The organism is Kitasatospora acidiphila (assembly GCF_006636205.1).
Lineage (GTDB): Bacteria > Actinomycetota > Actinomycetes > Streptomycetales > Streptomycetaceae > Kitasatospora > Kitasatospora acidiphila.
On sequence record NZ_VIGB01000003.1, the window covers coordinates 6,457,918 to 6,515,242 of the forward strand.

48 protein-coding genes, 4 pseudogenes and 1 riboswitch (1 of these 53 cut by a window edge) are annotated in these 57,325 nt (G+C 72.2%); of the genes and pseudogenes, 33 read left to right on the forward strand and 19 right to left on the reverse strand.

From position 1 onward, the window contains the following. The first annotated feature begins 33 nt into the window (after positions 1-33). Positions 34-345, forward strand: a complete 312-nt coding sequence (locus E6W39_RS30530) for a (2Fe-2S)-binding protein (protein WP_141636239.1) — start codon at positions 34-36, stop codon at positions 343-345. 4 nt (positions 346-349) lie between these two features. Here E6W39_RS30530 and bfr read toward each other — a convergent pair whose 3' ends face one another. Beyond that, a complete protein-coding gene (gene bfr, locus E6W39_RS30535) occupies positions 350-832 on the reverse strand; it encodes a bacterioferritin (RefSeq protein WP_101379956.1) in 483 nt (160 codons plus the stop codon). A 216-nt stretch (positions 833-1,048) separates the two neighbouring features. Between bfr and E6W39_RS30540 the strand changes: the two genes are divergently transcribed. Further along, entirely contained in the window at positions 1,049-1,678 is a 630-nt protein-coding gene (locus tag E6W39_RS30540; protein WP_141636240.1) for a sulfite oxidase-like oxidoreductase, read from the forward strand. A gap of 56 nt (positions 1,679-1,734) precedes the next feature. Here E6W39_RS30540 and pknB read toward each other — a convergent pair whose 3' ends face one another. The 4 genes from pknB to thiO form a co-directional block, all read right to left on the reverse strand. Beyond that, positions 1,735-3,675 carry a Stk1 family PASTA domain-containing Ser/Thr kinase gene (gene pknB / locus E6W39_RS30545; RefSeq protein ID WP_228718741.1) on the reverse strand — a complete coding sequence of 647 codons (1,941 nt, stop codon included), beginning with the start codon at positions 3,673-3,675 and terminating at the stop codon, positions 1,735-1,737. A 95-nt stretch (positions 3,676-3,770) separates the two neighbouring features. Then, a complete protein-coding gene (locus tag E6W39_RS30550) occupies positions 3,771-4,589 on the reverse strand; it encodes a thiazole synthase (protein WP_141636242.1) in 819 nt (272 codons plus the stop codon). Positions 4,590-4,593: 4 nt separating this feature from the next. Then, positions 4,594-4,803, reverse strand: coding sequence for a sulfur carrier protein ThiS (gene thiS, locus E6W39_RS30555; protein WP_181799508.1), 210 nt, complete (start codon positions 4,801-4,803; stop codon positions 4,594-4,596). Then, positions 4,800-5,960, reverse strand: coding sequence for a glycine oxidase ThiO (gene thiO, locus E6W39_RS30560; RefSeq protein ID WP_141636243.1), 1,161 nt, complete (start codon positions 5,958-5,960; stop codon positions 4,800-4,802). Before thiO ends, thiS begins: the two co-directional genes overlap by 4 nt. Continuing rightward, positions 5,956-6,068, reverse strand: a riboswitch (TPP riboswitch). (Overlaps the previous gene by 5 nt.) A 76-nt stretch (positions 6,069-6,144) precedes the next feature. Here thiO and E6W39_RS30565 point away from each other — a divergent pair. From E6W39_RS30565 to thiE, 3 genes are all read left to right on the forward strand, one after another. Then, positions 6,145-7,329 carry an NAD(P)/FAD-dependent oxidoreductase gene (locus E6W39_RS30565; protein ID WP_228718421.1) on the forward strand — a complete coding sequence of 395 codons (1,185 nt, stop codon included), beginning with the start codon at positions 6,145-6,147 and terminating at the stop codon, positions 7,327-7,329. 69 nt (positions 7,330-7,398) lie between these two features. Beyond that, a complete protein-coding gene (locus tag E6W39_RS30570) occupies positions 7,399-7,746 on the forward strand; it encodes an Rv2175c family DNA-binding protein (RefSeq protein ID WP_141638039.1) in 348 nt (115 codons plus the stop codon). Further along, the gene (thiE, locus tag E6W39_RS30575) at positions 7,743-8,393 is read left to right on the forward strand and encodes a thiamine phosphate synthase (protein ID WP_141636244.1); all 651 of its coding nucleotides are present in this window, start codon (positions 7,743-7,745) and stop codon (positions 8,391-8,393) included. The genes E6W39_RS30570 and thiE overlap by 4 nt, the downstream gene beginning before the upstream one ends. A gap of 72 nt (positions 8,394-8,465) precedes the next feature. Here thiE and E6W39_RS30580 read toward each other — a convergent pair whose 3' ends face one another. Continuing rightward, complete coding sequence (locus E6W39_RS30580; protein WP_228718422.1) at positions 8,466-9,572, reverse strand: polyprenyl synthetase family protein; 1,107 nt, start codon at positions 9,570-9,572, stop codon at positions 8,466-8,468. Positions 9,573-9,694: 122 nt separating this feature from the next. Between E6W39_RS30580 and metF the strand changes: the two genes are divergently transcribed. Beyond that, on the forward strand, positions 9,695-10,609 hold the full coding sequence (gene metF / locus E6W39_RS30585) for a methylenetetrahydrofolate reductase [NAD(P)H] (RefSeq protein ID WP_141636245.1): 915 nt from the start codon (positions 9,695-9,697) through the stop codon (positions 10,607-10,609). Between the two features lie 72 nt (positions 10,610-10,681). Further along, a complete protein-coding gene (locus E6W39_RS30590) occupies positions 10,682-11,512 on the forward strand; it encodes a hypothetical protein (RefSeq protein ID WP_141636246.1) in 831 nt (276 codons plus the stop codon). A 12-nt stretch (positions 11,513-11,524) separates the two neighbouring features. Here the strand turns inward: E6W39_RS30590 and E6W39_RS30595 are convergent, their stop codons facing one another. Beyond that, entirely contained in the window at positions 11,525-12,919 is a 1,395-nt protein-coding gene (locus E6W39_RS30595) for a phytoene desaturase family protein (protein WP_141636247.1), read from the reverse strand. 145 nt (positions 12,920-13,064) lie between these two features. Between E6W39_RS30595 and E6W39_RS30600 the strand changes: the two genes are divergently transcribed. The 3 genes from E6W39_RS30600 (at position 13,065) to E6W39_RS30610 (ending at position 15,008) form a co-directional block, all read left to right on the forward strand. Continuing rightward, positions 13,065-13,556 carry an SAV_6107 family HEPN domain-containing protein gene (locus E6W39_RS30600; RefSeq protein ID WP_181799509.1) on the forward strand — a complete coding sequence of 164 codons (492 nt, stop codon included), beginning with the start codon at positions 13,065-13,067 and terminating at the stop codon, positions 13,554-13,556. A gap of 45 nt (positions 13,557-13,601) precedes the next feature. Then, positions 13,602-14,354: a methyltransferase domain-containing protein gene (locus E6W39_RS30605; RefSeq protein WP_228718423.1), complete on the forward strand. Its 753-nt coding sequence runs from the start codon at positions 13,602-13,604 to the stop codon at positions 14,352-14,354. Between the two features lie 261 nt (positions 14,355-14,615). Further along, complete coding sequence (locus E6W39_RS30610; protein WP_101379946.1) at positions 14,616-15,008, forward strand: DUF3040 domain-containing protein; 393 nt, start codon at positions 14,616-14,618, stop codon at positions 15,006-15,008. 102 nt (positions 15,009-15,110) lie between these two features. On the opposite strand, the gene E6W39_RS43175 is transcribed toward E6W39_RS30610, so the two are convergent. The 5 genes and pseudogenes from E6W39_RS43175 to E6W39_RS30630 form a co-directional block, all read right to left on the reverse strand. Continuing rightward, positions 15,111-17,069, reverse strand: a complete 1,959-nt coding sequence (locus tag E6W39_RS43175; protein ID WP_267286775.1) for a DUF3488 and transglutaminase-like domain-containing protein — start codon at positions 17,067-17,069, stop codon at positions 15,111-15,113. Then, positions 17,048-17,530 (reverse strand): annotated as a pseudogene (locus E6W39_RS43180) (transglutaminaseTgpA domain-containing protein); the annotation flags it as partial. The pseudogene E6W39_RS43180 and the gene E6W39_RS43175, both read right to left, overlap by 22 nt. Next, positions 17,527-18,861, reverse strand: a complete 1,335-nt coding sequence (locus E6W39_RS30620; RefSeq protein ID WP_141636248.1) for a DUF58 domain-containing protein — start codon at positions 18,859-18,861, stop codon at positions 17,527-17,529. The pseudogene E6W39_RS43180 and the gene E6W39_RS30620, both read right to left, overlap by 4 nt. Before the next feature lies 1 nt (position 18,862). Continuing rightward, positions 18,863-19,839 (reverse strand): annotated as a pseudogene (locus E6W39_RS30625) (AAA family ATPase). Positions 19,840-19,983: 144 nt separating this feature from the next. Further along, the gene (locus E6W39_RS30630; RefSeq protein WP_141636249.1) at positions 19,984-20,520 is read right to left on the reverse strand and encodes a beta-class carbonic anhydrase; all 537 of its coding nucleotides are present in this window, start codon (positions 20,518-20,520) and stop codon (positions 19,984-19,986) included. A 347-nt stretch (positions 20,521-20,867) separates the two neighbouring features. Between E6W39_RS30630 and rsmH the strand changes: the two genes are divergently transcribed. The 15 genes from rsmH (at position 20,868) to E6W39_RS30705 (ending at position 38,744) form a co-directional block, all read left to right on the forward strand. Then, positions 20,868-21,836, forward strand: coding sequence for a 16S rRNA (cytosine(1402)-N(4))-methyltransferase RsmH (rsmH, locus tag E6W39_RS30635; protein ID WP_141636250.1), 969 nt, complete (start codon positions 20,868-20,870; stop codon positions 21,834-21,836). Positions 21,837-21,868: 32 nt separating this feature from the next. Beyond that, complete coding sequence (locus tag E6W39_RS30640; protein ID WP_181799510.1) at positions 21,869-22,477, forward strand: septum formation initiator family protein; 609 nt, start codon at positions 21,869-21,871, stop codon at positions 22,475-22,477. Then, on the forward strand, positions 22,474-24,612 hold the full coding sequence (locus E6W39_RS30645) for a peptidoglycan D,D-transpeptidase FtsI family protein (RefSeq protein ID WP_141636251.1): 2,139 nt from the start codon (positions 22,474-22,476) through the stop codon (positions 24,610-24,612). The genes E6W39_RS30640 and E6W39_RS30645 overlap by 4 nt, the downstream gene beginning before the upstream one ends. Positions 24,613-24,616: 4 nt before the next feature. Beyond that, a complete protein-coding gene (locus E6W39_RS30650) occupies positions 24,617-26,281 on the forward strand; it encodes a UDP-N-acetylmuramoyl-L-alanyl-D-glutamate--2,6-diaminopimelate ligase (protein WP_407658503.1) in 1,665 nt (554 codons plus the stop codon). Continuing rightward, positions 26,278-27,684: a UDP-N-acetylmuramoyl-tripeptide--D-alanyl-D-alanine ligase gene (locus tag E6W39_RS30655; protein ID WP_141636253.1), complete on the forward strand. Its 1,407-nt coding sequence runs from the start codon at positions 26,278-26,280 to the stop codon at positions 27,682-27,684. Before E6W39_RS30650 ends, E6W39_RS30655 begins: the two co-directional genes overlap by 4 nt. Further along, on the forward strand, positions 27,681-28,742 hold the full coding sequence (gene mraY / locus E6W39_RS30660) for a phospho-N-acetylmuramoyl-pentapeptide-transferase (protein WP_101379936.1): 1,062 nt from the start codon (positions 27,681-27,683) through the stop codon (positions 28,740-28,742). Before E6W39_RS30655 ends, mraY begins: the two co-directional genes overlap by 4 nt. Continuing rightward, entirely contained in the window at positions 28,742-30,157 is a 1,416-nt protein-coding gene (gene murD, locus E6W39_RS30665) for a UDP-N-acetylmuramoyl-L-alanine--D-glutamate ligase (protein ID WP_141638044.1), read from the forward strand. Before mraY ends, murD begins: the two co-directional genes overlap by 1 nt. 179 nt (positions 30,158-30,336) lie before the next feature. Further along, positions 30,337-31,698 carry a putative lipid II flippase FtsW gene (gene ftsW / locus E6W39_RS30670; RefSeq protein ID WP_141636254.1) on the forward strand — a complete coding sequence of 454 codons (1,362 nt, stop codon included), beginning with the start codon at positions 30,337-30,339 and terminating at the stop codon, positions 31,696-31,698. A 6-nt stretch (positions 31,699-31,704) separates the two neighbouring features. After that, positions 31,705-32,811 (forward strand): undecaprenyldiphospho-muramoylpentapeptide beta-N-acetylglucosaminyltransferase, encoded by a 1,107-nt coding sequence (gene murG / locus E6W39_RS30675; RefSeq protein ID WP_101379933.1) that lies wholly within the window; start codon positions 31,705-31,707, stop codon positions 32,809-32,811. Beyond that, the gene (locus E6W39_RS30680; RefSeq protein WP_181799511.1) at positions 32,804-33,595 is read left to right on the forward strand and encodes a cell division protein FtsQ/DivIB; all 792 of its coding nucleotides are present in this window, start codon (positions 32,804-32,806) and stop codon (positions 33,593-33,595) included. The genes murG and E6W39_RS30680 overlap by 8 nt, the downstream gene beginning before the upstream one ends. A gap of 393 nt (positions 33,596-33,988) precedes the next feature. Next, on the forward strand, positions 33,989-35,182 hold the full coding sequence (gene ftsZ, locus E6W39_RS30685; RefSeq protein WP_141636256.1) for a cell division protein FtsZ: 1,194 nt from the start codon (positions 33,989-33,991) through the stop codon (positions 35,180-35,182). Positions 35,183-35,317: 135 nt separating this feature from the next. Further along, on the forward strand, positions 35,318-36,061 hold the full coding sequence (locus E6W39_RS30690) for a YggS family pyridoxal phosphate-dependent enzyme (protein WP_141636257.1): 744 nt from the start codon (positions 35,318-35,320) through the stop codon (positions 36,059-36,061). Between the two features lie 269 nt (positions 36,062-36,330). Beyond that, positions 36,331-36,948, forward strand: coding sequence for a cell division protein SepF (locus E6W39_RS30695; protein ID WP_141638045.1), 618 nt, complete (start codon positions 36,331-36,333; stop codon positions 36,946-36,948). Positions 36,949-37,029: 81 nt separating this feature from the next. Beyond that, the gene (locus E6W39_RS30700) at positions 37,030-37,320 is read left to right on the forward strand and encodes a YggT family protein (protein ID WP_101379928.1); all 291 of its coding nucleotides are present in this window, start codon (positions 37,030-37,032) and stop codon (positions 37,318-37,320) included. 50 nt (positions 37,321-37,370) lie between these two features. After that, entirely contained in the window at positions 37,371-38,744 is a 1,374-nt protein-coding gene (locus E6W39_RS30705) for a DivIVA domain-containing protein (RefSeq protein WP_141636258.1), read from the forward strand. 148 nt (positions 38,745-38,892) lie between these two features. Here the strand turns inward: E6W39_RS30705 and ileS are convergent, their stop codons facing one another. Continuing rightward, on the reverse strand, positions 38,893-42,021 hold the full coding sequence (ileS, locus tag E6W39_RS30710) for an isoleucine--tRNA ligase (RefSeq protein ID WP_228718424.1): 3,129 nt from the start codon (positions 42,019-42,021) through the stop codon (positions 38,893-38,895). A gap of 595 nt (positions 42,022-42,616) precedes the next feature. Between ileS and E6W39_RS30715 the strand changes: the two genes are divergently transcribed. The 5 genes from E6W39_RS30715 (at position 42,617) to E6W39_RS30735 (ending at position 45,843) form a co-directional block, all read left to right on the forward strand. After that, complete coding sequence (locus E6W39_RS30715) at positions 42,617-43,135, forward strand: TraR/DksA family transcriptional regulator (protein WP_407658504.1); 519 nt, start codon at positions 42,617-42,619, stop codon at positions 43,133-43,135. A 194-nt stretch (positions 43,136-43,329) separates the two neighbouring features. After that, a complete protein-coding gene (gene lspA / locus E6W39_RS30720; RefSeq protein WP_220140283.1) occupies positions 43,330-43,902 on the forward strand; it encodes a signal peptidase II in 573 nt (190 codons plus the stop codon). A gap of 28 nt (positions 43,903-43,930) precedes the next feature. Next, complete coding sequence (locus E6W39_RS30725; RefSeq protein WP_101379921.1) at positions 43,931-44,869, forward strand: RluA family pseudouridine synthase; 939 nt, start codon at positions 43,931-43,933, stop codon at positions 44,867-44,869. Next, a complete protein-coding gene (locus E6W39_RS30730) occupies positions 44,869-45,327 on the forward strand; it encodes a GNAT family N-acetyltransferase (protein WP_141636262.1) in 459 nt (152 codons plus the stop codon). The genes E6W39_RS30725 and E6W39_RS30730 overlap by 1 nt, the downstream gene beginning before the upstream one ends. Before the next feature lie 30 nt (positions 45,328-45,357). Next, a complete protein-coding gene (locus E6W39_RS30735; protein WP_141636263.1) occupies positions 45,358-45,843 on the forward strand; it encodes an LURP-one-related/scramblase family protein in 486 nt (161 codons plus the stop codon). Positions 45,844-45,850: 7 nt separating this feature from the next. Here the strand turns inward: E6W39_RS30735 and E6W39_RS30740 are convergent, their stop codons facing one another. Next, complete coding sequence (locus tag E6W39_RS30740) at positions 45,851-46,852, reverse strand: mechanosensitive ion channel family protein (protein ID WP_228718425.1); 1,002 nt, start codon at positions 46,850-46,852, stop codon at positions 45,851-45,853. A gap of 115 nt (positions 46,853-46,967) precedes the next feature. Here E6W39_RS30740 and E6W39_RS30745 point away from each other — a divergent pair, with 115 nt between their 5' ends. The 3 genes from E6W39_RS30745 to E6W39_RS30755 all read left to right on the forward strand — a co-directional run bounded on the left by E6W39_RS30745 (position 46,968) and on the right by E6W39_RS30755 (position 51,313). Continuing rightward, positions 46,968-49,709 (forward strand): alpha/beta fold hydrolase, encoded by a 2,742-nt coding sequence (locus E6W39_RS30745; RefSeq protein WP_141636265.1) that lies wholly within the window; start codon positions 46,968-46,970, stop codon positions 49,707-49,709. A gap of 105 nt (positions 49,710-49,814) precedes the next feature. After that, positions 49,815-50,669: an ABC transporter permease gene (locus tag E6W39_RS30750; protein WP_141636266.1), complete on the forward strand. Its 855-nt coding sequence runs from the start codon at positions 49,815-49,817 to the stop codon at positions 50,667-50,669. Between the two features lie 17 nt (positions 50,670-50,686). Then, positions 50,687-51,313, forward strand: a complete 627-nt coding sequence (locus E6W39_RS30755) for a dienelactone hydrolase family protein (RefSeq protein ID WP_141636267.1) — start codon at positions 50,687-50,689, stop codon at positions 51,311-51,313. Between the two features lie 14 nt (positions 51,314-51,327). Here E6W39_RS30755 and E6W39_RS30760 read toward each other — a convergent pair whose 3' ends face one another. From E6W39_RS30760 to E6W39_RS30780, 5 genes and pseudogenes are all read right to left on the reverse strand, one after another. Beyond that, positions 51,328-52,041, reverse strand: coding sequence for a hypothetical protein (locus E6W39_RS30760; protein WP_141636268.1), 714 nt, complete (start codon positions 52,039-52,041; stop codon positions 51,328-51,330). Between the two features lie 125 nt (positions 52,042-52,166). Next, positions 52,167-55,669, reverse strand: a pseudogene (gene dnaE, locus E6W39_RS30765) (DNA polymerase III subunit alpha). A 138-nt stretch (positions 55,670-55,807) separates the two neighbouring features. Further along, positions 55,808-56,470 (reverse strand): class I SAM-dependent methyltransferase, encoded by a 663-nt coding sequence (locus E6W39_RS30770; RefSeq protein WP_141636269.1) that lies wholly within the window; start codon positions 56,468-56,470, stop codon positions 55,808-55,810. Between the two features lie 62 nt (positions 56,471-56,532). Next, positions 56,533-57,016 (reverse strand): annotated as a pseudogene (locus E6W39_RS30775) (flavoprotein). A gap of 141 nt (positions 57,017-57,157) precedes the next feature. Continuing rightward, on the reverse strand, positions 57,158-57,325 hold the 3' portion of the coding sequence (locus E6W39_RS30780) for a hypothetical protein (protein WP_141636270.1). The gene runs 15 nt beyond the window's last position; the window shows 168 of its 183 coding nt (coding positions 16-183); its start codon lies off the right edge, out of view; it ends in the stop codon at positions 57,158-57,160.

Genomic DNA, 57,325 nt, shown 5'->3' on the forward strand with positions numbered 1-57,325 from the left:
ACGGCGCCCCGCACCACCCCGGGAGAGACCGCGATGTATGTATGCATGTGCCATGCGGTCACCGAGGACCAGGTGAAGCGGGCCATCGACGCCGGCGCCAACTCGCCGCGCCAGATCGTCGCCCAGGGCTGCAAGGCCGGCACCGACTGCGGCTCCTGCGTCCGCCGGATCCAGGCCCTGCTGGGCGAGCACGGCGCCCGCCCGTGCCCGACCGCCCGGCTGGCCGCCAAGCTCGGGCTGGCCGATCCCGGACTCGACCGGCGCAACGCCCCCGAGCCGATCCCGGCCCCCGAGGCGGTCCCGACGGCCGAGCCGGTCCGGGTGACCGGCTCGCAGGCCGCCTGAGCGGTCAGCTCTCCTCGGGCTGCTCGATCAGCGTCGACAGGTAGAGCGCCTCGCCGAGCTTCTCCACCAGCTCCAGCTGGGTGTCCAGGTAGTCGATGTGGTCCTCCTCGTCGGCCAGGATCGACTCGAAGATGTTGGCCGAGGTGACGTCGTTCTTGGCCCGCATCACCACGATGCCGCGGCGCAGCCGGTCGATCGCCTCGACCTCCACCTGCCGGTCGGCCTCGAACATCTCCTTGACCGTCTGGCCGATCCGGACGTGGAAGAGCCGCTGGTAGTTGGGCAGGCCGTCGAGCAGCAGGATCCGGTCGGTGAGCACCTCGGCGTGCTTCATCTCGTCGAAGGACTCGTGCCGGGTGAAGGCGGCGAGCTTGGTCCAGCCGAAGTGGTCCTGCATCTTCGAGTGCAGGAAGTACTGGTTGATGGCGGTCAGCTCGGCGGTGAGCTGTTCGTTGAGGAACTCGATGACCTCGGGGTCGCCCTTCATGGTGTGCCTTCCTGCCCTCGATGGGTGCGCGCAGCGCCGGACGCGGCGGTGGGACGCATCGTGGCATCGCCATGAGTGGTTTTTCCAGTAAGTTCACACTCACTCGGGTCTGTGTCGGATTGCCCGATTTCATGGCTATTGAGACATTCGCAGGGGAGCGCAGGGCCGACAAGGGGCGCGCGTCGATCGGCGCCCGCCGTCTGTCACCATGGAGCCATGGGTCGGTCCGAGCAAGCAGCAGCGCAGCCGCCTGACCCGAGGCTCCCGCCCGGACAGCGCCTGCAACGCGGCTGGCCGGTGCTGCACTACGGCCCGATCCCCCGGTTCAAGCCGCTGACCTGGGACCTCCAGGTGTTCGGGGCGACCGCCTCCGGCGCCAAGCACAGCTGGAACCACGAGGAGTTCCACCGGCTGCCGCGCGCCACCGTGCGCGCCGACTTCCACTGTGTGACCCGCTTCTCGATGCTTGACAACGAGTGGAGCGGAGTCGCCGGCGCCACCCTCCTGGACCTGGTGCCGCCGGCCGCCGATGTCACCCATGTGATGGTGTGGGCCGAGTACGGCTACAGCGCCAACCTGCGGCTGGCCGAGTTCGCCGACCCGCGGACCCTGCTGGCCACCCACCACGACGGCGAGCCGCTCACCGCCGAGCACGGCTTCCCGGTCCGGCTGATCGTCCCCGGGCTGTACGCCTGGAAGGGCCCCAAGTGGGTGCGGGCCGTGGAGTACATGACGGCCGACCGGCGCGGCTTCTGGGAGGAGCGCGGCTACCACAACCTGGCCGACCCCTGGCGCGAGCAGCGCTACACCTACCAGGAGGAGCCGGGGGACGGCCCGCTCAGCTGAACCGCCGGCCGCCCCCGCGTCCCGCCAGACCGTCAGGACGTCGGAACATCGGAACGTCAGAAGATGATGGTCACCGTGCTGCCCTTGGGCGTCATGGTGCCGGCCGTCGGGGACTGCGAGGAGACGCTGCTCAGCCCGAAGAAGTTCAGGCCGCTGGTCTTCACCTTGAACCCGGCCGCGGTCAGCGCCTTGGTGGCGTCCGACTGGCTCATGCCGCCCACATCGGGCACCGCCACCGGCTGCGGGCCCTTGGACAGCGTCAGCGTCACCGTGGTGCCGGGCGAGGCGGTGCCCGTGACGTCCTGGGAGGCGACGGACCCGGCGGGCGCGGTGTCGGAGTACGCCTGGTCGGCGGCGAGGGCCACCTTGAAGCCGGCCCCGGTGAGCAGCGACTGCGCCTGGTCCACCGGCTTCCCGGTGGCGTCCGGCACCGGCACCGGCGGGGCGCCCTTGCTGACCAGCAGCGAGACCGCAGCGTTCACCGCCAGCTGCTGTCCGGCGGCCGGCGTGGTGGAGATCACCGAGCCCTGCGGCACGGTCGGGCTGTAGTCCTCGGTGGTGCTGCCCGGGGTGAGCCGGGCCTGAGTGAGCGCTTGCTTGGCCTGGTCGAGCGGCTTGCCGGTGACGTCCGGCACGGATATCCGCTCCGGACCCTTGGAGATCACGACCTTCACCGCGTCGCTCTTGCGGATCTTCTGGCCCACCCCGGGGGCGCTGCTGATCGCCTGCCCGGCCGGCACCGTCTCGCTGTACGCCTGGCTGAAGCTGCCCCGCAGGCCGGCCCCGCCGAGGGTGGCGGCGGCCTGCGCCTGGGTCTGGCCGAGCACGCTCGGCACCACGGCGTAGACCGCCCCGGAGAGCAGATAGGTGAGGACGGCGACCACCGCGACCACGGCGGCCAGCACCCCGCCCCAGACCACCGAGCGCCGGGAGCGCGGCGACATCGGCTTGCGGAGCGGCGGCGGCTCGTTGTACGGCCGCTTCGGCAGCAGCGGGGGCGGCCCCTGCCGCTGCGGGGTGAGCACGGCGGTGCGCTCGGCCATGAGCGGTGCGGCAGGAAGCACCGAGGTGGCCTCGGTGGCGGCGAACCGCGGGGGCTGGTGGGTGGAGGCCGGCGGCTCGGCGTCCAGCTGCGCCGGCGTCAGGCCCCGGCGCAGCCGCTGCAGCGCGGCCAGCAGCTCGACCGCGTCCCACGGCCGGGCATCCCGGTTCCGTGCGGTGGCGGCGGCCACTATCGCGTCCAGCTCCGGCGGCAGGCCCGGCACCGCGCGGGACGGCGGCGGTACGTCCTCCTCCAGGTGACGGTAGATCACCTGCATCGGGGTCTCGCCGACATACGGCTTACTGCCCGTCAGCAGCTCGTAGAGCATGATGCCGGCCGCGTAGACGTCCACCCGCTGGTCGGTCGGGCCGGTCGGCTGGATCTGCTCGGGCGCCAGGTAGGAGACCGTGCCCATGATGAGGCCGGGCGTGGTGGTGCTGGAGTCCGAGGGCTCCGACTGGGTGGTCATCCGGACCAGGCCGAAGTCGGCCACCTTGACCAGGCCGCCGTCGGTGATCAGCACGTTCTCCGGCTTGACGTCCCGGTGCACCAGGTGCGCCCGGTGCGCGGCGCCCAGCGCGGCCAGCACCGGCTCCATCACGTCCAGCGCCGCCCGCACCGAGAACGCGCCCCGGTCGGCCAGCACCTCGCGCAGCGTGCGGCCCGGCACGTACTCCATCGCCAGGAACGCGTGGCCGCCGTCCGCGCTCTGGTCGAAGACGTTGACCACATTGGGGTGCGAGAGCCGGGCCACCGCTTTGGCCTCGCGGATGAACCGCTCGGCGAACGCCGGATCCCCCGCGAACTGCGGGTGCATCACCTTGAGCGCCACCACCCGGTCCAGCCGGGTGTCGGTGCCCTTGTAGACCGTGGCCATGCCGCCCACCGCGATCCGCTCCTCGACCCGGTACCGGCCGTCGAGGAGCGATCCGATCAAGGAATCGTTCAGCGTCATGTCCACCCGAGGAGTCTAGGGGCGGCCAGGGCACGGTTGGGTGACCCTGACGTCATCGTTCGGTACGGCCGCGCCCCGGCCGCCCCGACCCGTCGTCAGAACGCCGGCCGCTCCCGGTGGTCCAGGTCGGCGCGCCCGGCCATCGCCGAGGAGGCCTCCGCGTGGAACCGGCGCGGGATCCGCCCGGCCCGGTGGGCGAGCCGACCGGCCTCGACGGCCCGGCGCATCCCCTCCGCCATCAGCACCGGCTGCTGCGCCCGGGTGACCGCGGACGCCAGCATCACCGCCGAGCAGCCCAGCTCCATGGCCAGCGCCACGTCGGAGGCGGTGCCCGCGCCGGCGTCCAGGATCACCGGCACTCCGGCGCCCTCCACGATCAGCTGAAAGTTGTGCGGATTGCGGATGCCCAGGCCGGAGCCGATCGGCGAGCCCAGCGGCATGATCGCCGCGCAGCCCACGTCCTCCAGCTTGCGGGCCAGCACCGGGTCGTCATTGGTGTACGGCAGCACCGTGAAGCCGTCGTCCACCAGGGTCTCGGCGGCGTCCAGCAGTTCGATCGGGTCGGGCAGCAGGGTCCGCTCGTCGGCGATCACCTCCAGCTTCACCCAGTCGGTGCCGAGCGCCTCGCGGGCCAGCCGGGCGGTCAGCACCGCCTCCCCGGCGGTGAAGCAGCCGGCCGTGTTGGGCAGCACCCGGATGCCGTTGCGGACTAGGACGTCCAGCACCGAGCCCTGGGTGCCGGCGTTCACCCGGCGCATCGCCACCGTGGTCAGCTCGGTGCCGGAGACGATCAGCGCCTGCTCCAGCACCTCCAGACTGGGCGCGCCGCCGGTGCCCATGATCAGCCGGGAGCTGAAGGTGGTGTCACCGATGATCAGACCGTCTTCTAGCGTGACAAGCGCAGTGTCGGCCATGTCGTCAGCCTCCCTGCACGGCGGTGAGGATCTCCACCCGGTCCCCGGCGGCCAGCCGGGTGCCGGGCCAGGCGCCGCGCGGCACCACCGTCTCGTTGACGGCGGCGGCCACCCCGGTGGGGGCCTTGCTCAGCTCGGCGACCAGCTCGGCGAGGGTCGCGAGGTCGGAGACCTCGCGCGGCTCGCCGTTGACGGTCAGGGGGATCTGGTTCATCGGGGGCTCCTGGCGAAGCGACTGGGGGAGAAGGGGGCGGCCAGGGCGGGGACGGTGCCGGTGGCCAGGTACTCGGCGATCAGGTCGGCGGTCACCGGGGCGAGCAGCACGCCGTTGCGGTAGTGGCCGGTGGCGGCCACCAGGCCGGGCAGCGCGGTGGGGCCGAGCAGCGGGGCGTTGTCCGGGGAGCCGGGGCGCAGACCGGCGGAGCTCTCCACCAGCGGCAGCTCGGTGATCCCGGGGACCAGCTCGTGGGCGTCGCGCAGCAGCTCGTAGACACCGCCGGCGGTCACCGTGGTGTCGTAGCCCTGCTCCTCGACGGTGGCGCCGATCACCAGCTCGCCGTCGGCCCGCGGCACCAGGTACAGGTGGCCGCCGCGGACCACGGCGCGCACGTTGCGGGACAGGAACGGGCCGTAGGCGGGCGGGATCCGCAGCCGCAGGATCTGGCCCTTGACCGGGCGGATCGCGGGCAGCACGCCGTCGGGCAAGCCGGGCAGCTGATGGCTGCGCGGGCCGGCCGCCAGCACCAGCTGCCCGCCGGTCACCCGCTCGCCGGTGCTCAACCGGACGCCGTGCGCCCGGTCGCCCTCGACCAGCAGTTCCACCGCTTCAGCCCGGTGCAGGGTGACGCCGGCCAGCTCGCAGGCGCGCAGCAGCGCGGTCGACAGGCGCCGCCCGTCCACCTGGTGGTCGTCGGCCACGTGCAGGCCGCCGCGCACGCCGGGGGCCAGCATCGGTTCGAGCTTGCGGGCCTCCCGGCCGGTCAGCCAGCGCGAGTCCAGGCCGAGCCGCTGGTGGAAGGCGTGCAGCTCGCTCAGCTCGGCCTTGTCGTCGGCGTCCAGCGCGACCGCCAGGGTGCCGGTGGCGCGGTAGCCGGTGTCCAGGCCGGTGGCCGCGGTGAGCTCCTGGCAGAAGTCCGCGTAGCGGGTGTTGGAGGCGATCCCGAGGTGCAGCAGCGGCTCCTCGCCGTACTGCAGCTCGGTGACCGGGGCCAGCATGCCGGCCGCCACCCGGGCCGCGCCGCCGCCGGGGGCCGGATCGACCACGGTGACCGACAGGCCGCGCTGGGCCGTGCGCCAGGCCAGGCCGAGACCGATGATGCCGCCGCCGATCACCAGGACGTCGGAACGCGCACCGTCTTTGAAGCGCGTCAAGAGGACCACGTCTCCCTTCGCCGGAATGACCCGGATCAGGTTCGGACGGTCGCAGGCCGCCGCAGCCCGCCTCTCAGCCCGGTGCGCCGGGCTCCCGTGAGGATGACCCCACCATAACGCCGGGTGAGCGCCGGGCTGAAGACCGACCGTGGGCGGGGGCCCGCCCGCTCGCTACAGTGGCCCGGTGACGGATGAGCGGGTGGTGATCGTCGGCGCCGGAATGGCGGGGGCGCAGTGCGCGATCGCGCTGCGGGAGGGCGGCTGGCGCGGGCCGGTCAGCGTGGTCGGTGCGGAACCGCACCGGCCCTACGACCGCCCGCCGCTCTCCAAGGACGTGCTGCTCGGCCAGGCCGACACCACCGCCTTCGACCTGGACTGGGACCAGCTCGGCGTGGAGCTGCTGCTCGGCCGCACCGCCACCGGACTGGCCGACGGCGTCCTGCACACCGACGCCGGACCGGTCGGCTTCGACCACCTGGTGATCGCCACCGGCGCCCGGGCCGCCTCGCTTCCCGGCGCGGCCGACGCCCACCTGCTGCGCACCATCGACGATTCGCTGGCACTGCGTGAGGTGCTGCGGCCCGGAACCAGGCTGGTGCTGATCGGCGCCGGCTGGATCGGCGCCGAGACCGCCACCGCGGCCCGCAAGCTCGGCTGCGAGGTGACCGTGCTGGAGGCCGCCACCGCGCCGCTGCCCGGTGCGCTGCCCGCCGCACTGACCGAGCCGATGCTCGACTGGTACCGGGAGGCCGGAGTTCAGCTGCGGCTCGGCGCGGCGGTGGCCGCCGTCGAACCGGGCGCGGTGCGGCTCGCCGACGGCACCGAGCTCGCCGCCGACCAGGTGGTGGTGGGCATCGGCGCCCGCCCCGACACCGCCTGGCTGGCCGGCAGCGGCATCGCGCTGGACGCGGCCGGCGCGGTGCTCGCCGACGACCGGCTGCGCACCTCGCTGCCCGGCGTCCGGGTGGCCGGCGACTGCGCGAGCTACCCGTCGGCGCGGTTCGGCGAGCGGATCACCGTGCAGCACTGGGACCACGCGCTGCACTCCGGACGGGCCGTGGCCGCGGGCCTGCTCGGCGGCGACGCGCCCTACGACCCGGTGCCGTACTTCTGGTCCGAGCAGTTCGGGCGGATGGTGCAGTACGCCGGCCGGCACGCGGCGGGCGACCGGCTGCTCTGGCGCGGCTCGCCCGCCGAGGCGTCCTGGAGCGCGCTCTGGCTGCGCGACGGGGTGCCGACCGCACTGCTGGCGGTGGACCGGCCGCGCGACCTGGCGCAGGGGCGGCGGCTGATCGAGCAGGCGCGGGCGGTCGACCCCGTGCCGGCGGCCGACCCCGAGGTGCCGCTGAAGGCCGCGATCGTCGCCTGACGTGTGGGGTTGGTGCGAGCGCGGCCGGATAGATGGCAGGCTGGTGCCGTGAGTAGTGAGACGGAATCCATGATTGAGCGGCTCGTTCCCGAGTGGCTGTACCTGCCCGACATCTCCGAGCGCTGGGGTGTGGCGGTCACCGAGGTCCGCCAGATGGTCAAGGACCACAAGCTGATCGCGGTCCGCCGCGGCCCCAACAATTCGCTGCAGGTGCCGGCCGCGTTCATCGAGGACGACGGCCTGGTCAAGCACCTGGCCGGCACCCTGACGGTGCTGCGCGACGGGCGCTTCAGCGACGAGGAGATCCTCGAGTGGCTCTTCACCGAGGACGCGTCGCTGCCCGGCAGCCCGATCCAGGCTTTGCGCGAGAACCGCGGGACCGAGGTGAAGCGCCGCGCCCAGGCGCTCTCGCTGTGACGCCGGACCTGCGTGGCCGACTGGCCGACGCGCGGCTCTACCTGTGCACCGACGCCCGCCGCGAGCAGGGCGACCTGGCCGAGTTCCTGGACGCGGCGCTGGCCGGCGGCGTGGACATCGTGCAGTTGCGGGACAAGGGTCTGGAGGCCCGCCAGGAGCTGGCCGCCCTGGAGGTGTTCGCGGACGCCGCGGCCCGGCACGGCAAGCTGCTCGCGGTCAACGACCGGGCGGATGTGGCGCACGCCGCCCGCCCCCAGGTGCTGCACCTGGGGCAGGACGACCTGCCGGTGGCGGCTGCCCGGGCGATCGTCGGCGACGAGATGCTGATCGGCCGGTCCTGCCACGCCGAGTCGGAGGTGGCCGCCGCGATCGCCGAGCCGGGTGTGGACTACTTCTGCACCGGCCCGACCTGGCCGACCCCGACCAAGCCGGGCCGCCCGGCCCCCGGGCTGGGCCTGGTGGAGTACGCGGCCCGGCAGCGGAGTGACCGGCCGTGGTTCGCGATCGGCGGGATCGACCTGGGCAACCTGGACCAGGTGCTGGCCGCCGGCGCCCGGCGGGTGGTAGTGGTCCGCGCGATCACGGCCGCCGAGGACCCGGGAGCCGCGGCCGCCGAGCTGGCCCGGCGACTGCGCGCGGCGGGCTGACCGCTTCTGCGAACTGGCGGGCCGTCCACGGTAGTTGACGGCCCGCCGGGTCGTTCTCCGGGAGGCGGCTGGTCAGTACCGCCGCACGGTGGCGGCCTCGGCCAGCGCCCGCAGCGCCTCCCGGACCGTCTCGTCCGCCAGCGGGGCCGCCTCCAGCGCGCCCAGCGACTCGTCCATCAGCTGCTCGATCCGCTGCTCCACCTGCTCGGCGGCGCCGCTGCGCGCCACCAGGGTGCTCAGCTCGGCGATCTCCTCGCCGGTCAGCCCGGGGGCGCCCAGCCGGCTGTCCAGCTCCTTGGCGTCCACCTCGTCCAGGCCGCGCAGCGCCAGCGCCACGAGCAGGGTGCGCTTGCCCTCGCGCAGGTCGTCGCCGGTGGGCTTGCCGGTGACCGCCGGGTCGCCGAAGACGCCGAGCAGGTCGTCCCGCAGCTGGAACGCCTCGCCCAGCGGCAGCCCGAACGCCCCGTAGGCGGCGACCAGTTCGTCGGACGCGCCGGCCAGCCGGGCGCCCACCTGCAGCGGCCGCTCGATGGTGTACTTCGCCGACTTGTAGTGCAGCACGGTCTGCGCCCGGGTGAGCGCCAGCTCGTCCATGGAGTCGCCGGCCACCGGCTCCAGCACGTCCAGGTACTGGCCGGCCATCACCTCGGTGCGCATCAGGTCGAAGACCGGCTTGGCGGCCAGCACCGCCGCCGGCTCCAGGCCGCAGCGCACGAACAGCTCGTCGCACCAGATCAGCAGCAGGTCGCCGAGCAGCACCGCGGCGCCGGCCCCGTACTGCTCGCGGTCGCCGCGCCAGCCGCTGGCGCGGTGCCGGGCCTCGAACCGGCGGTGCATCGACGGCAGGCCGCGGCGGGTGTCGCTGCGGTCCATCAGGTCGTCGTGCACCAGGGCGCTGGCCTGCAGCAGCTCCAGCGCCGCGGCGGCCCCGGCGATCCCCTCGCTGTCCGCCGCGCCGCCCGCACCCCGCCAGCCCCAGTAGCAGAAGGCCGGCCGCAGCCGCTTGCCGCCGTCCAGCAGGAAGTCGCGCAGTGCCTCGGCGACCGGCAGCAGGTCCGGGGATATCGAGCTCAGCAGTGCGTGCTGCTCGGCCATGAAGCGGGCGAGCGCGGAGTTCACCCGGTCGCGGACCGCCTCCAGGTCGAGCGGCAGCACGGGGGCGGGGCTGGGCGAGGTCACGAGGCGCTCCGGGGGTGAATGGGGATCCTCAAAAGACTAGCCGAACCCGGGTTCGGACTATTCGGTCTCAGCTGCTGGACCGGGTTTGTTTGCCGTCCACCTGTGACGGCTAACCTGCCGACATGGCACTCGGCGTCTCCTCGACCAGAACCGATCACGCGGCGACCGTCCGCGACCTCCTGGCGGCCGGCAGGCGTTCCTTCTCGTTCGAGTTCATGCCCCCGCGCAGCGAGGCCGCCGAGCAGAAGCTGTGGTCCGCGATCCGCCGGCTGGAGCCGCTGAACCCCAACTTCGTCTGCGTGACCTACGGCGCGGGCGGCTCGACCCGCGGCCGCACCGTCAACATGGTCGGCCGGATCGCCGGCGAGACCACCCTGACGCCGGTGGCCCACCTCACCGCCGTCGACCACTCGGTGGCCGAACTGCGCAACATCATCGGCCAGTACGCGGACCAGGGCGTGCGCAACGTCCTCGCGGTGCGCGGCGACCCGCCGGGCGACCCGATGGGGGAGTGGGTGACCCACCCGCAGGGCGTCACCTACGCGTACGAGCTGGTCGAACTGATCAAGGGGATCGGCGACTTCTGCGTGGGCGTGGCCGCCTCGCCGAACATGCATCCGCGCTCCACCGACTGGGACGAGGACATCCGGCACTTCGTCGCCAAGGTGCGGGCCGGCGCCGACTACGCGATCACCCAGATGTTCTTCGAGGTGGAGGACTACCTGCGGCTGCGCGACCGGGTGCAGGCGGCCGGCTGCGAGGTGCCGATCATCCCCGAGATCATGCCGGTCACCAACGCCAAGCAGCTGGTGCGCTTTCCGCAGCTCAGCGGCTCGGAGTTCCCGCCCGAGCTGGCGGCCAGACTGGAGGCCGTGAAGGACGACCCGAAGGCGCTGCGCGAGGTGGGCATGGAGCACGCCACCGCGATGAGCGAGCAACTGCTCTCCGAGGGCGCGCCCGGCCTGCACTTCATCACGCTCAACGGCTCCACCGCGACCCTGCAGATCTACCAGAACCTGGGCCTGCACAGCAGCTGACCGGGATGTGGGACGGCGACCGGATACCCGGTACAGTCGCGACACGCGCCGCGCACGTGCTGGAGGACGCCGATGGGCATCGGGATGCTGGTGTTGTACGCGGCCCTCGCCGTGGTCGGACTGTGGCTGACCGCCGAGCTGCTGCTGCAGGGCCGGGCGCCGCTGCACTGGCGAGCGCTCGCGCTGGGCGGGTTCCTGCTGGTGGTGGCCGGGATGGCGGTGCACTCGGTGCCGGTGATCGGCGGCGGGGCGGTCGGCTTCGCCCTCGGGCAGGTGCTGGTCACCACGGCGGTCAAGCGCGGCGGCAAGCCCGCCTGGTCGCTGCGCCGCAGCAACGGCGAACTGCCCGGGGCGCTGGCCAAGGTGCCGCTGCTGGCCGCTGCGACCAGCGGCACCGAGGCGGTGGTGGCGGCGGAGCCGCCGCGGATCGGCGAGGTCGGCCCGATCGAGGTGACCGAGCCCGAGGCCGAGCTGCTGCCGGAACCGGAGCTGGCCCAACTGCCGGTCGATGACGGCGACTTCGGCATCTACGAGACCGCCTACCCGCAGCCCGAGCAGCAACAGCCGCAACTGCAGCAGCAGTTCGCCTACGGGTACTACCAGCAGGAGCCGTACGAGCAGCAGCAGCCCGCCTACGGCTACTACGAGCAGCAGCCGCAGTACCAGGGCTACCAGGGCCACCAGGGCCACGACGGCTACCAGGGCTACGACCAGCAGCAGTGGCAGCCGCAGGCGCCGGCCTACGACCAGGGCTCCTACCAGCCCGAGTACGGCGGCCAGCCCGAGTACGGCATGCCGGGCATCCCGCAGCAGCAGCCCCCGGAGTACTACCAGCAGTACCAGCCCCAACCCCAGTACCAGGAGCAGCCGCAGGAGCACGGCAGCTGGCAGGGCTGGCAGTAGCCCGGCCGTCCGCTACGCCGGCCCGATCAGCCCCGCCACCACGCAGGCGGACATCCCGGCCCGGGCCAGCCCGCCGCCCGGGTGGGCGGCCTGCCCTAGCAGGTAGTGCCCCGGCCGGTCGGTGGTGTTGGCGCGCTGCAGGAAGCCGCCGCCGGCGCCGGGCAGCGCCGGGCGGGCCACCGCGCCGCCGGGGGACAGGGTCTCCCGTTCGGTGTCGGCCGGGGTGCGCGCCACCCGCCACAGGACCCGGTCCGCCAGGTCGAGCCCGGCGGCCTCGACCTGGGCCAGCACCGTGTCGGCGAACGCGTCGGCGACCCCGGGGGCCGTCCAGTCGACCACGGCCTGCGAAGGGACGGTGCAGGTCAGCACCACCGCCTCGTGCCGGCCGTCGGGCACCAGTGACGGATCGTCAGGTCGCAGCACCTGGACGGTCGGGAAGCCCGGCGGCGCCGGCTCGTCGAACAGCGCGGCCAACTCGTCCCGCCGGGACGGCGTGTGCACCACGGTCCGCTGCGCGGCCCCGGCCGGGCGCGGCCCCGCCAGCGCCAGCAGCAGGCTGAACCGGCCCGGCAGGCCGGCGTCCGGCGGCTCGGGGCGCAGCACCAGGTCGGCCTCGGGGAAGTCGTCCGGATGGACCCGGGCGCCGAACCGGAACTCCACCCCGCGCTGCTCGCAGCGCCCGACCACCGCGGCCACCAGGGCGTGCAGGCCACCCCGCACCGACCAGACGCCGAAGGTCTGCTCCACGTACGGCAGCACGGTCGCGCTCGCCGGAGTGGTCCGCGGGTCGAAACCGAACCGCAGCACCGACTCGGTGAGCAGCGCCGTCAGCGCCGGATGGCCGCCCAGCTCGCGCTGCGCCACCTCGTCGACGGTGGGCTGCCGGGAGCCGCCGAACAGCCGGGCCAGGCCGCGCCGCGGTGCGGCCGGATACGGGTCGGTGCCCAGCGGCCCCGGGTCGGCGGGCAGCGGCTCCTCCAGCAGCGGGCGGCGAGTGGCCTCCCAGACCGTGCGGCCGCGGTTCATCACCTCGCCCCAGAGCCGCCCGGTGTCCGCGCCGAGCGCCTGGTCCAGCGCCTTGGCGACGCCGCCCCGGGAGGCGTTGGGCAGGGTCAGCTCGGTGCCGTCGGCGAACAGGTGCCGGCTCTCCGGGTCCACCGGGGTCAGCTCCAGCAGCTGCTCCAGCGGCTCCCGGCCGGTCTTCAGCGCCAGGTCCCGGTAGACGGCCGGCAGCGTCAGCAGGGTCGGCCCGGTGTCGAAGGCGAAGCCGTCGCGGCGGTACTGCCCGAGCATCCCGCCCGGGCCCGGCGCGGCCTCGCAGACCGTCACCCGGTGACCGAGGGTGGCCAGCCGCGCCGCGGCGGCCAGGCCGCTGATTCCCGCTCCGATGATGACGATCCGTGCCATGGGGCGTGATCTTACTTTTCGCGGCCCGGTGGTCCGTCCCCGGACGGCCGTCCAGGTCGATTGTCAGTGCCGGGCGCGAGCATGGCCTCAGCGGGCGGCCGACCGGCCCGCCCGATGCCTGCCGAAGGATCCGGGGGTACCGACCATGACCGTCACCGACCTCCCGCACCGACCCTCCGACGACCGCCCCGACCAGATCCCGCTGCGCTCCGTCGACGTCCATCCGGTGCTGCTGCGCGCCGGCACCCCGCCGGCCGCCCGGGACCTGCTGGCACAGGCCGAGCGCACCCTGCTGGCCGCCGACGCCGCCGAGGACCCGCTCGAGCGGTACGCCACCGCGCACCTGGCCGCGCTGCGCACCACGGCCGCCGTGCTGGCCGTCCGGGGCCGCCCGGAGAAGAACCCCCGCCGCCGCAAGGCGATCCGCAGCGCCTGGGAGGTGCTGCCCGAGGTGGCGCCCGAACTGGCCGAGTGGGCGGTCTACTTCGCGGCCGGCGCGAGCAAGCGGGCGGCCGCCGAGGCCGGGGTGCGGGGCGCCGCCTCGGCCCGCGACGCGGACGACCTGATCCGCAACACCGCCGTCTTCCTGCGGCTGGTGGCCCGGGTGCTCCAGCTCGACGGCAACAGGAGGCAATAGGGTGGGAGGGTCCGGCCAGTCCGCCGCCCCCTGAGGAGCCCGCTCGTGTACCCCTCGCGCCCCCGCAGCGCCCTGCGCACCGCCGTGGTCTGGGAGGTGGTCCGGACGGCCCTGGAGCGCCGGGTCGCCGAGCTGGACCAGCCGGTGCTGGACGTGCTCGACACCGGCGGCGGCACCGGCAACTTCGCGGTGCCGGTGGCCAAGCTGGGCCACCGGGTGACCGTCGTGGACCCCAGCCCCGACGCGCTGTTCGCCCTGGAGCGCCGGGCTGCCGAGGCCGGGGTGACCGAGCTGGTCCGCGCGGTGCAGGGGGACACCCAGACGCTGCCCGAGCTGATCACCCCCGACTCGGTGGACGCGGTGCTCTGCCACGGCGTCCTGGAGGTCGTGGACGACCCGGCGGAGTCGCTCGGCCACCTCGCCGCCACCCTGCGCAAGGGCGGCCTGGTCAGCCTGCTGGCCGCCAACCGCAACGGCGCCGTGCTGGCCCGGGCGCTGGCCGGCCACTTCGAGGAGGCCCGCACCGTGCTTGGTGCGCCCGACGGCCGCTGGGGCGCCGGCGATCCGATGCCGCGCCGCTTCACCACCGAGGAGCTGCACGGCCTGGCCCGGGCCGCGGGCCTGCGGGTCGAGTCGGTGCACGGGGTGCGGGTCTTCGCCGACCTGGTGCCCGGGGTGCTGGTGGACACCGAGCCCGGCGCGATGGAGGCACTGCTCAAGCTGGAGGAGGCGGCCGCCGCCGAGCCCGCCTTCCACGCGGTCGCCACCCAGCTGCACCTGCTGGCCGCGCTCGACTGACGGCGGCGGGCCCGCCGCACCGACCGCGACGGGCCCGGCGTACTGACGGAAACTTCACAGGCACCGGGAGCGTTGCACGGGTGCGGGGGCCGGCGTGATGTGTCGGACACGACGGAACGCGGCCCCCTCCGGATCCCCTCGTCGGACCGTATGATCTGGGTAAAGCCAGAACGCATGACGGCCAGACGCATGGGGCATATGGACCACGACAGGGCCAGGTGGCGGACCGGTCGCCCCGCGACCGACGAGTAGGAGGACTCCGTGCCGCTCTCGGAGCACGAGCAGCGACTGCTCGACCAGATGGAGCGAGCGCTGTACGCCGAAGATCCCAAGTTCGCGTCGGCGCTTGAGGGAACCGGCCTGCGCACCTACACCCGGCGACGGGTGTACCTCGCGGCGGCGGGATTCGTGCTGGGAGTGGGCCTCCTGATGGGAGGCATGATCGCCCAGCCGCAGTTCATCTGGCTGAGTGTGGTCGGCTTCCTGGTGATGCTCGGCTGCGCCGTGCTGGCGGTGGCCGGCTGGCGGCGGCATCCGGTGGCGGGCCCCGGCAGCGGGCTTGGCGCCGCCCAGCCGGTGCGGCGCAAGGCCGGCGTGATGGACCGGATGGAGCAGCGCTGGCAGCGCCGGCGCGATGAACAAGACGGCTTCTGACGGAGCTCGTCGCCCCGCAGGGACTTCTTGACGGACCGGCCCCATCGACCTCGGCGGGCGGGTGATCCACCAGGATCACCCGCCCGCCGCCGTCTTGTGCCGCTACCGGCAGCGCCGCAGCCGGCCCACGGTCCGCTCGCCGAGCCGGGCCAGCCGAGCGTGCAGCCCGTCCCGTAGCGCCCGCCTGCGGTCCCCGGCCCGCCACAGCACCCGGGCCGCCGACGGCGGCAGCAGCACCGCGCGCAGCCGCTGCCGACGCCCGGCGGTGGCCCGCAGGCCGTCCCGCGCGGCGCGCACATCGCCGGCCAGCGGCGCGGACAGCCCCGGCTCGCGGGCGTACAGCACCCGTTCGGTGGCCAGCGCCACCCGTCCGGCCGCGGCCGAGCTCTGCTCGTCCAGCCCGCCGGCCTCGCTGATCCGGCGCGCCGTGTGCCGCGGGCTGAGCGCCTCGTCCGGCGGGATGCCCAGATCCCAGGCGCTGTCGATCAGCTCCTGCCACGCGGCCAGCACCTGAGCCTCGGTCAGCTCGCCGCCGCCCGGGCCACCGGGCCGCCGCCGCCCGCCGCCGAGCCGGCGTCGCCGCACCCGGTCGCGCCACAGCATCGGGCTCAGCAGCAGCAGGACCACCACGGCGATCGCCGCCAGCAGTGCCGGCAGCTGCCACGCCATCCCGCTCGTGGTCGGCGCCACCGCGACCGCCGGCGCCGACTGCTGGGCCTGGCAGCCGCCCTGCTTGCGCAGCGCCGCCGGGCAGTTGGCCGCGGACGAGGCGGTCGGGCCGTCCTGGGCGGTGGGCTGGGCGCTCGCCTGGGTGGGGGCGCTGGTCGGCTGCGAGGCCGTCTGCTGGGTGCTGTAGCTCGGCGCGACGCCGACGCTCGGGGTCGGTTCGAAGCGCAGCCAGCCGACGCCGGAGAAGTACAGCTCCGGCCAGGCGTGGTAGTTCCTGGTGCCGACCTGGAAGTCGCCGCCGCCCAGCTCGACACCCGGCGCGAAGCCGACCGCGACCCGGGCCGGGATGTGCAGGGTGCGCGCCATCGCCGCCATGGTGGCCGCGAAGTGCACGCAGAAGCCCTGCTTGTCCTGCAGGAACTTGGCGATCGCCTGCGGCCCGGTACCCGCGTCCACCTTGGTGTTGTAGCGGAAGCCGCCGGTGCTGGTGAACCAGTCCTGCAGGGCCACCGCCTGGTCGTAGGCGGTCTCCTTGCCGGCCGTCACCTGGCGGGCGAGGTCGGTCACCATGGACGGCAGGTCGTCGGGCAGCTTGGTGTAGCGATCGGTGATCGCGGTGGGCGCGGGCGCGGCCTGCCGCAGCTGGTCCGCGGTGGGACTGACGTTGTACGAGGTCACGCTGTAGGTGAGCCCGCCGGCCTGCTGGCCGCTGCCGGTGATCACCGAGCGGGTGTCCGGCTCGTAGCGCCAGCCGTCGCCGCTCAGCTTGATCCGGCTGATCGGGTACGGCGCCGGCAGCCACTGGGTGCTCAGATCGGGTTCGAGGCTGATGATGGTGGTCATCTCCGGCGCGCTGACCGACGGGTCGAGACCGTCCGGCGCCGGGAAGGCGGCCTGCGGCACCGGCTTGAGGTCCTCGTTGCCGGGCTTCCACTCGACGCCGTCGAAGTCGTCCAGCGCGGTGATCCGCAGATAGGCGTCGCGCAGCGCCGGGTCGGTGCCGTGGTAGTGGAGCAGCGGCTGGTTGGCCGGCCGGCGCAGCCCGTCGGCCAGCGAGACCATCGGGCTGAGCGCGTTGATGCTGTGGCCGCCCGGCCCGCTGCCGTCGCCGCCGCCCAGGCCGCCGCCCAGCAGGTCCAGCCCGTCGGTGGCGGGCAGCGCCGCGCCCAGCACGGTGGCGCAGACCAGCGCCAGCACGCCGATCCGGTGGCCGCCGGTGGGCAGCCCGCCGCGGCTGTCGGAGGTGCCGGAGCCGCGGAAGACCCGGCCCCAGCGGGACAGCCGGTCCCGTCCCTCGGCGAACAGCAGCGCCAGGTAGCCGCCCCGGCCAGCAGGAACCAGAGCCAGGGCACGCCGCCCTGGCCGGTGGGGTTCAGCCCGCTGCCCACGCAGTAGAGCGCCAGCAGCGGCAGCCCGGCCAGCGCCGCCTTGCGGAAGGTCACCGCCAGGGTGTCGACCAGCACCGCGATCAGCGCGGTCGAGGCGACCAGCACGAACCGCAGGCCGGGGGTGGCCGGGGCCGGGATGGTGTAGGTGCCGATGTCGCTGCCGGCGCTGTTCAGCAGGTCGGAGAGGGCCTGGACGGCGTGCGGCCCGGGCAGCACCCCGAAGGCCAGCGCCGATCGCACCGCGCCGAGCATCAGCAGGTAGACCACCAGCAGCAACTGGATGAGCGGCACCAGGGCGCGGGGCATCGGGAGCCGGCGCAGCCCGGCGCCGGCCGCCGCCACCACGGCGATCTGCAGGGTCGCGGGCATCACCCAGTTGTTGGGCTCCAGCAGCGGGGTCAGGGTGGCCATCGCCAGCAGGGTGGCGAGCGCCGCGTAGACCGTCAGTCGGGTCTGGGTGGTCATCGGCCGGCCGTCCCCTTCGAGTCCGGCGCCGTCGCGGCCGCCTGGGCATGTACATCCGCCATCCGCCACAGATCGGGCACCGAGTCACCGGCCCGGGCCGCCAGCACCGTCCAGCCGGCCTCGCGGAGCAGCCGCAGCTGGCGCTGCAGGCCCTCGTCCGGTCCGGCCGGTGCCGGCTGGCGCAGGCTGCTCCAGCTGGCGGTGTCCAGCACGAACGCCACCGCCGCGCCCGCGCTGCGACGCAGCCGGCCCAGCCCCGCCACCTGCTCGTCGTCCAGTGTGCCGACGACCGCCACCAGCAGGCCCTCGCCGCCGTGGCGCAGCACTTCCTCGGCTCGGTTCAGCCCGCCGCCGCTGGAGTGCTGGACCACCGCGAGCTCGTCCAGCAGCAGGCCGATCGACTCGCTGACCGAACTGTTCGCGCCGGTCACCACCGGCGGCACCTGGGTGCCGTTGTCGGTGAGCAGCCGGGTCTGGTAGCCGCGCTCCAGGAGGTGGTGCCCGACCGAGGCGGCGCAGCCCACCGCCCATTCGAAGGAGGAGGCCGGTCCGGCGCCGCGGTGCCCGATCTCCCGGGTGTCCAGCAGCACGGTGGCCCGCGACTTGAGCGGCTGCTCCTCGCGGCGGACCATCAGCTCGCCGTACTTGGCGGTGGACTTCCAGTGCACCCGGCGCAGGTCGTCGCCGTGCCGGTACTCGCGCGGCACCGCGTCGTCGTCGCCGGCCAGGGCGACCGCACGGGAGTGGCTGTCGCCGTAGCCGGCCCACGCGCCGGCCAGCTTGACCGGCGGCAGCGGCTGCACCAGCGGCACCACGGTCAGGGTGTCGGCGGCGCTGAACGAGCGGGTCAGCTCGCACATGCCGAACGGGTCGGTCAGCCGCAGCTGCAGCGGGCCGAGCGGGTAGCGCCCGCGCAGGTCGGAGCGGACCCGGTAGGACACCTCGCGGTAGCCGCGCGGCTCGACCCGGTCCAGCACGAACCGCGGGCGCGGCCCCAGCACGTACGGGACCTTGTCCTCCAGCATCAGCAGCCCGGTCGGCACCCGGGAGATGTTGTCCACCCGAAGGTGCACCCGGGCCTCCTGGCCGGCCGGCGCCCGGTGCGGGGCGAGGCGCCGCCCGCCGGCCACCTGGTAGCGGGTGCGCAGCACCAGCGCGGCGGCCAGCAGCGGCAGCGCGGCCAGCAGCACCCCCACCTGCAGCAGGGCGCCCTGGCCCAGCAGGTAGGAGCAGAGCACCGCGGTGATGCCGGCCGCGAGGAAGGAACGCCCGCGGGTGGTCAGGCCGCGCAGCCCCGTCCGGAATCCGGTCGGGGCACCCTCGGAGGCCACCTCAGCGGCCCTGCGGAACGGGCAGTCGGCGGACCAGCTCCAGCACGATCTGCTCGGCGCTGCGCCGGCTCAACTGGGCTTCCGCGGTGGGCAGGAGACGGTGCGCCAGGACCGGCACGGCGAGCGCCTGGATGTCGTCGGGCACCACGTAGTCGCGGCCGGCCAGCGCGGCGGCGGCCCGGGCGGCGCGGATCAGGTGCAGGGTGGCCCGGGCGAGGCGCCGAGCCGCAGTTCGGGGGAGGTGCGGGTGGCGGTGACCAGGTCGACCGCGTACCGGCGGACGCTGTCGGCCACGTGCACGGTGCGCACCAGCTCGATCAGCTTGAGGATGTCGTGGGCGTGCGCGACCGCCTGCAGGTCGTCCAGCGGTGAGGCGCCGCCGTGCACGTCGAGCATCGCCAACTCGGCCTCGGGGCTGGGGTAGCCGATCGAGATCCGGGCCATGAAGCGGTCCCGCTGGGCCTCCGGCAGCGGGTAGGTGCCCTCCATCTCCACCGGGTTCTGGGTGGCGATCACCATGAACGGGGAGGGCAGTTCGTAGGTGGTGCCGTCGATGGTGACCTGGCGCTCGGCCATCGACTCCAGCAGCGCGGACTGGGTCTTGGGGGAGGCGCGGTTGATCTCGTCGCCGACCACGATCTGCGCGAAGATCGCGCCGGGCCGGAACTCGAAGTCCAGGCGCTGCTGGTCGAAGACGTTGGTGCCGGTGACGTCGGAGGGCAGCAGGTCGGGAGTGAACTGGATCCGGCGGACCGAGCAGTCGACCGACTTGGCCAGGGCCTTGGCGAGCATGGTCTTGCCGACGCCGGGAACGTCCTCCAGGAGCAGGTGGCCCTCGGCCAGCATCACGGTGAGCGCGATCCGGACGGCCTCCGGCTTGCCCTCGATCACGCTCTCCACCGAAGCGCGGACCCGCTCGATGACCGCGTTCAGCTCGGGCAGACCCGTGGTACCGGTCTGCTCGTTGTAGGTCGTCACCCTGACAGCTCCTCGCCCCTCCTCGCGCCGACCCCGCCTGTCCGGGTACCGGCCGTAGGCGCATTCTTCCCTGAGCGGTGGCCGAAAGTCACCCGATGGGGCGACGCGTGGCTCGGACGACGCCGGCCGAGCCGGGGGCGACGGTCAGTGGATCTCGCGGAGCAGGCCGGTGTGCACGTCGAAGACAAAACCGCGCACGTCGTCCGTGTGCGGCAGGAACGGCGAGGTGCGGACCCGCTGCATGGACTGGCGGACGTCACCGTCCAGGTCGACGAAGGCCTCCACGGCCCACTGCGGGCGCTGGCCGACCTCGAGCTCCAGCTCGTGGCGGAAGTCCTCGGTGAGCCCGAGCAGACCGCAGCCGGTGTGGTGGATCAGCACGACCGAGCTGGTGCCCAGGGCGCGCTGGCTGATGGTCAGGGAGCGGATGGTGTCGTCGGTGACCACGCCGCCCGCGTTGCGGATGATGTGGGAGTCGCCGAGCTCCAGGCCGAGCGCGGCGAACAGGTCGAGGCGGGCGTCCATGCAGGCGACCACGGCGACCTTCTGGACCGGGCGGGCGTCCATGCCGCCGTCCTTGAAGGTGACCGCGTATTCACGGTTGGCTTCGACGAGCCGGTCGGTGATGGTCTTGGCGGCGGCCGGGGCCTGTGCGGAGGTGGGAACCGAAGAGTCAGGCATAGGTACGACCGTAGTAGGAAAGCGCTGGCCACGGGGAGTCCACACCCCGGCTTACCACGCGGTTGTGACGGAGCGCATATGGCTCGCGTGGCGCCGCCGGGTGGCACTGGAGCGGAGGGTAGTCTGACGGTCCGTACGCAGCCCGCGGCCTCCTCCCGCTCCGTGCCACCCGACGCACCTTCCCCGGCGCCTGGCGGTATCGCCTTCCCCTTCCGAGCGGGCGGGGACCACGGGCTGCGTCGGATCCTTGCGGCCCGGTGGGCGAGAATGGTCCGATCCACCGCAGCCGGCCACCCCTCGGGCAGGCCTGACAGCGGCTCCGCACCGACGAAAGGCGCCCCACGCGCATGCCCACTGGCACCCCGGACCCCAAGCACGTCCCGGTCATGCTGCAGCGCTGCATGGACGCGCTGGCCCCGGCGATCTCCGAGCCCGGTGCCGTGGTGGTGGACGCCACCCTGGGCCTCGGCGGCCACAGCGAGGCGCTGCTCACCCAGTTCCCCGAGGTCCGGCTGGTCGCCGTGGACCGCGATCCGGTGGCGCTGCGGATGGCCGGCGAGCGGCTGGCGCCGTTCGGCGACCGGGCCACCCTGGTGCACGCGGTCTACGACGAGATCCCCGAGGTGCTCCAGGAGTTGGGCATCGACCGGGTGAAGGGGCTGCTGTTCGACCTCGGCGTCTCCTCGATGCAGTTGGACGAGGCCGAGCGCGGCTTCGCCTACGCCCAGGACGCGCCGCTGGACATGCGGATGGACCAGACCCGCGGGATCAGCGCCGCCGAGGTGCTCAACACCTACAGCCACGGCGAACTGGCCCGGATCCTCAAGGTCTACGGCGAGGAGCGGTTCGCCGGGAAGATCGCCTCGGTCATCGTCCGGGAACGCGAGAAGGAACCGTTCAGCAACAGCGCGCGTCTGGTGGAGTTGGTGCGCAACGCCATTCCGGCGGCCACCCGGCGCACCGGCGGCAACCCGGCCAAGCGGACCTTCCAGGCGCTGCGGATCGAGGTCAACGGCGAGCTGGAGGTGCTGGACCGGGCGATCCCCGGCGCGCTGGACGTGCTGGCGGTCGGCGGCCGGATCGCCGTGATGTCCTACCAGTCGCTGGAGGACCGCCTGGTCAAGCAGTACTTCGCGGCCGGCGCGACCAGCACCGCGCCGCCCGGGCTGCCGTTCGTCCCCGAAGAGCACCAGCCCTGGCTGAAGCTGATCACCCGTGGTGCCGAACTGGCCACGGAGGCGGAGATCGAGGAGAACCGGCGCGCCGCGCCCGTCCGGCTGCGGGTGGCGGAGAGGATCAGGGACCGGAAGCAGTAGGGCACCCTCCGGGGGGCGACGGCGGGGCGACAGTGAGGGAGAAGACGGTGCGGGCCGGCGAGGGCATCCAGCAGGGCCGGCTGCTGCCGGGGCAGTTGGGGCGGGCGCGGATCACCGTGCGCCCCGGGCGGTCGCCGCGCGGCAGCGTCCGGGGGCGGACGCCGTTCGTGGTGCTGGTGGTGGTGCTGCTGGCGCTCGGCCTGCTGGGGCTGCTGATGCTCAACACCGCGCTGAACGAGAACTCCTTCGAGCTGGCCAAGCTGCAGAAGCAGACCAGCACGCTGACCGACCAGCAGCAGGCGCTGCAGCAGGAGATCGACCGCCGGTCGGCCCCGGACGCGCTCGAGAACGCGGCCCGCCAGCTGGGCATGGTGCCCGGCGGCGACCCGGCCTTCCTGCTGGACGGCGGCAAGGTGATCGGCTCCCCGGGGCCGGCCAAGGACAGCCCGCCGGTCAAGCGCTCCGACACCGGTCTGTGGCCGGGCGCCGGCCGGCCGGCCCCATCTGCCGGCCAGTCGGCCGCCCCGCCGGCGCCGTCCGGCTCGCCCGCCGCCCCCGACCCGGCGGCCACCGGCGAGGGCGCGCTGCGGTTCGACTCCGTGAGCCCGTCGACCAGCCCGAGCGGAAGCCCCAGCCGATGACCACGCCCCGCCGTCCCCGCACCCCCGGCGAGCAGCCGCGCCGCGACCGCCCGGCCACCCCGCAGCAGCGCCGCACCGGTGACCGGGCCGCGGGCGGCGACCGCCCGCGCCCGGCCGCGGCCCGCCGGCCCGAGGCGACCGGCAAGTCCGGCGCGGCCAGACCGTCCGCCTCGGCCAAGGCGGCCGGGTCCGCCGGCCCGGTCCGCCCCGGCACCCGCCCCGCCGCCAAGCGCCCGCCGGCCCGCCCGCAGCCCAAGCGGCTCAAGCTGGCCGACCCCAAGCGCCGGCTGCGGGTGGTCACGGTGGCGCTCGCCACCGTCTTCTCGCTGTTCGCGGCCCGCCTGGTCCAGATCCAGCTGGTGGACTCCTCGAACCTGGCCGCCGACGCCAGCACCTACCGCTACATCGACGTCCCGCTGCCCGCCGCCCGCGGTTCGATAACGACGGCGGACGGGGTGGCGCTGGCCACCACCGTGGACGCCTACGACGTCACCGCCGACCCGACGATGTTCACCCAGGACGCGCTCTACGTGCCGGACGGCCCCGAGCAGGCCGCCGACCTGCTGGCCCCGATCCTGAACATGCCGCGGGACAAGGTGGTGGCCAAGCTGCGCACCAGGACCAGGGGCCTCACGGTGGCGCCCCGGCAGACCCCGCAGGCCCGCAACCAGATCACCGACCTGCGCAACGCGCTGATCAAGAAGACCGACACCGCCACCTGCCGCACCCAGAAGGCCAAGGCCGCCAAGATCGTCGCCCAGGGCGGCCACAGCACCATCGACTCCGCCTGCGTGAACCCGCTGGAGGGGATCTTCTTCAACGAGACCACCGCCCGGGTCTACCCCGGCGACGGGCTGGCGTCCAACCTGGTCGGCTTCGTCAACGCGGAGGAGGCCGGCGCCGGCGGCCTGGAACTGCAGTACCAGCAGCAGCTGGCCGGCAAGGACGGCCGGCGCACCGGCGCGGTCTCCGGCACCCAGCCGATCCCCACCAGCGGCGGCTCCCAGCAGGACCCGGTGCCCGGCAGCGACATCCGGCTGACCATCAACCGGGACATCCAGTGGGCCGCCCAGCGGGCCATCACCGACCAGGTGGCCGCGGCCGGCGCGGACAAGGGCTACGTGATCGTCCAGGACGTGAAGACCGGCCAGGTCCTGGCGATGGCCACCTCGCCCACCTTCAACCCCAACGACCTGTCCGGCGCCCGCCCCGAGGACCTCGGCAACACCGCCGTGCAGGACGCCTTCGAGCCGGGCTCCACCGCCAAGCTGATGACCATGGCGGCGGTGCTGGACACCGGCACCGCCAACTGGGACGCGCACGTCACGGTGCCCGGCACGCTGCAGCGCGGCGACCACGTCTTCCACGACGACGTCGACCACGGCACCTGGTACCTGACCCTGGCCGGGGTGCTGGCCAAGTCGTCCAACATCGGCACCATCGAGGCGGCCGGCCAGCTCGGCCCGACCCAGCAGCAGGCCAACCAGGTGCTCGGCGGCTACCTGCAGAAGTTCGGCATCGGCCAGCCGACCGGCCTGAACTTCCCGGGCGAGACCCGGGGCCTGCTGGCCGACCCGAAGAACTGGAAGGGCTCCCAGCAGTACACCATCCCGTTCGGCCAGGGCCTGTCGGTCAGCGCGCTGCAGGCCACCTCGGTCTACTCCGCCATCGCCAACGGCGGGGTGCGGGTGGCGCCGAGCGTGGTGGCCGGCGTCACCGGCCCGGACGGCCACTACACCCCGGCCGCGCCGGGCGCGCAGAGCCGGGTGGTGAAGCCGGAGACCGCCAAGACCCTGGAGCAGATGCTGGAGTCCGTCGTCAGCGACGAGCAGGGCACCGGGAACACCGCCCAGATCCCCGGCTACCGGGTCGCCGGCAAGACCGGAACCGCCAACCGGGTCGATCCCAAAACCGGAGAGTACAGCGGTTACACCGCCTCGTTCATCGGCTTCGCCCCGGCCGACGCGCCCCGGGTGACCGTCTCCTGCGTCATCCAGAACCCGCAGAACGGCCACTTCGGCGGCCAGCTGTGCGGGCCGGTGTTCAAGCAGGTGATGGAGTTCGCCCTGAAGACCCTGCAGGTGCCGCCGAGCGGCAGCGAACCTCCGAACCTGCCCGTCGAGTGGAAGCCCTGAACCTGTGAACCCTGTCACACCCCTGTCCGCCGAGTCCCCAGCGCCCCAAGGGACGCCGGTCGACTCACTTGGCTTCCAGCGCCCCGCGCCCGATACCCTGCCCGCCGTGCCGAAATCAGACCAAACCAGTGTGAGCCCGCCCCGACCGACCGGGACGGTGCCCACCCCGCTCGCCGAGCTGGCCGATCTGCTGGGCCTCGCCCCGGTCCAGGGCGCGCCGGCGACCGGCATCACGCACGACTCCCGCGCGGTGCGCCCGGGCGACCTGTACGTGGCCTTCGGCGGCGCCAACCACCACGGTGCGGCCTTCGCCGCCGGTGCGGTGGCCGCCGGCGCCGTCGCGGTGCTGACCGACCCGGTCGGCGCCGAACAGGCCGGGCCGCTGGCCGTGCCGGTGCTGGTGGTCGAGCAGCCGCGGGCCTGGATGGGCCGGCTGGCCGCCCGGATCTACGGTGACCCGTCGCGCGCCCTGCTGACCATCGGGATCACCGGGACCAACGGCAAGACCACCACCTCGTACCTGATCGAGGCCGGCCTCAAGGGCGCACTGCGGACCCCCGGCGTGATCGGCACCGTGGAGATGCGGGTCGGCGACGAGCGGATCAAGAGCGAGCGCACCACCCCGGAGGCCACCGACCTGCACGCGATCCTCGCGGTGATGCGCGAGCGCGGCGCCGACTCGGTGGTGATGGAGGTCTCCAGCCACGCGCTGGTCTTCGGCCGGGTCGACGGGGTCCGCTACGACGTGGCGGTCTTCAACAACCTGACGCCCGAGCACCTCGACTTCCACCCGGACATGGAGGACTACTACCGGGCCAAGGCCCGGCTGTTCGAGTCCGACCGGGCGGCCGCCGCCGTGATCAACCTGGACGAGGAGTACGGCCGCCGGCTGGCCGGCGAGACCGCGCTGCCGGTCACCACCTTCTCCGCGACCGGCCACCCGGAGGCCGACTGGCGCGCGGTGGACGTGCAGCTGGGCCCGGCGAGCTCCACCTTCACGGTGAGCGGACCCGGTGGAGAGTCGGCGCAGGCCGAGGTGCCGCTGCCCGGCCCGTTCAACGTCTCCAACGCGCTGGCCGCGATCACCGCCCTGGTCACCGCCGGGCTGCCGCTGGCCGCGGCGGTCGCCGGAGTGGCCGCCGCCCCCGGCGTGCCGGGCCGGCTGGAGCGGGTGGACGCCGGGCAGGAGTACGTCGCGGTGGTGGACTACGCGCACAAGCCGGACGCCCTGCAGGCGGTGCTCGCATCGCTGCGCGAGGTGACCAAGGGCCGGCTGCACGTGGTGATCGGCTGCGGCGGCGACCGCGACCCGTTCAAGCGCGGCCCGATGGGCGCCATCGCCGCCCGGCTCGCCGACACCGCGGTGCTGACCAGCGACAACCCGCGCTCCGAGGACCCGCTGACGATCCTGGCCAGCATGCTGGCCGGCGCCGCCGAGGTGCCCGAGGCGGAGCGCGGCGAGGTGCTGGTGGTCCCGGACCGGGCCGAGGCGATCGCCGACGCGGTGGCCCGGGCGCACCCGGGGGACACCGTGCTCGTGGCCGGCAAGGGCCACGAGCTGGGCCAGTACGTCAAGGGCGAGGTACGCCCGTTCGACGACCGGGAGGTGCTGCGCGCGGCCGTCGCCCGGCACACCGATCCCGAGCAGCGAGGAGTGGAGCAGTCGTGATCGCACTGACCCTGGCGGAGCTGGCCGCCGTGACGGGCGGTGAGCTGTCCGAGGTGGCGGACCCGCAGGCGCGGGTCACCGGCCCGGTGGTGATCGACTCCCGCAAGGTCGAGGCGGGCAGCCTGTTCGCCGCCTTCCGCGGTGAGCAGGTGGACGGCCACGACTACGCCGAGCGCGCGGTGGCGGCCGGTGCCGTCGCGGTGCTGGCGGAGCGCCCGGTCGGGGTGCCCGCCGTGGTTGTGCCGGACGCGCAGCGGGCGCTGGGCCTGATCGGCCGCGCCGTGGTGGAGCGGGCCAAGGGCGCCCGGCTGGTGGCGCTGACCGGCTCGGCCGGCAAGACCAGCACCAAGGACCTGATCGCCCAGCTGCTGGTCAGGCTCGGCCCCACGGTGGCCACCGAGGGCTCGCTCAACAACGAGCTGGGCTTCCCGCTGACCGCCACCCGGGCCGAGGAGGACACCCGGCACCTGGTGCTGGAGATGGGCGCCCGGCACAAGGGCGACATCGCCTACCTGTGCGAGCTGGCCCGCCCCTCGATCGGCCTGGTGCTGAACGTCGGTTCGGCGCACCTGGGCGAGTTCGGCTCCAAGGAGGGCATCGCGCAGGCCAAGGGCGAACTGGTCGAGTCGCTGCCCGCGGACGGCACCGCGGTGCTCAACGCCGACGACCCGCTGGTGCGCGCGATGGCAGACCGTACCAGGGCGAAGGTGGTGCTGTTCGGCGAGAGCTCGAAGGCCGACGTCCGGGCACAGGACGTTCGCCTGGACTCCACCGGCCGTCCATCGTTCACGCTGACCACCCCGGCCGGTTCCGCTCCGGTACGACTGCGCCTGTACGGTGAGCACCACGTCTCGAACGCCCTCGCCGCCGCCGCGGTGGCGATGGAGCTCGGGCTGTCCGTCGACGACACCGCCGCCGCCTTGGGCGAGGCCGGTGCGCTGTCCCGCTGGCGCATGGAAGTCGTCGACCGGGCCGATGGTGTGACCGTCGTGAACGACGCGTACAACGCGAACCCGGAGTCGATGCGGGCCGCGCTGCGCGCGCTCGCCACGATGGGCGGCCGCGGTCCGGAGCGCCGCCGTACCTGGGCGGTGCTCGGCGAGATGCGGGAGCTCGGCGAGGAGAGCCTCGACGAGCACGACGCCATCGGCCGGCTCGCGGTCCGACTCGACGTCACCAAACTGGTGGCGGTGGGCGGACGGGAGGCGGCCTGCATGGAACTGGGCGCGAGGAACGAAGGTTCGTGGGGTGAGGAGTCGGTGCTGGTGTCCGACGCGGACGCGGCGGTCGAGCTGCTGCGCGATCAGCTGCGGCCAGGGGACGTGGTGCTGGTGAAGGCCAGCCGTTCGGTGGGACTGGAGAGGGTGGCCGAGGCCCTCCTCGCGGATGGTGCCGCCCAGTGAAGCAGATCCTCTTCTCCGGCATGATCGGTCTGGTGCTGTCGCTGCTCGGCACGCCGGCCCTGATCAAGCTGCTGGCCCGGCAGGGCTACGGCCAGTACATCCGGGACGACGGGCCCAAGGCCCACCACAGCAAGAAGGGCACGCCCACCATGGGCGGCATCGCCTTCATCCTGGCGACCGTGATCGCGTACTTCGCGACCAAGGCGATCGTCGGGTCGGCGCCGCGGGCCTCCGGCCTGCTGGTCCTCTTCCTGATGGCGGGGCTCGGCCTGGTCGGCTTCCTGGACGACTACATCAAGGTGGTCAAGCGCCGCTCGCTGGGCCTGCGGGCCAAGGCGAAGCTGGCGGGCCAGTCGATCGTGGGCCTCGGCTTCGCGATCCTGGCGCTGCAGTTCAAGGACAGCCGCGGGATCACCCCGGCCTCCATGCACCTGTCGTTCACCCAGGACTTCGGGTGGCAGATCGGCCCGGTGCTGTTCGTGATGTTCGCGTACTTCATGATCGCGGCGATGTCGAACGGCGTGAACCTGACGGACGGTCTGGACGGCCTGGCCACCGGCGCCTCGGTGCTGGTCTTCGGCGCCTACACCTTCATCTGCGTGTGGGAGTACAACCAGAGCTGCGCCAACGTGATCACCGCCACGGCCAAGTGCTACGAGGTGCGCGATCCGCTGGACCTCGCGGTGGTCGCCGCCGGCCTGATGGGCTCCTGCTTCGGCTTCCTGTGGTGGAACACCTCGCCGGCCAAGATCTTCATGGGTGACACCGGCTCGCTGGCCCTCGGTGGCGCGCTCGCCGGTCTGGCGATCTGCTCGCGCACCGAGCTGCTGCTGGCGCTGCTCGGCGGTCTCTTCGTGATCATCACCCTGTCGGTGATCATCCAGGTCGGCTCGTTCCGGCTGACCGGCAAGCGTGTCTTCAAGATGGCACCACTCCAGCACCACTTCGAACTGAAGGGCTGGAGCGAAGTCCTGATCGTGGTCCGGTTCTGGATCATCCAGGGGCTCTGCGTCGCCGTCGGCCTCGGACTCTTCTACGCGGGTTGGATGACGAACTGATGGACTGGCAGGACCTTCCGGTCACCGTGGCGGGCCTGGGCGTCTCCGGGGTCAGCGCGGCCCGGGTGCTGCGCGACCTGGGCGCCCGGGTCACCGTGGTCGACGGCGGCGACAGCCCGGTGCTGCGGGACCGGGCCGCCGAGCTCACCGGCATCACCGTGCGGCTCGGCGACGCGGACACGCTGCCCGAGGGCACCCGACTGGTCGTCACCTCGCCCGGCTGGCCGCCGAGCAGCCCGCTGTTCCTGGCCGCCGCGGCCGCCGGGGTGGAGGTCTGGGGCGACGTCGAGCTGGCCTGGCGGCTGCGCAAGCCGCTGCCGGCCACCGGCGAGCCGGCCCCCTGGCTGGCCGTCACCGGCACCAACGGCAAGACCACCACGGTCCAGATGCTCGCCTCGATCCTCACCGCCGCCGGCAAGCGCACCGCCGCGGTCGGCAACGTGGGCGTCTCGGTGCTGGACGCGGTGCTCGCCGAGGAGCCGTACGACGTGCTCGCCGTCGAGCTCTCCAGCTACCAGCTGCACTGGGCGCCGTCGCTGCGGGTGCACTCGGCGGCCGTGCTCAACCTGGCCCCCGACCACCTGGACTGGCACGGCTCGATGGAGGCCTACGCGGCCGACAAGGGCCGGATCTACCAGGGCAACCAGGTGGCCTGCGTCTACAACCTGGCCGACCCGGCGACCGAGGAGCTGGTCCGGGAGGCCGACGTCGAGGAGGGCTGCCGGGCCATCGGCTTCGGCCTGGGCACACCGGCGCTCTCGAACTTCGGCGTGGTCGACGAGCTGCTGGTGGACCGCGCCTTCGTGCCGGGCCGGGACAAGAACGCGGCCGAGATCGGTTCGATCTCCGACGTCAACCCGCCGGCCCCGCACAACATCGCCAACGCGCTGGCCGCCGCCGCACTGGCCCGCGCCTACGGCGTGGACGCCAAGGCGGTCCGGGACGGCCTGCGGGCCTTCCGCCCGGACGCGCACCGGATCGCGACGGTCGCGGAGGTCGGCGGCGTCACGTACGTCGACGACTCCAAGGCCACCAACACCCACGCCGCCGCCGCCTCGCTGCGCGCCTACGACCCGATCGTCTGGATCGCCGGCGGACTGGCCAAGGGCGCCGAGTTCGACGACCTGGCCAGTCAGGCCGCCGGCCGATTGCGGGCCGCCGTGCTGATCGGCGCCGACCGCGCGCTGATCCGCGAGGCGCTGGCGCGACACGCCCCGGATGTACCGGTGATCGAACCGGCCGAGGGCCAGACTGGCGCGGTGGCGATGGCCGCGGTGGTCCGGGCGGCCGCCGAGCTCGCCCGACCAGGGGATACCGTGCTCCTCGCCCCCGCCTGCGCCTCGATGGACATGTTCACCAACTACGGCGAGCGGGGCGACCTCTTCGCCGAGGCGGTGCGGGGGCTGACGGACTAGAAGGTCTCAGGGCCCGCCCGAGCCAAAGGGCCCGCCGGTGTCGGCAGTGCTTGATCAGCCGCTCCGCGGCGGGGACAAGCGACCGAGGAGCGTCGACACCGGGTCGCAGGGCCCGGGTGGGGGCACCTCCCAGCCGTCAGGCTGGGGGAGAGTGGCGACTAACACAGAGGGACGGCGCGGTGGCGGGTCAGAGCAAGGCGGACACGACCGCGCCGTCCTCGTCGGGTCCGGCGCTGATCTCCGCCACCAGCACGGTCTTCAAGGCCCAGGGGGCGGTGGGCCGGCTGCGGGCCCTGCGGGAGCGGCTGCGCTACACCCTGAGCCGCCCGCTGACGCCCTACTACCTGCTGCTCGGCTCGGCCTCGCTGCTGCTGGTGCTGGGCCTGGTCATGGTCTTCTCCTCGTCCAACATCACCGCGATCCGCGACGGCCTGCCCGGCCAGTTCTTCTTCCGCAAGCAGCTGGTCGCGGTGGTGCTGGGCAGCGCCCTGCTGGTGGCCGCCGCCCGGGTGCCGGTCGCGGTGCACCGGGTGCTGGCCTATCCGGTGCTGCTCGGCTCGATCGGCGCGATGGTGCTGGTGGCCATCCCCGGCATCGGGATGAAGGTCAACGGAAACCGGAACTGGCTGAACTTCGGCTTCTTCCAGGTGCAGCCCTCGGAGTTCGCCAAGCTGGCGCTGCTGCTCTGGGCGGCCGACCTGCTGGCCCGCAAGCAGAAGGCCGGCACCCTGACCCAGTGGAAGCACCTGCTGGTGCCGCTGGTGCCGGGCGCCCTGGTGCTGCTGATGCTGATCATGCTCGGCGGCGACATGGGCACCTCGATGATCCTGGTGGCCATGGTCTTCGCGCTGCTCTGGATGGTCGGCGCGCCGCTGCGGCTGTTCGTCGCCACCCTGGGCATCGCCGTGGTGGCCTGCACCGCGCTGATCATCACCGTGCCGCACCGGCTCGACCGGCTGTCCTGCATCGGCATCACCAAGCCGGTCGCCAACCACGACTGCTTCCAGGCACTGCACGGCCTCTACGCCTTCGGGCTGGGCGGCACCTTCGGCACCGGCCTGGGCGCCGGCTACGAGAAGTGGGGCCAGCTGCCCGAGGCGCACACCGACTTCATCTTCGCCGCGACCGGTGAGGAACTCGGTCTGGTGGGGACGCTGTCGGTTATCGGTCTCTTCGCGGCACTAGGGTATGCGGGTATCCGAGTGGCCATCGGCACGAAGGACTCCTTCGTCAGGTATGCCGCGGGAGCCGCCACTACGTGGATCATGGCCCAGGCCATGATCAACCTGGGGTCGGCGTTGGGACTGCTGCCCATCGCGGGCGTGCCCCTCCCGCTGTTCTCCTACGGGGGATCCGCGATGCTGTCGGCCATGACGGCGATCGGGATGCTGCTCTGCTTCGCACGCAGCCTTCCCGGAGCGAAGGCGGCGCTCGCCGCCCGGAGCTCGAAGTCCCGGTTCAGGACAGGTCTGCGCCGGGTGCTGCCACGACGACGAACCACAGCGCGGTCGGCTCCCCGGCCACCGCGCAGGGAGCGGTGAATTTCGGTGCATGTCGTACTCGCCGGCGGAGGCACCGCCGGCCACATCGAGCCGGCCATGGCGCTCGCGGACGCGCTGCGCAGGCACGACCCCAGCATCGGCATCACCGCGCTCGGCACCGAGCGCGGCCTGGAGACCCGGTTGGTACCCGAGCGCGGTTACCAGCTGGAACTGATTCCGGCCGTTCCGCTGCCCCGCAAGCCCACCCCCGAGCTGATCACCGTTCCCGGTCGGCTGCGCGGTACCGTCCGCGCGGCGCAGGAGATCATCGAGCGGGTCAACGCCGATGCGGTGGTGGGCTTCGGCGGCTACGTCGCGATGCCGGCCTACCTGGCCGCCAAGCGGGCCGGGGTGCCGATCGTGGTGCACGAGGCCAACGCCCGCCCGGGCCTGGCCAACAAGATCGGCGCCCGCTACAGCGACTTCGTCGCGGTCTCCACCCCGGACAGCAAGCTGCGCGACTCGCGCTACATCGGCATCCCGCTGCGCCGGACCATCGCCACCCTGGACCGCAACGCGGTGCGCCCCGAGGCCCGGGCCTACTTCGGCCTGGACCAGCGGCTGCCCACCCTGCTGGTCTCGGGCGGTTCGCAGGGCGCCCGCCGGCTCAACGAGACCGTCCAGGCGATCGCGCCGCGGCTGCAGCAGTACGGCGTGCAGATCCTGCACGCGGTCGGCCCGAAGAACGAGCTGCCGCAGATCGACGACATCCCGGGCATGCCGCCGTACCGGGCGCTGCCCTACGTGGACCGGATGGATCTGGCCTACGCCGCCGCCGATCTGATGCTCTGCCGGGCCGGCGCGATGACGGTGGCCGAGCTGGCCGCGGTCGGCCTGCCGGCCGCCTTCGTGCCGCTGCCGATCGGCAACGGCGAGCAGCGGCTGAACGCCCAGCCGATGGTCAAGGCCGGCGGTGGCCTGCTGGTGGACGACGCCGAGCTGACCCCGGACTGGGTGATGGCCAATGTGCTCCCGGTGCTCACCGACCCGCAGCGGCTGTGGGACATGAGCCGGGCCGCCGCCGAGTTCGGCCGCCGGGACGCCGACGAGCTGCTGGTCGGCATGGTCTACGAAGCGATCGACGCGGCACGTGGCGGCCGGCGACGTGGCTGACCGGCTGGTCGGCGAACGGCGGGCCCGGGCCGCCGAGGCGGACGAGGACCCGGACGAGCCGGTCCGGGTCCCGCTGCGGCTCTCCCGGCGCGGCATCGTGGTGCTCAGCTCGCTGGGCGCCCTGGTGCTGGCCGTGATCGGCTGGGTGATCTTCTTCTCCTCGGCGCTGGACGTGCGCACGGTCGCCATCCAGGGTCTGCAGAACGACCAGCTGACGGTGGATGAGGTGCGCCAGGCCGTGGGGCCGCTGCAGCACGGTCCGCTCGCCCGGGTCGACCTGGACGCGGTACAGCACCGCGTCCAGGCCATCCCCAGGGTGGCCCGGGCCGAGGTCTGGCGCGGCTGGCCGCACACCCTGCGGATCAAGGTGATCGAGCGTCAACCAGTGGCAGCCGTCAAGGGTGCTGACGGTAAGTTCACCCAAATGGATGCATCCGGGGTGAGTTTCGCCACCGCGGACACACCACCGGCGGGGGTTCCGGTGGTCCAGCTGCAGCTCAGTCAGCCCGCTCAGGACGCCGCCGCGGTGCTGCCGCAGGCCGCGCTGGTGCAGGGCGCGGTCAAGGTCGCGGCCGGTCTGCCGGCCGAAGTGGCCAAGCAGGGACCGTCATTGCTGGTCCGTTCGTATGACGACATCGAGATCGGACTGCCGAGCGGGGTGACGATCCGTTGGGGGAGTCCCGAGCAGGTCGACCGCAAGGCGGTCGTGCTGCGGGCACTGCTGAAGCAGTCCGCCAAGGTCTATGACGTGACCGCTCCTGATGCCCCGGCGATCTCGAGTTGACCGAAATCGGGTAGGTTCTGATGCTGGGGAGTCATTGACGATCTGTCGATGCGTCCCCGACCCTGGGTGGTCTCGAATCTTCGTCAGCTCCAGGGCTGAGCCTGGTGCTTGTCACTGGGCGATGATCACATAGGCTCAAAAGAAAAAAGGGAAGCTCGGCGTGTTCGTTGAACACGGACCCGCCCGGCACTTAGTGTCCTGTGTCACCAGGCTGTGCCTCGCGGCTCGTTGACGTAGGCGCGGCGTGAACCCTCAACGTCAAGTTTAGGGTTCGGGTCGGCGGTCTCCATTTCGGACAATCAGTCAGGAACCGGGCTCCCCACCCATCGACATCCGTCGGCTCTCCCAGACCCAGGAAGCCGACCCGGACATCCGAGGCGAGAGGCCTTCGACGTGGCAGCACCGCAGAACTACCTCGCAGTCATCAAGGTCGTCGGTATCGGCGGCGGCGGTGTCAACGCCATCAACCGGATGATCGAGGTCGGTCTGAAGGGCGTCGAGTTCATCGCGATCAACACCGACGCGCAGGCCCTGCTGATGAGCGACGCCGACGTCAAGCTCGACGTCGGCCGGGAGCTCACCCGCGGCCTCGGCGCCGGGGCCAACCCGGAGGTCGGCCGCAAGGCCGCCGAGGACCACCGCGAGGAGATCGAGGAGGTCCTCAAGGGGGCCGACATGGTCTTCGTCACGGCCGGCGAGGGCGGCGGCACCGGCACCGGCGGCGCGCCGGTGGTGGCCAACATCGCCCGCTCGCTCGGCGCGCTGACCATCGGCGTGGTCACCCGCCCGTTCACCTTCGAGGGCCGCCGCCGGGCCAACCAGGCCGAGGACGGCATCGCCTCGCTGCGCGAGGAGGTGGACACCCTGATCGTCATCCCGAACGACCGGCTGCTCTCCATCTCCGACCGCCAGGTCAGCGTGCTGGACGCGTTCCGCTCGGCTGACCAGGTGCTGCTCTCCGGCGTCCAGGGCATCACCGACCTGATCACCACTCCGGGTCTGATCAACCTGGACTTCGCCGACGTCAAGTCGGTCATGTCGGACGCGGGCTCGGCGCTGATGGGGATCGGCTCGGCGCGCGGCGAGGACCGCGCCAAGGCGGCCGCCGTGATGGCGATCTCCTCCCCGCTGCTGGAGGCCTCGATCGACGGCGCCCGCGGCGTGCTGCTCTCCATCTCCGGCGGCTCCGACCTCGGCCTGTTCGAGATCAACGAGTCGGCGCAGCTGGTCAGCGAGGCGGCGCACCCCGAGGCCAACATCATCTTCGGTGCGGTGATCGACGACGCGCTGGGCGACGAGGTCCGGGTCACCGTGATCGCGGCCGGCTTCGACGGCGGCCAGCCGCCGGCCATCGTGCGCGACCCGGTGGTGAAGACCACCCCGGCCCCGCCCGCCGAGCGTCCGACCAGCCGACCCTACGGCGGCGTCGGCTCGGTGACGGGTCGTTCGACCGAGGACAGCGCCCCGGCCCCGGTCAAGCCGGAGCCCCCGGTGGTCCCACCGGTGCCGCCGCAGGTGCAGCCGACCCGGCTGCCCTACGTGGAGAGCCCGGCCGAGGAGCTCGACGTGCCGGACTTCTTGAAGTAGGGCACGGCCTGAAGTGAGGCTCTGCTCGAAGTAATTTGTAGGATCTTCTGCAGGCTTCGATGCCCATCCCGCCACTGGCCGGGGTGGGCATCGTCGTGTGAGCGGGCAGTGTGAACAAGAGGAGGGACAGGAGATATGACGGAAGGACAGTCGGCCGGGGTCCCGGCCGCGCGCCTTGAGCAGCTCCGCGCCGGCCTCGCCACGGTCGAACGGCGGATCGACGCCGCCTGCGCGGCGGCCGGCCGGCCCCGCTCCGAGGTGACCCTGGTGGTGGTCACCAAGACCTACCCCGCCTCGGACACCCGGCTGCTCGCCTCGCTGGGGGTGCGGCACGTCGCCGAGAACCGCGACCAGGACGCCGCGCCCAAGGCGGCCGACTGCGCCGACCTGCCGCTGATCTGGCACTTCGTCGGACAGTTGCAGACCAACAAGGCGCGCTCGGTGGTGCGCTACGCGCACCATGTTCACTCGGTCGACCGGTCCCGGCTGGTCAGCGCCCTCTCCGAGGCGGTGCTCAAGGCCGAACGCCGGGAGCTGGGCTGCCTGGTGCAGGTCGCCTTCGATGGCGGCACGGCCCAGGGCCGGGCCGGGGTGCCCCCGGAGCAGGTGCTGGAAATGGCCGATCTGATCGCCGACACGCCCGGTCTGCGGCTGGACGGTGTGATGACGGTCGCTCCGCTCACCGGTCCGCTGACCGGCGACCCGTCCGCCGCCTTTACGCGTCTGGCGGAAATCTCAACCGCCGTACGCGCGAGCCATCCGGCTGCCACGATGGTGTCGGCAGGGATGAGCGGCGACCTCGAGCAGGCGATTGCCGCCGGGGCGACACATGTACGCGTCGGTACGGCGGTGCTCGGTGCGAGGTCACCCCTCGGGTAACGTCACCGGGTAGTAGATCAGACTGCAGGACAAATCAGGACAAAGCACGGATTAGTCCTGCTGAACCGACAGCACATCGTGGATCGTAAGGCCGCGGCCACGCACACGGACTGACGGATCGTCGGCTCACCGTAGTCGGGATCTGACGGAAGGTGAGCGGACCGCGGTCCTGGGCACCTGGCTCCCTGGGTCACCGTACTCGACGGAGCCGGGTTTCGCGGGCCAGGCCAGTGACCGAGCCGATCCACCACAGAGCGGAGGACAGGAGCATGGCCGGCGCAATGCGCAAGATGGCGGTCTACCTCGGCCTCGTGGAGGACGAGACGTACGACGGCCAGGGTTACGACCCGGACGACGACTACGACACGGACCCCGAGCCGATCCGGACCGGACGGACCGAGGACATCCCGCGCCCGGCGGCGCCCGCCGCCGCCCCCACGGCGCAGGTTGCCTCGATCGCGCCCCAACCCCAGCCGGTGGCGGCCGCCGTGCCGATCCGGCAGGAGCAGCCCCGGATGGCCCCCGTGTCGTCCATCACACCCGAACGCCGCCAGAATCTGGAGAAGAGTGCCCCGGTGATCATGCCCAAGGTCGTCAACGAGCGGGAGTCGTACCGCATCACCACGCTGCACCCGAGGACCTACAACGAGGCCCGTACCATCGGGGAACAGTTCCGTGGCGGTACCCCGGTGATCATGAATCTGACCGAGATGGACGACACCGACGCGAAGCGGCTCGTAGACTTCGCGGCTGGACTCGTCTTCGGTCTGCACGGCAGCATTGAGCGCGTGACTCAGAAGGTGTTCCTGCTGTCTCCTGCTAACGTCGATGTCACGGCGGAGGACAAGGCTCGGATCGCCGAGGGTGGGTTCTTCAACCAGAGCTGACCCGGCCACGACGACATGTGTGGACCTGATGGACAGTGAGTGACCAAGCGGTAGCGGAAGAAACCGGGAGAGGGATACCCGATGGGGATCGTGGGGGCAGTGCTCTACTACGCACTGACCGTCTTCCTGGTGATTCTGCTGTTCCGCCTGGTCATGGACTGGGTCTTCCAGTTCGCCCGCTCTTGGCGACCGGGCAAGGCCATGGTGGTGCTGTTGGAGGCCACGTACACTGTCACGGATCCGCCACTCAAGCTTCTTCGGCGGTTTATCCCGCCGTTGCGTCTCGGGGGCGTGGCGCTCGACCTGTCCTTCTTCGTACTGATGATCATTGTGTATGCCCTGATCTCGCTCGTGCAGCGTCTGCCGTGGTGAGCGATGCGGCAGGATGCCATCTGTGCCGACGATCACGTTGAGGTGAAGAGATGCCGTTGACCCCCGAGGACGTTCGGAACAAGCAGTTCACGACCGTCCGCTTGCGCGAAGGCTATGACGAGGACGAGGTCGATGCCTTCCTCGACGAGGTCGAAGCCGAGCTGACCCGCCTGCTGCGCGAGAACGAGGACCTGCGGGCCAAGCTCGCCGCCGCGACCCGGGCTGCCGCGCAGAACCAGGCGAACATGCGCAAGGAGCCTCCGCAGGACGCGCAGCGGCCCGGTGCCCCGGTGCCCGCCGCCATATCCGGTCCGCCGGTCCCTGGTCAGCAGGGTCCCGGCCAGCAGCAGCCCCAGCCTCAGCAGCAGATGGGCGGCCAGCCGCTGGGTCTGCCGTCCGGCGCTCCGCAGCTGCCGGCCGGTCAGGGCATGCCGCCGCAGCAGGGCCAGATGCCCGGCCAGGGCATGCCGCCCCAGCAGCAGGGCATGGGCACCATGGGCGGTCAGCAGCAGCTGGTGCAGCAGCAGGGCATGCCGCAGCAGCAGGGCATGGGCACCATGGGCGGCCAGCAGCAGCTGGTGCAGCCGATGGGCGGTCAGATGCTGCAGCCGATGCCGTCGCCGATGCAGCAGGGCGGCCCGATGGGTGGCCAGATGCCGCAGCAGATGGGCCAGACCATGGGCGGTCAGCAGCAGCTGGCGCCGATGGGCGGTCCGCTCGGTGGTGGCCCGCTCGGCGGCCCGATGCAGCAGCAGGGTCCCGGTGGCGACAGCGCCGCCCGGGTGCTGGCGCTCGCTCAGCAGACCGCCGACCAGGCGATCTCCGAGGCGCGCTCCGAGGCCAACAAGATCGTCGGCGAGGCCCGCAGCCGTGCCGAGGGCCTGGAGCGGGACGCCCGCGCCAAGGCCGACGCGCTGGAGCGGGACGCTCAGGAGAAGCACCGGGTCGCGATGGGCTCCCTGGAGTCCGCCCGCGCCACCCTGGAGCGCAAGGTCGAGGACCTGCGCGCCTTCGAGCGCGAGTACCGCACCCGCCTGAAGTCCTACCTGGAGACCCAGCTGCGCCAGCTGGAGTCGCAGGCGGACGACTCGCTGGCTCCGCCGCGGATCCCGGCCACCGCCTCGCTGCCGCCGGCGGCCTCCTCGATGGCCTCCACCGGTGCCCCGTCGTTCGGCGGTCAGTCCTCCTTCGGCGGCTCCAGCCCGTCGTTCGGTGGCAGCTCCCCGTCCTTCGGCGGCGGCAACGGCCAGCCGTCGTTCGGCGGCGGGCAGCCCTCGGGCAGCGGCGCGCCGCAGATGGCCCCGGCCGGCATGACCCAGCCGATGGCCGCGGTCCGTCCGCAGCCGCCCCAGCCGATGCAGCCCATGCAGCAGGCCCCGGCCCCGATGCGCGGCTTCCTCATCGACGAGGACGGCGACAACTAAGTCGGGTCACACCCACGAGGGCGCCCCTACCGCGATGCGGTGGGGGCGCCCTCGTTCGTGCTTCCGCGCTTCCGTGCTCCGAGGTGCCGACGGCTGAGGGCCGGGGCCGCGCCCGTGCGCGCGGCCCCGGCCCTCAGCCAGTGCGGTGTTACGCCTTGCGCAGCTGGAAGGTCAGTTCCAGACCCTCGTCCGCGAAGGTGTCCGACTCCCAGTCGGCGGCGCCGTCGGCGAAGTCCACGGCCAGCACCTCCTCGGCGACCAGCGGGCCGTGCTCGGTGATGGCGGCGACCGTCTCCTCGGCCGCGGACTGCCAGCGCAGCACGATCCGGTCGGCGACGTCGAGGCCGGAGTTCTTGCGGGCCTCCTGGATCTGCCGGATCGCGTCGCGGGCGATGCCGAGGCGCTTGAGCTCAGGGGTGATCGCCAGGTCGAGGGCGACGGTGGCGCCGGACTCGTTGGCGACCGCCCAACCCTCGCGCGGGGTCTCGGTGATGATCACCTCATCGGGGGAGAGGCTGATCGTCTCACCGTCGAGCTGGACCGAGGTCTCGCCCGAGGCGCGCAGCTCGGCGGCCAGCACGGCGGCGTCCGCAGCGGCCACCGCCTTCGCCACCTCCTGCACGCCCTTGCCGAACCGCTTGCCCAGCGCCCGGAAGTTGGCCTTGGCGGTGGTGTCGACCAGCGACCCGCCGACCTCGGTGAGCGACTCCAGCACCGAGACGTTGAGCTCCTCGGCGATCTGCGCCCGCAGGTCGGCCGGCAGCTCGTCCCAGCCCTGGGCGGCGATCAGCGCGCGGGACAGCGGCTGACGGGTCTTCACGCCGGACTCGGCGCGGGTCGCCCGGCCGAGCTCGACCAGGCGGCGGACCAGCGCCATGTGCCGGGAGAGGTCCGCGTCGATCAGCTCCTGGTCCGCCTCCGGCCAGCTGGACAGGTGCACCGAGGCCGGGGCGTCCGGGGTGACCGGCACCACCAGGTCCTGCCAGACCCGCTCGGTGATGAACGGCGTGAGCGGCGCCATCAGCCGGGTGACCGTCTCCAGGGCCTCGTGCAGGGTGGCGAGCGCGGCGGCGTCGCCCTGCCAGAAGCGGCGGCGGCCGCGGCGGACGTACCAGTTGGACAGGTCGTCGACGAAACCGGAGAGCAGCTTGCCGGCCCGCTGGGTGTCGTAGTCGGCCAGCGCCACGTCGACGTCCTTGACCAGCTGGTTCAGCTCGGAGAGCACCCAGCGGTCCAGCTGCGGGCGGTCGGCCGGGGCGGGGTCGGTCGCGCTCGGCGCCCAGCCGGCGGTCCGCGCGTACAGCGCCTGGAAGGCGACGGTGTTCCAGAAGGTCAGCAGCGTCTTGCGGACCACCTCCTGGATGGTGCCGTGGCCGACCCGGCGGGCCGACCAGGGCGAGCCGCCGGCCGCCATGAACCAGCGCACCGCGTCGGCGCCGTGCTGGTCCATCAGCGGGATCGGCTCCAGGGTGTTGCCCAGGTGCTTGGACATCTTGCGGCCGTCCTCGGCGAGGATGTGGCCCAGGCAGACCACGTTCTCGTAGGACGACTTGTCGAACACCAGGGTGCCGACCGCCATCAGGGTGTAGAACCAGCCACGGGTCTGGTCGATCGCCTCGGAGATGAACTGGGCCGGATAACGGCTTTCGAACAGCTCCTTGTTCTGGTGCGGGTAGCCGTACTGCGCGAACGGCATCGAGCCCGAGTCGTACCAGGCGTCGATCACCTCGGGCACCCGGACGGCGGTGCCGGAGCACTCACGGCAGGCGAAGGTGACCGCGTCGATGAACGGGCGGTGCGGGTCGAGGTCGCTCTGGTCGGTGCCGGTCAGCTCGCCCAGCTCGGCAAGCGAGCCGACGCAGGTGAGGTGGCCCTCCTCGCAGCGCCAGATCGGCAGCGGGGTGCCCCAGTAGCGGTTGCGGGAGAGCGCCCAGTCGATGTTGTTGTTGAGCCAGTCGCCGAAGCGGCCGTGCTTGACCGTCTCCGGGTACCAGTTGGTGGCCTCGTTCTCGCGGATCATCGCGTCCTTGACGGCGGTGGTCCGGATGTACCAGGACGGCTGCGCGTAGTAGAGCAGCGCGGTGTGGCAGCGCCAGCAGTGCGGGTAGCTGTGCTCGTACGGGAGGTGGCGGAACAGCAGGTCGCGGGCCTTGAGGTCGGCGACCAGTGCCTCGTCGGCCTTCTTGAAGAACTGCCCGCCGACCAGCGGCACCTCGGCGGCGAAGGTGCCGTCGGCCTCGACCGGGTTGACCACCGGCAGGCCGTACTTGCGGCAGGTCGCGAGGTCGTCGGCACCGAAGGCCGGGGCCTGGTGGACGATGCCGGTGCCGTCCTCGGTGGTCACGTAGTCGGCGTTGAGGACGAAGTGGGCGTCCTCGATCTCTACGAGGTCGAACGGCCGCTGGTAGGCCCAGCGCTCCATCTCGGCGCCGGTGAACGACTCGCCGGTGGGCTCCCAGCCCTCGCCCAGCGCCTTGCCCACCAGCGGCTCGGCGACCACCAGGCGCTCGGTGCCGTCGGTGGCGACCACGTAGGTCACCTCGGGGTGCACGGCGGCGGCGGTGTTGGAGACCAGGGTCCACGGGGTGGTGGTCCACACCAGCAGCGACGCCTGGCCGGCCAGCGGGCCGCTGGTCAGCGGGAACTTCACGAAGACCGAGGGGTCGACCACGGTCTCGTAGCCCTGGGCCAGCTCGTGGTCGGACAGGCCGGTGCCGCAGCGCGGGCACCAGGGCGCCACGCGGTGGTCCTGGACCAGCAGGCCCTTGTCGAAGATCTGCTTGAGCGACCACCAGACCGACTGGATGTAGGACGGGTCCATGGTCCGGTACGCCTCGTCGAGGTCGACCCAGTAGCCCATCCGCTCGGTGAGCTTGGTGAACTCGTCGGTGTGCCGGGTCACCGACTCGCGGCACTTGGCGTTGAACTCGGCGATGCCGTACTTCTCGATGTCCGGCTTGCCGGAGAAGCCCAGCTCCTTCTCCACTGCCAGCTCGACCGGCAGGCCGTGGCAGTCCCAGCCGGCCTTGCGGGCCACGTGGTAGCCCTTCATGGTCCGGTAGCGCGGGAACACGTCCTTGAAGACGCGGGCCTCGATGTGATGGGCGCCCGGCATGCCGTTGGCGGTCGGCGGGCCCTCGTAGAAGACCCACTCGGGGCGGCCCTCGGACTGCTCCAGGCTGCGCTGGAAGACCTTCTGGTCGCGCCAGAAGCTGAGGATGCCGTGCTCGAGTGCGGGCAGGTCGACCTGGGCGGGGACGGGGTTGTAGCTGGTCACTGCGCCTCCGACGGATGCGTGGACGGGCATTCCGACGGAGGGACGAGACGACTGGCGCCCCGCGGTACCACCCTCCTTGGCCGTCGCGGTCCTGCCGACGGCCCACTCCTTGGGTCTTGCTACCGGGTCTAGTAGGCCGAGGCGGCCGTTCTTCCGGCGGCTCCGGGGTGATCTTCCCGCCGCGCACACCCCCGGGCTCGCACCATCCCCGGGTCGCTCCTGGCTGCGTACGTCGGTACTCGTCCCATCTGCGCCTTGCCGGCCCAGTCTATAGGGAGCGGGCAACCGAATTCGGCCAACCGGGCCCGGCCCCGCTGAGCAGGGCGGTTAACCGGTGATGTTCTGGGCACAACCTTGTCGCTGCCCTGGGACCGAGGTGTAACCGCTGCCCGGGTGGGATCGCGGGGTGGCGCCGGTATGTCCCGTTGTGACCGGATTCGATCAGGATTATCGTTCCGGGACCGGAGGCCGACGGGAACCGTCGGCCGGAGTCATTCGTAGATGGGGTCGAGCCATGGCTGAGAAGGCAACGGGCACGGGTACCGCTACCAGGCGGATCCGGAAGGCCATGGCAGGCGACCAAGGGGAGGGTTCCGTGACCACGACGACACGGCGGAAGACCAGCACCACCACCGGCCGGACGGCCGCCAGTCGCAACCACGTCCCCTCGGGCAGCGGTGCCCGGGCGGCCACCCGGCTCACCGCCGAGTCGGTCGACCCGGCCGAGCTGCCGGTCCGCCCGGGTGAGGACCCGTGGACCGCGGCCGAGGTCGCCGAGGTGCACGAGGAGCTCAACGACGACGTGCGGCGCCTCAAGGCCGAGATCGAGGCCGCCGAGGCGGCGCTCACCGGCCTGATGCGCGACTCCAACGACGGCGCGGGCGACGACCAGGTCGACGCCGGCACCAAGAACATCAACCGGGAGAGCGAGCTGTCACTGGCCAACAACGCCCGCGACATGCTCGACCAGAGCGAGCGCGCGCTGGCCCGGCTGGAGGGCGGCGAGTTCGGCTCCTGCGAGTCGTGCGGGCAGCCGATCGGCAAGGCCCGGCTGCAGGCCTTCCCACGGGCCACCCTCTGCGTCAGCTGCAAGGCCAAGCAGGAACGCCGCTGACACTCGTTACAAGGGTGTTGACCGGGGTCGGGCCGACGCGCGGTCCGCGAGCCGTATGCTCGACCCCGTAACGTCGGCCCCATTTCTCGGCAGCGGAGCGGATCATCACTACCCCAGGTTCCCCCCAGACGCGGGACGAGGAGTCCCAGCTCGCGGGCGCCAGCCCCGTCACCGAGCCGAGCGAGCTGCGGGCGATGGTGCGCCGCCGCCGGCTCACCCTGCTCTTCTCGGTGGCGCTGCTCGCCTACCTGCTCGACCTGGGCAGCAAGCTGCTGGTCGTCGCCAAGCTGGAGGGCCACTCGCCGATCCAGGTGATCGGCGACGTGGTCACCCTCCAGGTGATCCGCAACGCCGGTGCGGCCTTCGGCATGGGCCAGACCATGACGGTGGTCTTCACGGTGATCGCCGCCGCGGTGATCGTGGTGATCTGGCGGATCTCCCGCCGGCTCTACAGCCTGCCCTGGGCGATCGCGCTCGGCCTGCTGCTCGGCGGCGCGCTGGGCAACCTGACCGACCGGATCTTCCGGTCCCCGGCCACCTTCCGCGGCCATGTCGTCGACTTCATCTCGGTGCAGCACTTCGCGGTCTTCAACCTGGCCGATTCGGCCATCGTCTGCGGCGGCATCCTGGTGGTGCTGCTCTCGTTCCGCGGCAGCAACCCCGATGGCAGCACCCACCGCACCGCCGCTCCGGCGGCCGAGCAGGCCAAGGAGGCCAAGGGCTCCGAGGCCCCGGCCGAGCCGGCCAAGGACGACCAGGCCAACTGAGAGCAGCCGTTACGGCATACTCGTACGGGTGAGTACCGCAGCGCAGACCCGCTCCCTCCCTGTTCCGGACGGCCTGGAGGGCGAGCGTGTCGACGCCGCCCTGGCCCGGATGTTCGGCTTCTCGCGGACCAAGGCCGCCGAGCTGGCCGCCGACGGCAAGGTCCGGATCGACGGATCGCAGGCCGGAAAGTCCGACCGGGTGACGGCCGGCGCCTGGCTGGAGGTCGAGATCCCGGCCCCCGCCGCCCCGGTGCAGATCGTCCCCGAGTTCGTCGAGGGCATGCGGATCGTCCATGACGACCAGGACATCGTGCTGGTCGACAAGCCGGTCGGGGTGGCCGCCCACCCCAGCCCGGGCTGGACCGGCCCGACCGTGATCGGCCACCTGGCCGCCGCCGGCTACCGGATCTCCACCTCCGGCGCCGCCGAGCGCCAGGGCATCGTGCACCGCCTCGACGTCGGCACCTCCGGCCTGATGGTGGTCGCCAAGTCCGAGCGCGCCTACAGCGACCTCAAGCGCCAGTTCCACGACCGGATCACCGACAAGCGCTACCACACCCTGGTCCAGGGCCACCCCGACCCGCTGAGCGGCACCGTGGACGCCCCGATCGGCCGGCACCCCAGCTCCGACTGGAAGTGGGCGGTCACCCGGGACGGCAAGCCATCGGTCACGCACTACGACCTGATCGAGGCCTACCGGGCCGCCTCGCTGCTCGCCGTCAAGCTGGAGACCGGCCGCACCCACCAGATCCGGGTGCACATGCAGGCCCTGCGCCACCCCTGCGTCGGCGACCTCACCTACGGCGCCGACCCGGTGCTGGCCAAGCGGCTGGGGATCACCCGCCAGTGGCTGCACGCGGTCTCGCTGGGCTTCGAGCACCCGGCGGACGGCGAGTGGGTGGAGTTCTCCAGCCCCTACCCGGCCGACCTGCAGCACGCCCTCGACGTGATCGCCGGGGAGAGCTGATGGCTGCGGTGATCGGCACGGCCGGCGACCAGGCCGCGCTGGACGCCGCCTTCGAGGTGCGCCGGGCGGTCTTCGTCGAGGAGCAGGGCATCCCGGCGGAGCTGGAGTACGACGAGCTGGACGCCACCTCCGTGCACCTGCTGGCCCGCGACGCCGGCGGCGCGCCGCTCGGCACCGCCCGGCTGATCAGCGGCGAGCAGGCCCTGGCGCTCACCGGGATCGCCGACCGGGTGCTGCTCGGCCGGCTCGCCGTGCTGGCGGCGGCCCGCGGCACCGGGCTCGGCGCGGCGCTGGTTGGCGCCGTTGAGGAGGCCGGCCGGGCGCTCGGCGCCAAGGAGTGCGAGCTGCACGCCCAGGTGGTGGCGATGGGCTTCTACGAGCGGCTCGGCTATCGTGCCCAGGGCCCGGTCTACGACGACGCCGGGATCCCGCACCGCACCATGGTGAAGACGCTCTGAGTCGCTGGTAGTTCGTCACAAGGGGGAGCCGTGCGCTATCTGGTGCGCGACCGCATGTTCGCCTTCCACGAAGAGGCGTGGATAGAGACCGAGCACCGCGAGAAGGTGTTCAAGGTCGACCGGAAGCTGCTGCGGCTGCGCACCACCTTCGCGTTCGTCGACCCCTGGGGCCAGACCGCCGCCACCATCGTGCGCAAGGCGATGACCTGGCACCACACCATACTGATCAAGCACGACGGGGAGCGGCTCGGCAAGATCAGCCGGCGGCTCTTCCGGCTGTTCGGCGACCGCTTCGTGGTCAAGCTGCGGGACGGGCGGAAGCTGCGGATCAACGGCAACCTGTGGGACCGCGAGTTCGACATCCAGCACCGCGGCACCACCCTGGCGCACGTCTCCCGGCGCTGGTTCAGCCTGCGCGACACCTATGCGGTGGACGTGATGGAGCCGGCGGACACCACCATGCTGCTGGTGCTCGCGGTCTGCGTGGACCACATACTGCACGAGCAGCGGGACTGACGGCCCGTCAGTCGCCGGTCCGCACCCGGGGCAGTGCGTGCGGGTACCGGTCCCGCAGGAAGGCGATCAGCTCCTCCCGCACCGTGCAGCGCAGCGCGAAGGCTTGTGCCGGGTCGGCGGCCGTCATGGTGGCCCGCAGCAGCACGGTGCTCGGGGTGGAGTCGAACACCACCAGGGCCGAGTCCCGGCCGTCCCAGTGCGGGCTGGCGGCCAGCACCTCGCGCAGCCGCATCCGCAGCTCGGGCACCGGCACGGTGTGGTCCAGGTGCAGCAGCACCGAGGCGAGCAGCGCCGCGTCCCGCCTGGTCCAGTTCTCGAACGGCCGGGCGACGAAGTACGAGACCGGGACCACCAGCCGCCGGTCGTCCCAGAGCCGCACCACCAGGCAGACCAGGGTGATCTCCTCCACGATGCCCTGCTGGCCGTCCACCACCACCGTGTCGCCGATGCGCACGGTGTCGCCGAACGCGATCTGCAGGCCGGCGAAGAAGTTGCCCAGGGTGTTCTGCGCCGCGATGCCGGCCACGATGCCGATGATGCCGGCGGAGGCCAGCAGGCTGGTGCCGATCGCGCGCAGGGTGCCGAAGGTCAGCAGCATCACGGCGACGGTGAGCACGGCGATCAGCGCGCTCAGCACCCGGCGCAGGATGCTCAGCTGGGTGCGGACCCGCTGCAGCCGCGCCGGATCGTCGATCACCCTCTCGTAGCGGGCCAGCGCGGCGGTGAGCACCGCCGCGTCGATCCGCACGACCAGCCAGCCGATGGACGCGATCAGCGCCAGCAGCATCACGTGCCGCAGGTCCTTGCCCGGATGGACCACCCAGCCGAGGCCCAGCAGCAGCCCGGTCGCCACCACCAGCTGGATCGGCACCCGGCAGCGCCGCAGCGGCGCCCAGACCGTCTCGCTGGGATGCCGGGCACTCAGCCGCTGCAGTGCCTGGTCCACCAGCCAGCCGGTCAGCAGGGTGACGGCGGCGATGGAGAGCAGCGTGACGAGCGGCCAGAGCACAGCCACACGATACGCGCCGATCCGGACAAAGCGCCGAAATCGACCAGCCGTAGTACGCCAGGGTCCTGAACGCTCTTCAGCAGATCTTCAGTTACCGCACATAGGATCGGCTTCCATGAGCCTGCGCGGACGTTTCAAGCCGACCCGCCGTCGGGTGCTGGCGGCCGGACTCGCCCTGGTCGCGCTGATCGGGCTCGGAACCGTCACCGCGGTGGCGAGCGGCCAGGCGGCCGTGCACGAGCAGGACCGGTTCCTCTCGATGCCCCAGGCGCCCGGCAGCAGCGACCAGGTCCGCATCGACACCTCCTTCTTCACCACCGGCAGCAGCCCGCGCCCCGCGATCCTGCTCGCCCACGGCTTCGGCGGCAGCAAGGCGGACGAGGCCGGCGAGGCCCGCACCCTGGCCCGCTCCGGCTACGCGGTGCTCACCTGGTCGGCCCGCGGCTTCGGCAAGTCCACCGGGCAGATCGGGCTCAACGCGCAGGACGGCGAGGTGCAGGACGTCAAGCACCTGGTCGACTGGCTGGCGACCCGGCCCGAGGTCCAGCTGGACGGCCCGGGCGACCCGCGGGTCGGGATCACCGGCGCCTCCTACGGCGGCGCGATAGCGCTGCTGGCGGCCGCCGCCGACCCGCGGATCGACGCCATCGCGCCCCAGATCACCTGGTGGGACCTGCCGCAGGCGCTCTTCCCGCAGAGCGTGCAGGGCAGCAGCCCGGCCGACGGCGTGTTCAAGAAGCTCTGGGCCGGCATCTTCTTCACCACCGGCTCCTCCGGCGACATCATCAGCTCGGGCAACAACAAGCCGGTGAGCGTCCAGAGCGGTCCGGTCGGCTGCGGGCGGTTCACCCCCGAGCTGTGCGCCATGTACAACCGGGTGGCCAGCAGCGGCCGACCCGACCCGGCCGCCGTCGCCCTGCTGGAGAAGTCCAGCCCGTCCGCGTACGCGTCCAGGATCAAGGTGCCGACCCTGGTGGTCCAGGGCCAGCAGGACTCGCTCTTCCCGCTCGACCAGGGCGACCAGATGGCCAAGGCGATCGCCGCCAACGGCGCGCCGGTCTCGGTGGACTGGTTCGCCGGCGGCCACGACGGCGGTCTGGAGACCAGCGACCGGGTGACCACCCGGGTGACCAGCTGGTTCGACCACTACCTCAAGCACCAGTCGACCGGCACCGGCCCGGCCTTCCGGGTCACCCGCACCGGAGGCGTCGACTCGACCGGCTTCCAGGCCGTGCTGCGCGGCGCCGACGGCAGCAGCTACCCGGGCCTGAACGGCACCGCCCAGCGCACCGTCCAGCTGACCGGCGCTCCGCAGACCATTTCCAACCCGCCCGGTGGCGCGCCCCCGGCGATCTCCACCGTGCCCGGCCTCGGCGCCCTCAGCCAAGCCTCCCAGCTGGGCGTGAGCCTCTCCCTCGACTTCCCGGGGCAGTCCGCCTCCTTCGACTCCGCGCCGCTGGACGGATCGCTCCAGCTCACCGGCGCCCCCACCGCCGACGTTACCGTGCACGCCGACCGGCCCGACGCGGTGCTCTTCGCCAAGCTCTACGACCTCGCCCCGGACGGCAAGACCACGCTGCCCCAGCAGCTCGCCGCCCCGCTGCGGGTCACCGGCGCCGACACCCCGGGCGGCCGCACCGTCACCGTCCGGCTGCCGGCCGTCGACTACTCATTCCCGGCCGGCCACCGGCTGCGGCTCACCCTCTCCAGCACCGACCTGGCCTACGCCTCGCCCAGCGACCCGGCCACCTACCAGGTGGCGGTGGCCGGCCCGATCACCGTGCCCACCGACGCCGCCCTGACCCCCGAGCCCACCGCACTGCCCACCCGCACCTGGGCGCTGCCGCTGGTCGCGCTGGCCGTCGGCGCCGTACTGCTGCTCACCGCCCGGCGCCGCCGCGCGCTGCCGCCGCCCGACCCGGTGCTGGCCGACGTGCCGCTGGAGATCACCGGGCTGAGCAAGCGCTACAAGGGCGCCCAGGACCGCTACGCGGTGCGGGACCTCTCGTTCACCGTGCAGCGCGGCCAGGTGCTCGGCCTGCTCGGACCCAACGGCGCCGGCAAGACCACCACGCTGCGGATGCTGATGGGCCTGATCCGCCCCGACGAGGGCGAGATCCGGGTGTTCGGCCACGCCGTGCGGCCCGGCAGCCCGGTGCTCTCCCGGGTCGGCGCGTTCGTCGAGGGCGCCGGCTTCCTGCCGCACCTGACCGGGCGGGCCAACCTGGAGCTCTACTGGCGCAGCACCGGCCGCCCCGCCGCCGACGCCCACCTGGACGAGGCGCTGGAGATCGCCGACCTCGGCGAGGCCCTGAACCGCGCGGTGCGCACCTACTCGCAGGGCATGCGCCAGCGCCTGGCCATCGCCCAGGCCATGCTGGGCCTGCCCGAGCTGCTGATCCTCGACGAGCCGACCAACGGGCTCGACCCGCCGCAGATCCGCGAGATGCGCGAGGTGATGATCCGTTACGCGGCCGGCGGACGCACCGTCATCGTCTCCAGCCACCTGCTGGCCGAGGTCGAGCAGAGCTGCACCCACCTGGTGGTGATGGACCGCGGCCGGCTGGTCACCGCCGGGGAGGTCGGCGAGATCGTCGGCGGCGGCGAGCTGCTGCTGGTCGGCACCCCGGCGAGCTACGGGCCGGAACGGCTGCTGGTCGCCGCCGGCAAGGTGGAGGCGCTGCCCGGCATCGCCGAGGTGGAGACGGTCGAGCACGGCCTGCTGGTCCGGCTGAACGGCATGACGGCCACCGAGCTGATCACCGAGCTGGTCCGACTGGACGTGCCGGTGGAACGGGCCGGACCGCACCGCCGCCTGGAGGACGCGTTCCTCTCACTGATCGGGGGCGGCGCATGAGCCTCATCGCTCTGAGAGGAGCAGTTGCATGAGTGAGCGGAGCGAACTCATCGTTGAAAGGCGCGCGTGGGCGAATGCCTCCGCCGAGCTCTGCGAGGCGGGCGCATGAGCCTTGCCCAGGCCGACCGGGCGCTCGGCTACCGCCCGCAGCGGACCCTGCCGCTGCGGGTGGAGGCGCTGCGCCAGCTGCGCCGCCGGCGCACCCTGGTGATCTTCGCGGTGCTGTTCGCCATGCCCTTCCTGGTGCTGGCCGCCCTGCAGCTCGGCGGCGCCCGGCAGGGCACCGACCGGACCACCTTCATCGCGCTGGCCACCGCCTCCGGCCCGAACTTCGCGGCCACCATGCTCTTCATGGGCACCGGGTTCCTGCTGGTCATCCCGATGGCGCTGTTCTGCGGCGACACGGTGGCCGCCGAGGCCGGCTGGTCGTCGCTGCGCTACCTGCTGGCCGCGCCGGTGCCCCGGGGCCGGCTGCTGGCCCGCAAGCTGGCCATCGGGCTGCTCTTCTCCAGCGCGGCGATCGTGCTGCTGCCGCTGGTCGGACTCGGTCTGGGCACCCTGGTCTACGGCTGGGGCGACCTGCGGCTGCCCACCGGCGGCGCACTGCCGGCCGAGCAGGTGCTGCCGCGGCTGGCGATCGCGGTGGCGTTCATCGTGCTCAGCGAACTGGTGGTGGGCTCGCTCGCCTTCTACCTCTCCACCGCGGTCGACAACCCGTTGGGCGCGGTGGGCGGCGCGGTCTTCATCGCCATCATCACCGGGGTGCTGGACGCCATCACGGCGCTCGGCTCGCTGCGCGAGTGGCTGCCGGCGCACTGGCAGTACGCCTGGGCGGACGCGCTGCAGCCGCAGCTGGAGGTGGGCGGCATGATCCAGGGCGTCTCGCTCTCGGTCTCCTACGGGCTGATCCTGCTGGCCCTGGCGTTCCGGGGCTTCGCGCGCAAGGACATCGTGTCCTGAGAGCCGGGTGAGGGAGGATGGGACGACACCCGTCCACCTCTCAGGAAGCCCTCGCCACCGTGGCCCAGATCCTCCTCCTCCACTCCGCCTTCGGCCTGCGCCCCGCCGTGCACGCCGCCGCCGACCGGCTGCGCGCCGCCGGGCACCAGGTCACCGTGCCCGACCTCTACGACGGCAAGGTCTTCGACACCGTCGACGAGGCCACCGCGTACAACGAGGAGATCGGCAGCGACGAACTGCTCCGCCGGGCGGTCGGCGCGGCTGCCCCGCTGCTCACCCCGGGCACCCGGCTGGTCTACGCGGGCTTCTCGCTCGGCGGCGCACTGGCGCAGAACCTGGCGCTCGCCGATGAGCACGCGCTCGGCCTGCTGCTCCTGCACGGCACCTCCGACCTGCGTGAGGACGCCCACACCGAGATCCCGGTGCAGCTGCACATGGCCGAGCCCGACCCGTTCGAGCCCGAGGACTGGCTGAACGCCTGGTACCTGCGGATGTGCCGGGCCGGTGCCGACGTCGAGGTGCACCGCTACCACGGCGCCGGCCACGTCTTCACCGACCCGGAGCTGCCCGACTACGACGAAGAGGCCGCCGAGCGGGCCTGGGCGGCGGCCCTGGCCTTCCTCGACGACCTCGGTACCGACTGAGTTCTGAGTCCGAGTCAGCGGTTCGGCGGGTAACCGCCGTAGGGCGGCTGGCCCGGCTGCCCCGGCGGCTGCATCGGGGGCTGGCCCGGCTGCATCGGGGGCTGGGCGGGCGGCGGCGGGAACCCGGGCGCCCCGCCCCGCGCGTCCTGCGGCGGCATCGGCGGGGCGTAGCCGGGCTGCGGGGCGGGAACGGGCATCGCGGCCAGCGGCTGGTAGCTGCTCGGTCCGCCGGCGTTGCGGGTGGCCAGCACGATGATCGGCACGACGACGCTGATGACCGTCTGGGCGATCAGATCGAGGGTCAGCCACAGCCCCGCCGTGGTGCCGGTCATCGCGCTCCAGCCGCCGTGGTCGCTGCTCAGCTCGTTGATCAGGGACGACCCCAGGACATAGGCGTTGATCAGCAGCAGCACGGTTGCCGCCGGGCGCACCCAGGTCCGGCCCATGAAGGCGGCGATGATCATGACGATCAGGGCCGCACACTGCGTGGTGTCCGCCTGGGTGAAGACACCGCAGCCCATGAACCGCGGCTGGTCGCCGAAGCCGAACGCGAACTTGAGGTAGCCGGCACCGACCTGGTTCAGCACCCAGATCAGGATCGCCAGCTGCAGCACCAGCTGAATGATCATCAGCACCGCGAGACCGGGCAGCGCCCCGCCCTGCGGCCGGGTCGGCTGCTGGCCGAATCGTGGCGGATAGCCGCCGACAGCGGGCGTGCCGTAGCTCATGTGGTCCCCTCCGAGCAGCGCGTGACGAGCGGCCTCACAGTTCGCCGCCCGGTGAGACTAGCGCGCTTCCGGTGCGCCGGGAACGGCGTCCCGCACACCGGAAGCACAACGGTGACGCGGTTGTTTCACGCGCTCCAGGCGGACGGCCCGAGCAGCGTCTTGACCTCGCTGGCGAAGGCCGTGTCGGGGTTCACCAGGAAGCCCAGCTCGTAGAGCACGTCCTTCTGTCGGCTGGTGGTCAGCAGCCGCACCGGCACATCGCCCGGGTGCGCCTGCAGCGTCGCCTTCAACTCCCGCACCACGTGGGGCGTGACCTTCGGGTACGGCACGGTGATCTGCACCGGCGGCTTGCCGCCGAACTCGGCGGCGGAGATGTCCAGCGTGGTGATCTCCTGGCCGAAGATGCTCAGGGAGCCGTCGCGCTCGTTGAGGCGGCCGCGGGCGGAGATGACGTTGTCCTCGACCATCTGATCCGCCATCAGGTTGTAGGTGGCCGGGAAGAACAGCACCTCCACCGAGCCGTCGCGGTCGGCGAGGGTGATGATCGCCCAGGCGTTGCCCGCCTTGTTGATCCGCCGGTCCACATTGGTGATCAGCCCGGAGAGCCGCACCTCGCCCTCGGTGCGCCCGGAGCCCATCAGCTCGGCGATCGAGATGTCCCGGTTGCGGGCCAGGATGTGCTCGGCGCCGTCCAGCGGGTGGCTGGAGACGTACAGACCGAGCATCTCCCGCTCCAGGCTGAGGAGTTGCTTGCGCGGCCACTCACGGTCGGTCAGCTCGAAGTCCAGTCCGATCGCCGGGCTGTCGGCGCCGGTGTCCAGCGCGCCGAACAGGTCGTCCTGCCCGATCGCCTGCTGCTTCTTCACGCCGGTGACCGCGTCGATCGCGTTCTCGTGCACCGCGCAGAGCGACTGCCGGGTGTGGCCCAGGGAGTCGAAGGCGCCGGCCTTGATCAGCGAGTCGATGGTGCGCTTGTTGCAGGCGACCAGCTCGACCTTGTCGAGGAAGTCTGCGAAGGAGGTGTACTTGCCCTTCTCCTTGCGGGTGCCGATCAGCGACTCGATCACCGGCACGCCGACGTTGCGGACGGCCTTCAGGCCGAACCGCACGTCGGTGCCGACGGCGGTGAAGTCGACCACCGACTCGTTGACGTCCGGAGACAGGATTTTGATGCCCATCGCCCGGCACTCGGCCAGATAGACGGCCATCTTGTCCTTGTCGTCCGCCACCGAGGTGAGCAGCGCGGCCATGTACTCGGCCGGGTAGTTCGCCTTCAGGTAGGCGGTCTGGTAGGAGACCAGGCCGTAGGCGGCGGAGTGCGATTTGTTGAACGCGTACCCGGCGAACGGCACCAGGACGTCCCAGACCGCCTGGATCGCCTCGTCCGAGTAGCCGCGCTCCTTGCAGCCCGCGTGGAACGGCACGAACTCCTTCTCCAGGACCTCTTTCTTCTTCTTGCCCATCGCGCGGCGGAGCAGGTCTGCTTGGCCGAGGCTGTAGCCGGCCAGCACCTGCGCGGCACGCTGAACCTGCTCCTGGTACACGATCAGACCGTAGGTGGGGCCGAGGACGTCCTTGAGCGGCTCCTCCAACTCCGGATGGATCGGCACGATCTCCTGCTGCGCGTTCTTGCGGAGCGCGTAGTTGGTGTGCGAGTTCATGCCCATCGGGCCCGGGCGGTACAGCGCCGAGACGGCGGAGATGTCGGCGAACTCGGTGGGCTTCATCAGCCGCAGCAGGGCGCGCATCGGGCCGCCATCGAGCTGGAACACGCCCAACGTGTCGCCGCGGGCCAGCATCTCGTACGTGGTCGGGTCGTCGATCGGGATGTTCTCGATGTCGACCTCTTGGCCCCGGTTGGCCTTGATGATCTGCAGGCAGTGATCGATGATGCCCAGGTTCCGCAGACCCAGGAAGTCCATCTTGATCAGGCCCATGGATTCGCACGACGGGTAGTCGAAGCCCGTGATGATCACGCCGTCCTTGTCCCGCTTGTGCAGCGGGATCAGGTCGAGCAGCGGGGTCGAGGAGAGGATGACGGCCGCGGCGTGCACACCGGTGCCGCGGATCAGGCCCTCGATGCCCATGCCGGTGTCGATGATCTTCTTGACGTCCGGCTCGTTGGCATACATCGTGCGGATCTCGGTGCCCTCGTTGTAGCGAGGGTGCGACTCGTTGAAGAGGTCGCTGAGCGGCACGCCCTTGCCCATCACGTCCGGCGGCATCGCCTTGGTGATGCGGTCGCCCATCGAGAACGGGTAGCCCAGGATGCGGTTGGCGTCCTTGACGGCGGCCTTCGCCTTGATGGTGCCGAAGGTGTTCACCTGGGCGGTGTACTCCGCCCCGTACTTGTCGGTGACGTAGCGCACCATCTGGTCGCGCTGGCGGTCGTCGAAGTCGATGTCGACGTCCGGGGGGTTGATGCGCTCGGGGTTCAGGAAGCGCTCGAACAGCAGATCGTGCTCGAGCGGGTCGAGCTGGGTGATGCCGGTCAGGTACGACACCATCGACCCTGCCGCCGAACCACGGCCGGGGCCCACCGGGATGCCGTTGTTGCGGCCGTACTCGCAGATGTCGGCGACCACGAGGAAGTAGGAGTCGAACCCCATCGGGGTGATGACGCCCATCTCCAGCTCGATCCGGTCCAGCACCTCCTGGCTCGGGCTGTCGCCGTAGCGCTTCTGCAGACCGATCTCGATCTTCTTGCGCAGGAAGGAGGCCTGGGTCTCGCCCTCGGGCACGTCGAACTGCGGCATCCGGTCGACGTAGTCGAAGACCTCCTTGTACGACTCCACCCGCTCGCCGATGGCGAGGGTGTTGTCGCAGGCCTCCGGGAGCTCGCTGAAGAGCTCGCGCATCTCCTCGGCGGTCTTGACGTAGTAGCCGCTGCCGTTGAACTTGAACCGGTTCGGGTCGTCCTTGTTCTTGCCCACGCCGACGCAGAGCAGGCTGTCGTGCGCGTCCGCCTGGTCGGCGGTGACGTAGTGCGAGTCGTTGGTGGCCAGCAGCGGGATGTTCAGCTCCTTGGCCAGCCGCAGCAGGTCCAGGCGGACGTCGCGCTCGATGTCCAGGCCGTGGTCCATCAGCTCCAGGAAGTAGTTCTCCTTGCCGAAGATCTGCTGGTAGGCGTCGGCCGCCTTGACCGCCTCCTCGTACTGCCCGAGCCGCAGGCGGGTCTGCACCTCGCCGGAAGGGCAGCCGGTGGTGGCGATGATGCCCTCGGCGTGCTGCGAGATCAGGTCGCGGTCCATCCGGGGCTTCATGTAGTAGCCCTCCATGGACGCGAGCGAGGAGAGCCGGAACAGGTTGCGCAGACCGGTCGCGTTCTGCGCCCACATGGTCATGTGGGTGTAGCGGCCACCACCGGAGACGTCCTTGCCGCCCTCACCGTCACTGCTCGCCGGGCGCTGGCCGCCGGGGACCAGAACACCGGCTTCTTCTCGAAGCGCGAGTGGGGCGCCACATAGGCCTCGATGCCGATGATCGGCTTGACCGCGCTGTCCTTCGCCTTCTGGAAGAACTCGTACGCCCCGAACATGTTGCCGTGGTCGCTCATCGCGATCGCCGGCATCCCCTGCCGCTCCGCCTCGGCAACCAGCTTGCCGTTCTTGGCCGCCCCGTCGAGCATCGAGTACTCGGTGTGGACATGCAGGTGAACGAAGCTGTCGGCCACGGGGGCAGGCTCCTTGAAGTCGGTCTGCGGGTGGGAGGCTGTCCAGCCTAGCGCGCTCCGGAGCATGATCGATTCCCGACGCGGGGAGGTGCCTCATGGCGCATAGGCACGTCCCGTGGTGGTGCCGACGAAGCCCTCTTCCGGGCCCGGGAGCGTGTGGACGTCGATGCGCCGGAAGCCGTGGCGGGCGAGGGCCGCCGTCCACTGCTCGTTGCTGAGCATCCAGCGGACGATGGCGAGGCGGGGACCTCGGTAGCCGTTGCCGTACGTGATCTGCGGGCCGTAGCAGGGCGCCAGCGGCTCGACGGAGGAGAAGGCGAAGAGGCCGCCGGGGGTGAGGCGGGGGAGGACGAGGGGGAGCAGGACGTCGGGGTCCGTGAAGAAGGCGGCGCCCCAGTTGGAGAAGATGCAGTCCCACCGGGTGGTGGTCGTTGCCAGGTAGTCGAGGACGTCTGCCTCGACCAGGGTGAGGTCGGGTTCGCTGCCCCACCAGCGGCGGGCGCGCTCCATCTGGTGGGATGAGAAGTCGACGCAGGTGACTTTCACGCTGGTGCGGGCGAGTGCGAACCCGGCGACGCAGGTGGCGGCGCCGATCTCCAGGGCGGTACGGGGCCGACCGAGGAACTCGGCGCCGGGGCCGTGGTGGGGGTACTGGGTCCAGTGGATGCGCTCGGCGGGCGGGGCGGCGGCGGTGTCCTCGCCGGCGGTCGGCCAGAAGGCTCCCCAGTAGGCCTGGGGGCTGGGGTAAGCGGACACGCTACTCGGCTCCTCGGGGTGTCGGGTGTCAGGACTAGGCGGAGCAGGTCGAGGACGTGGGTCTAGTTGTAGGTGTCGCGGCCGCCGGACCTGGGCTGGTGGAGGAGGTGGTCGCCGAGCAGGACGCCCATGGCACGCAGGCGGACCAGGCTGTGCGTAGGCGGGATGTGCGGTCAGAGTGACGTTGACGTAGGGCAGCACGGCGATGGGGATGCCGAGCCCGTACGCCTCGCAGAGGATGCCGTGAGCGAGGGTGTCTGAGGTGCCGGCGGCCCACTTATTGATCGTGTTGAACGTGGCGGGGGCCACGGCAAGGGCATCCGCGGGCGGGAGTGGCGCTGGGACGTCTGGCGTGCGCCAGGCCGAGCGGATCGGGTGGCCGGTCTGCTGCGCGATGGTCTCCTGGTCGATGAAGCCGAGCGCATTGGGGGTGGCGATCACGCCGACCTGCCAGCCCTCGGCCTGGGCAGCGGTGATGAGGCGGCCCACGTCGGCGGCGATGCCGGAGGCACTGACGATGACGTAGAGGAGGGGGCGGGCGGTCACGAAGGCTCCCAACTCGTGCCAGGGTGGGTGGAGTTCTGGGGAGTCAGTCTGCCGTGTCAAGGTGCGGACGGGAGCGCCGAGCAGGAATGCCGCGTCAGCCCGGAGGGGAAAGGGGTAGGCCGACGCGGCGTCTTGGGGAGGTCAGGAGCGCTGGGCCTCGGCGAGGTTGACCATGATCTCGGCGTGGATCTGCTTCATGGCGGCCAGCGTGGCGTCGATGTCAGGGACGGCCTGATCCTGGGTGCCCCTGGCATCGAGGGCGCGGCCGAGGGAGCGCAGGTCGGTGAGGGCAGTCTGGTGGTCGAAGGC

Excerpts from the sequence above, each read along its gene's own strand:
- E6W39_RS30530 (WP_141636239.1), top strand. The coding sequence starts at position 34 with ATGTATGTATGCATGTGCCATGCGGTCACCGAGGACCAGGTGAAGCGG.
- bfr (WP_101379956.1), bottom strand. The coding sequence starts at position 832 with ATGAAGGGCGACCCCGAGGTCATCGAGTTCCTCAACGAACAGCTCACC.
- E6W39_RS30540 (WP_141636240.1), top strand. The coding sequence starts at position 1,049 with ATGGGTCGGTCCGAGCAAGCAGCAGCGCAGCCGCCTGACCCGAGGCTC.
- pknB (WP_228718741.1), bottom strand. The coding sequence starts at position 3,675 with ATGACGCTGAACGATTCCTTGATCGGATCGCTCCTCGACGGCCGGTAC.
- E6W39_RS30550 (WP_141636242.1), bottom strand. The coding sequence starts at position 4,589 with ATGGCCGACACTGCGCTTGTCACGCTAGAAGACGGTCTGATCATCGGT.
- thiS (WP_181799508.1), bottom strand. The coding sequence starts at position 4,803 with ATGAACCAGATCCCCCTGACCGTCAACGGCGAGCCGCGCGAGGTCTCC.
- E6W39_RS30570 (WP_141638039.1), top strand. The coding sequence starts at position 7,399 with ATGATTGAGCGGCTCGTTCCCGAGTGGCTGTACCTGCCCGACATCTCC.
- metF (WP_141636245.1), top strand. The coding sequence starts at position 9,695 with ATGGCACTCGGCGTCTCCTCGACCAGAACCGATCACGCGGCGACCGTC.
- E6W39_RS30590 (WP_141636246.1), top strand. The coding sequence starts at position 10,682 with ATGGGCATCGGGATGCTGGTGTTGTACGCGGCCCTCGCCGTGGTCGGA.
- E6W39_RS30595 (WP_141636247.1), bottom strand. The coding sequence starts at position 12,919 with ATGGCACGGATCGTCATCATCGGAGCGGGAATCAGCGGCCTGGCCGCC.
- E6W39_RS30600 (WP_181799509.1), top strand. The coding sequence starts at position 13,065 with ATGACCGTCACCGACCTCCCGCACCGACCCTCCGACGACCGCCCCGAC.
- E6W39_RS30630 (WP_141636249.1), bottom strand. The coding sequence starts at position 20,520 with ATGCCTGACTCTTCGGTTCCCACCTCCGCACAGGCCCCGGCCGCCGCC.
- rsmH (WP_141636250.1), top strand. The coding sequence starts at position 20,868 with ATGCCCACTGGCACCCCGGACCCCAAGCACGTCCCGGTCATGCTGCAG.
- E6W39_RS30645 (WP_141636251.1), top strand. The coding sequence starts at position 22,474 with ATGACCACGCCCCGCCGTCCCCGCACCCCCGGCGAGCAGCCGCGCCGC.
- murD (WP_141638044.1), top strand. The coding sequence starts at position 28,742 with ATGGACTGGCAGGACCTTCCGGTCACCGTGGCGGGCCTGGGCGTCTCC.
- E6W39_RS30690 (WP_141636257.1), top strand. The coding sequence starts at position 35,318 with ATGACGGAAGGACAGTCGGCCGGGGTCCCGGCCGCGCGCCTTGAGCAG.
- E6W39_RS30695 (WP_141638045.1), top strand. The coding sequence starts at position 36,331 with ATGGCCGGCGCAATGCGCAAGATGGCGGTCTACCTCGGCCTCGTGGAG.
- E6W39_RS30700 (WP_101379928.1), top strand. The coding sequence starts at position 37,030 with ATGGGGATCGTGGGGGCAGTGCTCTACTACGCACTGACCGTCTTCCTG.
- E6W39_RS30705 (WP_141636258.1), top strand. The coding sequence starts at position 37,371 with ATGCCGTTGACCCCCGAGGACGTTCGGAACAAGCAGTTCACGACCGTC.
- lspA (WP_220140283.1), top strand. The coding sequence starts at position 43,330 with ATGGTGCGCCGCCGCCGGCTCACCCTGCTCTTCTCGGTGGCGCTGCTC.
- E6W39_RS30730 (WP_141636262.1), top strand. The coding sequence starts at position 44,869 with ATGGCTGCGGTGATCGGCACGGCCGGCGACCAGGCCGCGCTGGACGCC.
- E6W39_RS30745 (WP_141636265.1), top strand. The coding sequence starts at position 46,968 with ATGAGCCTGCGCGGACGTTTCAAGCCGACCCGCCGTCGGGTGCTGGCG.
- E6W39_RS30750 (WP_141636266.1), top strand. The coding sequence starts at position 49,815 with ATGAGCCTTGCCCAGGCCGACCGGGCGCTCGGCTACCGCCCGCAGCGG.
- E6W39_RS30755 (WP_141636267.1), top strand. The coding sequence starts at position 50,687 with ATGGGACGACACCCGTCCACCTCTCAGGAAGCCCTCGCCACCGTGGCC.
- E6W39_RS30760 (WP_141636268.1), bottom strand. The coding sequence starts at position 52,041 with ATGAGCTACGGCACGCCCGCTGTCGGCGGCTATCCGCCACGATTCGGC.